59 protein-coding genes and 2 riboswitches (1 of these 61 cut by a window edge) are annotated in these 55,618 nt (G+C 62.1%); of the genes, 32 read left to right on the top strand and 27 right to left on the bottom strand.

All coding sequences use genetic code 11. From position 1 onward, the window contains the following. Positions 1–74: 74 nt before the first annotated feature. Entirely contained in the window at positions 75–389 is a 315-nt protein-coding gene (gene sugE / locus CO655_RS19130) for a quaternary ammonium compound efflux SMR transporter SugE (protein WP_010026457.1), read from the top strand. Between the two features lie 47 nt (positions 390–436). On the opposite strand, the gene CO655_RS19125 is transcribed toward sugE, so the two are convergent. From CO655_RS19125 to crcB, 7 genes are all read right to left on the bottom strand, one after another. After that, positions 437–829 carry a DoxX family protein gene (locus CO655_RS19125; protein WP_097605108.1) on the bottom strand — a complete coding sequence of 131 codons (393 nt, stop codon included), beginning with the start codon at positions 827–829 and terminating at the stop codon, positions 437–439. A 139-nt stretch (positions 830–968) separates the two neighbouring features. After that, on the bottom strand, positions 969–2,501 hold the full coding sequence (locus CO655_RS19120; RefSeq protein WP_097605109.1) for an acyl-CoA carboxylase subunit beta: 1,533 nt from the start codon (positions 2,499–2,501) through the stop codon (positions 969–971). A 148-nt stretch (positions 2,502–2,649) separates the two neighbouring features. Next, the gene (locus tag CO655_RS19115) at positions 2,650–3,108 is read right to left on the bottom strand and encodes a hypothetical protein (RefSeq protein ID WP_097665948.1); all 459 of its coding nucleotides are present in this window, start codon (positions 3,106–3,108) and stop codon (positions 2,650–2,652) included. A 67-nt stretch (positions 3,109–3,175) separates the two neighbouring features. Further along, positions 3,176–3,961, bottom strand: a complete 786-nt coding sequence (locus tag CO655_RS19110) for an ATP12 family chaperone protein (protein ID WP_097665946.1) — start codon at positions 3,959–3,961, stop codon at positions 3,176–3,178. 9 nt (positions 3,962–3,970) lie between these two features. Then, positions 3,971–4,624 carry an HAD-IA family hydrolase gene (locus CO655_RS19105; RefSeq protein ID WP_097605112.1) on the bottom strand — a complete coding sequence of 218 codons (654 nt, stop codon included), beginning with the start codon at positions 4,622–4,624 and terminating at the stop codon, positions 3,971–3,973. Next, positions 4,621–5,613 (bottom strand): RluA family pseudouridine synthase, encoded by a 993-nt coding sequence (locus tag CO655_RS19100; protein ID WP_097665944.1) that lies wholly within the window; start codon positions 5,611–5,613, stop codon positions 4,621–4,623. Before CO655_RS19100 ends, CO655_RS19105 begins: the two co-directional genes overlap by 4 nt. 94 nt (positions 5,614–5,707) lie before the next feature. Further along, complete coding sequence (gene crcB, locus CO655_RS19095; protein ID WP_012483949.1) at positions 5,708–6,085, bottom strand: fluoride efflux transporter CrcB; 378 nt, start codon at positions 6,083–6,085, stop codon at positions 5,708–5,710. 120 nt (positions 6,086–6,205) lie between these two features. On the opposite strand from crcB, the gene CO655_RS19090 reads away from it, so the two are divergent. Next, the gene (locus tag CO655_RS19090; RefSeq protein WP_097605115.1) at positions 6,206–6,472 is read left to right on the top strand and encodes a hypothetical protein; all 267 of its coding nucleotides are present in this window, start codon (positions 6,206–6,208) and stop codon (positions 6,470–6,472) included. A 74-nt stretch (positions 6,473–6,546) separates the two neighbouring features. Here CO655_RS19090 and CO655_RS19085 read toward each other — a convergent pair whose 3' ends face one another. Both CO655_RS19085 and CO655_RS19080 read right to left on the bottom strand, forming a co-directional pair. Then, the gene (locus CO655_RS19085) at positions 6,547–7,542 is read right to left on the bottom strand and encodes a copper chaperone PCu(A)C (RefSeq protein WP_097665942.1); all 996 of its coding nucleotides are present in this window, start codon (positions 7,540–7,542) and stop codon (positions 6,547–6,549) included. Between the two features lie 73 nt (positions 7,543–7,615). Beyond that, complete coding sequence (locus tag CO655_RS19080) at positions 7,616–7,996, bottom strand: hypothetical protein (RefSeq protein ID WP_097665940.1); 381 nt, start codon at positions 7,994–7,996, stop codon at positions 7,616–7,618. A 158-nt stretch (positions 7,997–8,154) separates the two neighbouring features. Next, positions 8,155–8,243, top strand: a riboswitch (glycine riboswitch). Between the two features lie 3 nt (positions 8,244–8,246). Then, positions 8,247–8,328: riboswitch (glycine riboswitch) on the top strand. Between the two features lie 76 nt (positions 8,329–8,404). Here CO655_RS19080 and gcvT point away from each other — a divergent pair. The 6 genes from gcvT to CO655_RS19050 all read left to right on the top strand — a co-directional run bounded on the left by gcvT (position 8,405) and on the right by CO655_RS19050 (position 15,243). After that, positions 8,405–9,541 (top strand): glycine cleavage system aminomethyltransferase GcvT, encoded by a 1,137-nt coding sequence (gcvT, locus tag CO655_RS19075; protein ID WP_097665938.1) that lies wholly within the window; start codon positions 8,405–8,407, stop codon positions 9,539–9,541. A 26-nt stretch (positions 9,542–9,567) separates the two neighbouring features. Beyond that, the gene (gcvH, locus tag CO655_RS19070; protein ID WP_097665936.1) at positions 9,568–9,930 is read left to right on the top strand and encodes a glycine cleavage system protein GcvH; all 363 of its coding nucleotides are present in this window, start codon (positions 9,568–9,570) and stop codon (positions 9,928–9,930) included. Next, positions 9,930–12,794 (top strand): aminomethyl-transferring glycine dehydrogenase, encoded by a 2,865-nt coding sequence (gene gcvP, locus CO655_RS19065; protein ID WP_097665934.1) that lies wholly within the window; start codon positions 9,930–9,932, stop codon positions 12,792–12,794. The genes gcvH and gcvP overlap by 1 nt, the downstream gene beginning before the upstream one ends. A 193-nt stretch (positions 12,795–12,987) precedes the next feature. Further along, positions 12,988–14,025, top strand: a complete 1,038-nt coding sequence (locus tag CO655_RS19060; RefSeq protein ID WP_097665932.1) for a GH25 family lysozyme — start codon at positions 12,988–12,990, stop codon at positions 14,023–14,025. 138 nt (positions 14,026–14,163) lie between these two features. Further along, positions 14,164–14,469, top strand: a complete 306-nt coding sequence (locus CO655_RS19055) for a flagellar basal body rod C-terminal domain-containing protein (protein ID WP_097665930.1) — start codon at positions 14,164–14,166, stop codon at positions 14,467–14,469. Between the two features lie 150 nt (positions 14,470–14,619). Further along, positions 14,620–15,243: a hypothetical protein gene (locus CO655_RS19050; RefSeq protein ID WP_097665928.1), complete on the top strand. Its 624-nt coding sequence runs from the start codon at positions 14,620–14,622 to the stop codon at positions 15,241–15,243. 85 nt (positions 15,244–15,328) lie between these two features. On the opposite strand, the gene sufA is transcribed toward CO655_RS19050, so the two are convergent. The 8 genes from sufA to CO655_RS19010 all read right to left on the bottom strand — a co-directional run bounded on the left by sufA (position 15,329) and on the right by CO655_RS19010 (position 22,659). Further along, positions 15,329–15,721 carry a Fe-S cluster assembly scaffold SufA gene (gene sufA, locus CO655_RS19045; RefSeq protein WP_003586280.1) on the bottom strand — a complete coding sequence of 131 codons (393 nt, stop codon included), beginning with the start codon at positions 15,719–15,721 and terminating at the stop codon, positions 15,329–15,331. Between the two features lie 93 nt (positions 15,722–15,814). Next, positions 15,815–16,195, bottom strand: coding sequence for an SUF system Fe-S cluster assembly protein (locus tag CO655_RS19040; protein ID WP_010029026.1), 381 nt, complete (start codon positions 16,193–16,195; stop codon positions 15,815–15,817). A gap of 12 nt (positions 16,196–16,207) precedes the next feature. Next, on the bottom strand, positions 16,208–17,449 hold the full coding sequence (locus CO655_RS19035; RefSeq protein ID WP_097665926.1) for a cysteine desulfurase: 1,242 nt from the start codon (positions 17,447–17,449) through the stop codon (positions 16,208–16,210). Positions 17,450–17,461: 12 nt separating this feature from the next. Further along, positions 17,462–18,736 (bottom strand): Fe-S cluster assembly protein SufD, encoded by a 1,275-nt coding sequence (gene sufD, locus CO655_RS19030; RefSeq protein ID WP_097665924.1) that lies wholly within the window; start codon positions 18,734–18,736, stop codon positions 17,462–17,464. A 24-nt stretch (positions 18,737–18,760) separates the two neighbouring features. Beyond that, a complete protein-coding gene (gene sufC, locus CO655_RS19025) occupies positions 18,761–19,516 on the bottom strand; it encodes a Fe-S cluster assembly ATPase SufC (protein WP_010028644.1) in 756 nt (251 codons plus the stop codon). An 80-nt stretch (positions 19,517–19,596) separates the two neighbouring features. Further along, complete coding sequence (locus CO655_RS19020) at positions 19,597–19,830, bottom strand: hypothetical protein (protein WP_097665922.1); 234 nt, start codon at positions 19,828–19,830, stop codon at positions 19,597–19,599. A 1-nt stretch (position 19,831) separates the two neighbouring features. Beyond that, positions 19,832–21,301: a Fe-S cluster assembly protein SufB gene (sufB, locus tag CO655_RS19015; protein WP_097665920.1), complete on the bottom strand. Its 1,470-nt coding sequence runs from the start codon at positions 21,299–21,301 to the stop codon at positions 19,832–19,834. Positions 21,302–21,492: 191 nt separating this feature from the next. Next, positions 21,493–22,659 carry a cysteine desulfurase family protein gene (locus CO655_RS19010; protein ID WP_097665918.1) on the bottom strand — a complete coding sequence of 389 codons (1,167 nt, stop codon included), beginning with the start codon at positions 22,657–22,659 and terminating at the stop codon, positions 21,493–21,495. A 217-nt stretch (positions 22,660–22,876) separates the two neighbouring features. Here CO655_RS19010 and CO655_RS19005 point away from each other — a divergent pair, with 217 nt between their 5' ends. After that, the gene (locus CO655_RS19005) at positions 22,877–23,554 is read left to right on the top strand and encodes an alpha/beta hydrolase (protein WP_004675601.1); all 678 of its coding nucleotides are present in this window, start codon (positions 22,877–22,879) and stop codon (positions 23,552–23,554) included. A gap of 141 nt (positions 23,555–23,695) precedes the next feature. After that, complete coding sequence (locus CO655_RS19000; protein ID WP_097665916.1) at positions 23,696–24,862, top strand: acyltransferase; 1,167 nt, start codon at positions 23,696–23,698, stop codon at positions 24,860–24,862. Here the strand turns inward: CO655_RS19000 and CO655_RS18995 are convergent. Further along, positions 24,859–25,383 (bottom strand): GNAT family N-acetyltransferase, encoded by a 525-nt coding sequence (locus CO655_RS18995; RefSeq protein ID WP_170964931.1) that lies wholly within the window; start codon positions 25,381–25,383, stop codon positions 24,859–24,861. The two genes, CO655_RS19000 and CO655_RS18995, sit on opposite strands and share 4 nt — an antisense overlap. Further along, positions 25,380–26,498, bottom strand: a complete 1,119-nt coding sequence (locus tag CO655_RS18990; RefSeq protein ID WP_097665914.1) for an anhydro-N-acetylmuramic acid kinase — start codon at positions 26,496–26,498, stop codon at positions 25,380–25,382. Before CO655_RS18990 ends, CO655_RS18995 begins: the two co-directional genes overlap by 4 nt. A 132-nt stretch (positions 26,499–26,630) precedes the next feature. Between CO655_RS18990 and tyrS the strand changes: the two genes are divergently transcribed. Next, complete coding sequence (tyrS, locus tag CO655_RS18985; RefSeq protein WP_097665912.1) at positions 26,631–27,887, top strand: tyrosine--tRNA ligase; 1,257 nt, start codon at positions 26,631–26,633, stop codon at positions 27,885–27,887. Positions 27,888–27,970: 83 nt separating this feature from the next. Here the strand turns inward: tyrS and CO655_RS18980 are convergent, their stop codons facing one another. Beyond that, positions 27,971–28,252, bottom strand: a complete 282-nt coding sequence (locus CO655_RS18980) for a hypothetical protein (protein ID WP_097665910.1) — start codon at positions 28,250–28,252, stop codon at positions 27,971–27,973. Positions 28,253–28,464: 212 nt separating this feature from the next. Next, complete coding sequence (locus CO655_RS18975) at positions 28,465–31,863, bottom strand: AsmA-like C-terminal domain-containing protein (protein WP_097665908.1); 3,399 nt, start codon at positions 31,861–31,863, stop codon at positions 28,465–28,467. Positions 31,864–31,988: 125 nt separating this feature from the next. On the opposite strand from CO655_RS18975, the gene CO655_RS18970 reads away from it, so the two are divergent. From CO655_RS18970 to CO655_RS18950, 5 genes are all read left to right on the top strand, one after another. Continuing rightward, on the top strand, positions 31,989–32,462 hold the full coding sequence (locus CO655_RS18970) for a peroxiredoxin (RefSeq protein ID WP_010032565.1): 474 nt from the start codon (positions 31,989–31,991) through the stop codon (positions 32,460–32,462). Next, positions 32,459–33,286 carry a ferritin-like domain-containing protein gene (locus tag CO655_RS18965; RefSeq protein ID WP_097583905.1) on the top strand — a complete coding sequence of 276 codons (828 nt, stop codon included), beginning with the start codon at positions 32,459–32,461 and terminating at the stop codon, positions 33,284–33,286. Before CO655_RS18970 ends, CO655_RS18965 begins: the two co-directional genes overlap by 4 nt. Positions 33,287–33,390: 104 nt before the next feature. Beyond that, positions 33,391–34,713 carry a M23 family metallopeptidase gene (locus tag CO655_RS18960; RefSeq protein ID WP_010032566.1) on the top strand — a complete coding sequence of 441 codons (1,323 nt, stop codon included), beginning with the start codon at positions 33,391–33,393 and terminating at the stop codon, positions 34,711–34,713. A gap of 157 nt (positions 34,714–34,870) precedes the next feature. Beyond that, on the top strand, positions 34,871–36,388 hold the full coding sequence (locus CO655_RS18955; protein ID WP_097605130.1) for a DEAD/DEAH box helicase: 1,518 nt from the start codon (positions 34,871–34,873) through the stop codon (positions 36,386–36,388). Between the two features lie 7 nt (positions 36,389–36,395). Next, entirely contained in the window at positions 36,396–36,818 is a 423-nt protein-coding gene (locus CO655_RS18950) for an NUDIX domain-containing protein (RefSeq protein WP_097665906.1), read from the top strand. Here the strand turns inward: CO655_RS18950 and CO655_RS18945 are convergent. Then, a complete protein-coding gene (locus CO655_RS18945; protein WP_064705086.1) occupies positions 36,815–37,135 on the bottom strand; it encodes a TfoX/Sxy family protein in 321 nt (106 codons plus the stop codon). The genes CO655_RS18950 and CO655_RS18945 overlap by 4 nt on opposite strands. A gap of 32 nt (positions 37,136–37,167) precedes the next feature. Further along, complete coding sequence (locus tag CO655_RS18940) at positions 37,168–37,662, bottom strand: flavin reductase (protein WP_097665904.1); 495 nt, start codon at positions 37,660–37,662, stop codon at positions 37,168–37,170. Between the two features lie 282 nt (positions 37,663–37,944). Between CO655_RS18940 and CO655_RS18935 the strand changes: the two genes are divergently transcribed. The 5 genes from CO655_RS18935 to purB all read left to right on the top strand — a co-directional run bounded on the left by CO655_RS18935 (position 37,945) and on the right by purB (position 42,368). Then, complete coding sequence (locus tag CO655_RS18935; protein WP_097665902.1) at positions 37,945–39,027, top strand: ABC transporter substrate-binding protein; 1,083 nt, start codon at positions 37,945–37,947, stop codon at positions 39,025–39,027. A gap of 62 nt (positions 39,028–39,089) precedes the next feature. Next, positions 39,090–39,767, top strand: coding sequence for a ribulose-phosphate 3-epimerase (gene rpe / locus CO655_RS18930; protein ID WP_010028577.1), 678 nt, complete (start codon positions 39,090–39,092; stop codon positions 39,765–39,767). Beyond that, positions 39,764–40,489: a DUF2259 domain-containing protein gene (locus CO655_RS18925; protein WP_097665900.1), complete on the top strand. Its 726-nt coding sequence runs from the start codon at positions 39,764–39,766 to the stop codon at positions 40,487–40,489. The genes rpe and CO655_RS18925 overlap by 4 nt, the downstream gene beginning before the upstream one ends. Positions 40,490–40,503: 14 nt before the next feature. After that, positions 40,504–40,989 (top strand): hypothetical protein, encoded by a 486-nt coding sequence (locus tag CO655_RS18920; RefSeq protein WP_097665898.1) that lies wholly within the window; start codon positions 40,504–40,506, stop codon positions 40,987–40,989. A gap of 71 nt (positions 40,990–41,060) precedes the next feature. Continuing rightward, positions 41,061–42,368, top strand: coding sequence for an adenylosuccinate lyase (gene purB / locus CO655_RS18915; RefSeq protein ID WP_097605136.1), 1,308 nt, complete (start codon positions 41,061–41,063; stop codon positions 42,366–42,368). Positions 42,369–42,567: 199 nt separating this feature from the next. Here purB and CO655_RS18910 read toward each other — a convergent pair whose 3' ends face one another. Together CO655_RS18910 and CO655_RS18905 are read right to left on the bottom strand one after the other, a co-directional pair. Next, complete coding sequence (locus CO655_RS18910) at positions 42,568–43,047, bottom strand: low affinity iron permease family protein (RefSeq protein WP_097605137.1); 480 nt, start codon at positions 43,045–43,047, stop codon at positions 42,568–42,570. Positions 43,048–43,150: 103 nt separating this feature from the next. Then, positions 43,151–43,954 (bottom strand): DUF2189 domain-containing protein, encoded by an 804-nt coding sequence (locus CO655_RS18905; protein ID WP_097665895.1) that lies wholly within the window; start codon positions 43,952–43,954, stop codon positions 43,151–43,153. A 173-nt stretch (positions 43,955–44,127) separates the two neighbouring features. Between CO655_RS18905 and CO655_RS18900 the strand changes: the two genes are divergently transcribed. The 7 genes from CO655_RS18900 (at position 44,128) to CO655_RS18870 (ending at position 50,092) form a co-directional block, all read left to right on the top strand. Beyond that, complete coding sequence (locus CO655_RS18900; protein WP_064685495.1) at positions 44,128–44,685, top strand: alpha/beta hydrolase; 558 nt, start codon at positions 44,128–44,130, stop codon at positions 44,683–44,685. Positions 44,686–44,776: 91 nt separating this feature from the next. Next, a complete protein-coding gene (locus tag CO655_RS18895; protein ID WP_097665893.1) occupies positions 44,777–47,071 on the top strand; it encodes an EAL domain-containing protein in 2,295 nt (764 codons plus the stop codon). 249 nt (positions 47,072–47,320) lie between these two features. Next, a complete protein-coding gene (purC, locus tag CO655_RS18890; protein WP_004676256.1) occupies positions 47,321–48,085 on the top strand; it encodes a phosphoribosylaminoimidazolesuccinocarboxamide synthase in 765 nt (254 codons plus the stop codon). 15 nt (positions 48,086–48,100) lie between these two features. Then, positions 48,101–48,346 carry a phosphoribosylformylglycinamidine synthase subunit PurS gene (purS, locus tag CO655_RS18885; protein WP_038689209.1) on the top strand — a complete coding sequence of 82 codons (246 nt, stop codon included), beginning with the start codon at positions 48,101–48,103 and terminating at the stop codon, positions 48,344–48,346. 41 nt (positions 48,347–48,387) lie between these two features. Next, a complete protein-coding gene (locus CO655_RS18880) occupies positions 48,388–48,942 on the top strand; it encodes an RNA 2'-phosphotransferase (RefSeq protein WP_097605139.1) in 555 nt (184 codons plus the stop codon). Beyond that, positions 48,939–49,610: a phosphoribosylformylglycinamidine synthase subunit PurQ gene (gene purQ, locus CO655_RS18875; RefSeq protein WP_097665891.1), complete on the top strand. Its 672-nt coding sequence runs from the start codon at positions 48,939–48,941 to the stop codon at positions 49,608–49,610. Before CO655_RS18880 ends, purQ begins: the two co-directional genes overlap by 4 nt. A gap of 83 nt (positions 49,611–49,693) precedes the next feature. Next, positions 49,694–50,092: a hypothetical protein gene (locus CO655_RS18870; RefSeq protein ID WP_097605141.1), complete on the top strand. Its 399-nt coding sequence runs from the start codon at positions 49,694–49,696 to the stop codon at positions 50,090–50,092. A gap of 24 nt (positions 50,093–50,116) precedes the next feature. Here CO655_RS18870 and CO655_RS18865 read toward each other — a convergent pair whose 3' ends face one another. Beyond that, positions 50,117–50,374, bottom strand: a complete 258-nt coding sequence (locus tag CO655_RS18865; protein WP_010029229.1) for a DUF1127 domain-containing protein — start codon at positions 50,372–50,374, stop codon at positions 50,117–50,119. Between the two features lie 80 nt (positions 50,375–50,454). On the opposite strand from CO655_RS18865, the gene CO655_RS18860 reads away from it, so the two are divergent. The 4 genes from CO655_RS18860 (at position 50,455) to CO655_RS18845 (ending at position 55,230) form a co-directional block, all read left to right on the top strand. Then, on the top strand, positions 50,455–51,873 hold the full coding sequence (locus CO655_RS18860) for a PLP-dependent aminotransferase family protein (RefSeq protein WP_097605142.1): 1,419 nt from the start codon (positions 50,455–50,457) through the stop codon (positions 51,871–51,873). 122 nt (positions 51,874–51,995) lie between these two features. Beyond that, complete coding sequence (locus CO655_RS18855) at positions 51,996–52,574, top strand: acyloxyacyl hydrolase (RefSeq protein ID WP_097605143.1); 579 nt, start codon at positions 51,996–51,998, stop codon at positions 52,572–52,574. A 171-nt stretch (positions 52,575–52,745) separates the two neighbouring features. Beyond that, positions 52,746–54,977, top strand: coding sequence for a phosphoribosylformylglycinamidine synthase subunit PurL (purL, locus tag CO655_RS18850; protein WP_097583936.1), 2,232 nt, complete (start codon positions 52,746–52,748; stop codon positions 54,975–54,977). Positions 54,978–54,996: 19 nt separating this feature from the next. Continuing rightward, the gene (locus tag CO655_RS18845; RefSeq protein ID WP_003540079.1) at positions 54,997–55,230 is read left to right on the top strand and encodes a BolA family transcriptional regulator; all 234 of its coding nucleotides are present in this window, start codon (positions 54,997–54,999) and stop codon (positions 55,228–55,230) included. 33 nt (positions 55,231–55,263) lie between these two features. On the opposite strand, the gene CO655_RS18840 is transcribed toward CO655_RS18845, so the two are convergent. Further along, positions 55,264–55,618, bottom strand: the final stretch of a protein-coding gene (locus tag CO655_RS18840; protein ID WP_097665889.1) for an ABC transporter ATP-binding protein. Its footprint extends 410 nt past the window's final position; 355 of the gene's 765 nt are visible here — the last part of the coding sequence; the start codon falls outside the window, past its right edge; it ends in the stop codon at positions 55,264–55,266.

Here is a 55,618-nt window from a genome sequence, read left to right as displayed (position 1 = left end):
ATCGCAGACGACTGCGGCATCCTGACGGATGCAACGTCGCGGGGACGGCCTCGCTCTTGAACAAGGAGAGTCGCATGGCCTGGTTTCTGCTTTTTCTTGCCGGTCTTTTCGAATGTGGTTGGGCGATCGGCCTTAAATATACGGATGGTTTCACGCGGCCGTTGCCGACAGCGTTGACTGTCATATCCATGGTGGTCAGCATCGTGCTGCTCGGCCTGGCGGTGAAGCATCTGCCGATCGGCACCGCCTATGCGGTCTGGACCGGCATCGGCACGGTCGGCACCGTGCTGCTCGGCATCTGGCTGCTCGGCGATGAGGCAAGTGTCTCCCGTCTTGCCTGTATCACGCTGATCGTCGGCGGCATCGCCGGTCTCAAGCTCACTGCCTAAATAAAGAAAACGCTGCGGGGCATTGCAACGCCCCGCAGCCTATATCATCAGGCTGTCTTGCGGCTGTCGACGGCAAACGCACCGGGGCCGGAGAAGAACAGGTAGAGGAAGACGAAGCAGAACAGGATCGCGGCGTCGCCCTCATTGACAACGGGGAAGAAGCTACGCGGCGCATGCGCCATGAAATAGGCGACCGCCATTTGGCCGGCCAGCACGAAGGCGACGGGACGCGTCAGCAGGCCGACGAGAATGAGGATGCCGCCGACCAATTCCAGGAGAGCCGCAAAAAGCATCAGCGGCGGCAGCGAGCCCTCCATCGCCGGAATCGGGAAACTGAAAAGCTTCATCGTGCCATGTTCGATGAACAGCAGCGCGGTGATGATTCTGAGAGCGGCCAGCCCATAGGGCTGATAGGCAGAAAGACGCTCGAAACTTGACATAAAACCTCTCCATTTAAAATATTGCAGCCGAGCGTTAGCCCGTCCCCGACAGGGATTGAACACACGGATCGCTGACATCCGTTCACTTTTTCGACAGCAGGCAAACACCTGAGCCGGCGGCTTTATTCATTTTCGAATGTCAGAGCGGAATGTTGTCGTGTTTCTTCCACGGATTGGCGAGATCCTTGTTGCGCAGCATCTTCAGGCCTCGCGCCAGCCGCCTCCGGGTCGAATGCGGCATGATCACCTCGTCGACATAACCGCGCTCGGCGGCGACGAAGGGGGACAGGAACCGGTCCTCGTACATTTTCGTATGGGCGGCGATCTTTTCCGGATCGGCGATATCCTTGCGGAAGATGATCTCGACCGCGCCCTTGGCGCCCATCACGGCGATCTGCGCCGTCGGCCAGGCATAGTTCAAGTCGCCACGCAGATGCTTCGACGCCATCACATCATAGGCGCCGCCGAAAGCCTTGCGGGTGATGACGGTGAGCTTCGGCACCGTCGCCTCGGCATAGGCAAAGAGCAGCTTGGCGCCATGTTTGATGAGCCCGCCATATTCCTGCGCGGTGCCCGGCAGGAAGCCCGGCACGTCGACGAAGGTGACGATCGGAATGTTGAAGCAGTCGCAGAAGCGCACGAAGCGGGCGGCCTTACGCGAGGCGTCGCTGTCGAGCACGCCGGCCAGCACCATCGGCTGGTTGGCGACGAAGCCGACGGTGGAACCTTCGATGCGGCCGAAGCCGCAGACGATGTTTCCGGCAAAGCTCGCCTGGATCTCGAAGAAATCCCCCTCGTCCGCCACCTTCCGGATCAGTTCCTTGATGTCATAAGGCTTGTTGGCGCTCGCCGGCACCAGGGTGTCGAGCGAGGCGTCGGTCTCCGTCACCGACTGGTAACATTCGATCTCGGGCAGCGGCGCGGTGTTCGAAAGCGGCAGGAAATCGATCAGCCGGCGCACCTGCAGCAGCGTTTCGACATCATTCTCATAGGCGCCGTCGGCAATCGAAGAGCGGGTGGTATGCACCACCGCGCCACCGAGTTCCTCAGCGGTTACCGTCTCGTTGGTGACGGTTTTCACCACATCGGGGCCGGTGACGAACATGTAGGAGGTATCGCGCACCATGAAGATGAAATCGGTCATGGCAGGCGAATAGACGTCGCCGCCGGCGCAGGGACCCATGATGACGGAGATCTGCGGGATAACGCCCGAAGCGAGCACGTTGCGCTGGAACACTTCGGCATAACCGCCAAGTGCGGCCACGCCTTCCTGGATACGGGCACCGCCGGCATCATAGATGCCGACAATCGGCGCGCGGTTTTTCAGCGCCATGTCCTGCACCTTCATGATCTTCTCGGCATGCGCTTCCGAAAGCGAGCCGCCGAAGACGGTGAAGTCTTTGGCGAAGACGAAGACCGTTCGGCCATTGACCGTACCCCAGCCGGTGACGACGCCGTCGCCGGCAATACGGCTTTTGTCCATGCCGAAATCGGTGGAGCGATGTTCGACGAACATGTCGAACTCCTCGAAGGATCCCTCGTCGAGGAAGAGATCGATGCGCTCGCGCGCGGTCAGCTTGCCACGCTTATGCTGAGCCTCGATACGCGCCTTGCCGCCGCCAAGGCGGGCGATGCCGCGCCGGCGTTCCAGTTCTTCGAGAATTTCCTTCATGCGATCTCCCTCACCGCCTGCGTGTTCGATATGCGCTAGAGCATGATGCCGAAAAGTGTGAGCGGTTTTCGCACGACATCATGCTCTAACTCTTTAATTTAGAACAGGATTCAGATTTTAGGCCGATCGGGCCTAAGATCATCCTGTTCTAGCGGCTGCGTCCGCTGAGCGAGAAAACCGAGCGTATCCTGGCTGCCACATCCTCGGCGATGATTTCGTCGGCAAGCTTGGGATCGGCGGCCATGCTGGTCACGTCGAAGGCGCTGACGGCGATCACCGACCCATCCTCCACCGAAGCCGCGTCGACGCTGATCTTGGCGACGTTGCGGTCCTTCTGGAAGCCGAGGCCTTTCTGGATGGATATCACGCGGATCGTCAGCACAACCCGCGGCAGCACGGTATCACGCGCAGTGGCATTGATCGCGGCATTGACGCGGTCGTTGATGCCGGAGAGCAGTTCGGCCGGCATGTTCGGTCCGGAGAGAACGACGGCGCTGCGCACATCGTAGAGCTGCGGCGCAGGCTTCGGACCTAAAAGGCTGGCGCAGTCCGTGAGCGCAATACAGACGAGTACGGCCCGGCAAAAACTCGACCTCAGCCAATTCATGACAAAATCCCGCACCCACCCCGTTGGAGTCGCAGTTTCGTCATAATGCCCGGGAAGGCAATATGTTTCAGGCGCTTAGGGCGAAAAAAACATCCGCCGCCGCCTTGAACTCGACAAAGCGCTTGGCGCGGCGCTCCTCGGCTTCCTCGTCGCTGCCCCAATGCTCGATCGTCCAGTCCTCGTCGAGATGGGCAAGCGACCACACCTCCTCCACCGTCAGCCGGCCCTCGGCAAAGGCGAGTGCCAGGATCGCCGAACCGGTCAGCGTCGTGATGGTGTGGAGAGCGGCGAGCGCCATCGGGCTCTGATGCCGCGCCAGCGTGATGGCAAAGGCTGCGGTCGCCTCGCGCGGCTGCTCGTGGTGCATCACCCCCTCAATGAGGATGAAGCGGGCGCCCAGATCATTGGCCGCCCAGTCGATTACCGGATCCCAGCGCTCCCTCTGGCGCTCGACCAGCAGTTCGGGTCCCTCGGCGCGGTAGCAGAGGAGGTCGCTCGAGGAAAAGCGCAGGATGTCTTCGAAGATCGCCTGCGCATTGGTGGCCACGCCGTCGAGCGCGGTGTTGACGAGCCGCGTCACCGGCATGGTCACGGGATCGATCTCCTGGCCTTGGGCCTGCCATTCGGCGGCGACAAGCTGCGCGAGCGCTTCGGTCCGCACGGCGAGAACCTGCCGCGCCGGCGTGCGCACCATCTTGCCGTCGAGCGTGATCGCAAAACCGCCCTCATGCTCGGCAACCGCGACCTCGGCATAGAAGCGCTTCGGCAGCGGTTTCTTCATCTGAATTTGCGCCCGGCGGATGGGATCGGGATGGCTCAGGCCTTCGGAAAGATCGTTCAGCAGATCGCGCATGGGCTCACCTCAGGAAAAATGGCGCAATATCTCGTTCGGATGATAGGCGATCGCATCGGCGCCATTGGCGATCAGCTCATCCACGCTAGCATAGCCCCAGGCAACGCCGATCGCCTTGGCGCCGGCGGCCTTTGCCATCTGCATATCGTAAACCGCATCGCCAATGACAATGGCATCGCGCGCGTTCATGCCGGTTTCGTCACAGCATTCCGTCACCATGGCCGGATGCGGTTTGGAGGGGCAATCGTCGGCGGTGCGCGCAACGACAAAATGCTGGTCGAAGCCGTGCGTCTCCATCACGAGCTTCAGCCCGCGACGGGATTTGCCGGTCACCGCCCCGATCAGCAGATCCTCGCGGCCGCTGATCGCGTCGATCATCTCGCGGATGCCGGCAAACAGCGGCTCCCTGTAGTCGAGATCCTGGCGCACGACCGTAAACAGCGATTTGTAATGCGCCGTCATGTCGATGTCCTGCTGCTCGACATGCGGCCTGCCCTGCATGCGGGCGATCGCGATATCCAGCGACAGGCCTATAATGGCCTTGGTGTCCTCAAACCGCGGTTCCGGCTTGCCGAACTTCTCGAAGGTGCGGCGCATCGTTTCGTGGATCAGCCCAGCGCTGTCGACCAGCGTGCCGTCGCAATCGAAAAGCGCAATTTTCATTCACTATCCCTTTCAGCACCGGCAAGATCGAGGCCGAGGAGGTTCCAGGTCTGCACCATATGCGGCGGCAACGGCGCGCTGACGCGCAGGCGACCGCCGGAAGGGTGCGGAATATCGATATGGCGCGCGTGTAGATGCAGACGCTTCTGGATACCGCCCGGAAAATCCCAATTCGGATCGTCGTCGAAATATTTCGGATCGCCGATGATCGGATGGCCGATGTGCAGGGCATGGACGCGCAACTGGTGGGTACGACCGGTATAAGGCTCCATCTCCAGCCATGCGAGGTTCTGCGCCGCCGTCTCCAGCACGCGGTAGAAGGAAATCGCATGATCGGCGCCGTCCTCGCCGTGTTTGGCGATGCGCATGCGATCGCCATCGGCGGTTGGCTCCTTGACGAGCCAGGTCGAGATCTTGTCCTCGTGCTTGCGCGGCACGCCCTTGACCAGTGCCCAGTAGGTCTTCTTGGTATCGCGCTCGCGGAAGGCGGCCGTCAGCTTCTGTGCGGCGCCGCGTGTGCGGGCGATGACGAGAACGCCTGACGTGTCGCGGTCGAGGCGGTGGACGAGCCGCGGCTTCTCGCCCTTGGGACTGATCCAGGCTTCGAGCATCTGGTCGATATGCCGGGCGACACCGGAGCCGCCCTGCACCGCAAGCCCGGGCGGCTTGTTGAGCACGATCACCTTTTCGTCCTCGTGCAGCACCATGCGCGACAGGAGTTCGAAATCGCTGGCATGCTTGAGATCCTTGCCGGCGATCGGACCGGATTTCAGCTTCGCATCGACATCGAGCGGCGGCACGCGCACCGTCTGGCCGGGCTGCACGCGCGCGTCCGATTTGACACGGCCGCCGTCGACGCGCACCTGGCCGGAGCGCAGCAGCTTCTGCAGCGGACCGAAGCCGAGCCCGGGAAAATGCACCTTGAACCAGCGATCGAGCCGCATGCCGGCTTCGTCGGGTTCAACCTTGATATGTTCTATGCCAGCCATAGTCGATCTTTCGGAAATTGCCGCACGGGCCGAGCCGGCGTTCTTGCCGGAGCCTTTAGAGCATTTTCACACAAAACGGAAACCGGAATCGAAATCAGGCCAAAGCGCGCATGACGGCGAGCCCTGATATGACGGCCGCCATCGAAAGCCCGACGCTTGCAGCGATGTAGATCCCGCCGGCGACGGCCTCGCCGCGCTCGAACAGGGAGATCGCATCCAGCGAGAAGGCCGAGAAGGTGGTGAAGCCGCCGAGGAAGCCGGTAATCAGCAAGAGGCGCAGCTCCATTGAGGCGTTGAACCTGCGTGCGATCAGTTCGGCGAAGACGCCGATGACGAAGCAGCCGACCACATTGACGGCGAGCGTACCCCAGGGAAAGGCGGGCCCCATGAGCCTCAGCGCCCATTGGCCGACGTAATATCTGAGAACGGAACCGATCGCGCCGCCGAGGGCGACAAGGAAAGCCTGAATCATAGACCGGATTTACCGCAATTCGGCAGCTGTTCCAATGGAATCGGGGGAATTCCTGCCACTCGGTAAAATGCCAATGATTTTCTTACGATAGCGCCAAGACCATGCCGCTACCGTGACGGCATGACGCAGCTCCTGTCCATATCGGCCAACACCGCCGCCATTGCCTTCGAATCACTGAGGATACCGCAGCGTGTAGCAACGAGCACGGCAGCGCGTGATGCAAAGCGCATTGCCGACCGGCAATTGAAGGCCGAAAGCCCCGACCAGGCCGAGGAGCCCTCCAGCATCATTCAATCGACGGAAGTGGCGCTCGACCTGATGGCCAAAGGCAACCGCCAGCCGCAGACCGGCCTCAGGCAGGCGCTGCAATCCTACGAAGACGTCTGAGGCAACCGCTTTCCGAACGAAGCCACACCTGGGTTAGGAGCCCGCAGCCATGGCCGCGGGCTCCTGGACTGCGCTCACTTGCCCTGGGCCGACAGCACCTGCAGCACCAGGTCGACCTTGCCGGCCTTCTCAAAGGTCAGCGTCACGGGCACGGTATCGCCCTGCTTGAACGGCGTTTTCACCTTCTGGAACATCAGATGCAGGTTGCCGGGCTCGAGCTTGACGGTTTCGCCCGCAGCAATGGCGATGCCATCCTTCAGCTGCCGCATCCGCATGACATTGTCCTTCGTTTCCATCGCATGGATCTGAACCTCACCGGCCGCGGGCGAGCTTACCGACACCAGGCGATCGTCCGCCTGGCCGCTATTCCTCACCGTGAAGAAGCCGCCGCCGACCGGCTGGCCGGGCAGCATCGCCTTGGCGAAACCGCCTGAGATTTCAAGATCCCCCGCCTTGACCGTTTCGCCGGCCGGCACCGCAGCGCCCATTCCCGACATGTCCATGCCGGTTTTACCCATGTCCATGCCGGCCATGTCGTGATCGTGACCATGGCTATCCCCGGCGACGATCTTCAAGAGCGGCGCCGGATTTTTCATCCCATGCGGGTCGCTGCCGTCCTTTGCCACCTGATCCCAGGCCGCAACCGCGTCGCCGCACATCTGGATCACCGGAAAGGCCAGCGACGTACCCGCCGCAATGCCGGATACCTTCCCCTGGATGACGAAGGTGTCGTAGAAATCGTCGGAAAGATTGCCGTTCTTCCAGCGGATCTCGACCGCGCCCGTCTTCACCTTGTCGCCGTGGTTGTCGTAGGTCTTCTGGTAGTCGCCCTTGATCACTTCGAGCTCCCAGCCGGCTTTCGGCTGTGGCTTGGCGAAGACGAAGCCCTCCGGGAGTTTGACCCGCACTTCGGTGGTCGCCTTGCCGTCGCAACCATGCGGCAGCTGCAGCGTGGCGAGAATGGTGGTTTCCTGCGTCGCCTCCTTGTTGAGGAAGGTCATATGTGCCTCGGCGGCAAAGGCGGTTGCGGAAAGAAGCGCGGCAAGCGCAAAAGTCTTGATAGTCTTCATCGGATATCTCCTCGCCGGCCGCGGACTTCTCTTGGGCGGACCGGCATGCTGCGTCATAGGTTGCGGAGGCAGATCAGATGAGGGACGGAGGCGCGCGCGAATTCGCCCGGCTGACGGCGCTGGCGCCGGCAAAGGCGGCGATCTCGATCGGCGCATTGCCGAGCGAGGCGAGCTTGCGCTCAAGCCAGGACCCCGCATCCGGCGTCGGCAGGATCACCGAGGCCGATAGCCGGCAGGCCTCGCAATTCGGCTTGAAGGCGACAGTCTTGCCGCCGGTGTCTATCACGGTGACGCAAAGCGAGGCAAAGCTGCCGTCGGGCAGCATATAGTCGGCAGCGTCATAGCCGTCGGAAGCGACAGCCTGCGGCGCCTGGTGGGCAAATCCGAGCAAAAGCAAGCTCAAGGCGCAAAGCATGCGCAGAAAGAGCGTTGCTTTCAGTCCGTTCCGCCGCATGAGATCCCCTTCAACAGCATGTCGCGATAGCCGGTTTCCCCTCAGATTGCAAAAGCAGATTTGCCGCAGCTGGCGGCCGGACCTGACTATGGCGACAAAAATTTGTCCGGCCACGACATTTGGCCTTGCCAAGCGCTGCGCCCGCCGGATAATTGCGGCCAACCCTGTTGGGAGAATCCGGTGCTTTCGCCACCGGTGCCGAAGGAGCAACCGCCCCGGAAACTCTCAGGCCAAAGGACCAGCAAGGGGCAGACGGAACTCTGGAGAGAAGCGTTCTCGAAACGCTCGCCGAAGGGATAACAATCTCAGGCGTCAAGGACAGAGGGGGCTCAGGAGAGAAGTGCGCAGCCGCGCCTTCAGATTTGAGCCCGCGCCTTCGCAACAAGGCGCAAACCCCGGAGGCGTCGTTTGGACGATACTGCTGCCCTGAAGAAAACCCCGCTGCATGCCCTGCATCTTTCGCTCGGCGCCCGCATGGTGCCGTTCGCGGGTTACGACATGCCGGTTCAATATCCGGCAGGCGTGATGAAGGAGCACCTTCATACCCGCACCGAGGCCGGCCTCTTCGATGTCTCCCACATGGGACAGGTCATCGTGAAGGCTAAGTCGGGCAGCTACGAGGATGCGGCTCTGGCGCTCGAAAGCCTCGTGCCGGTCGATATCTTAGGCCTTGCCGAAGGCCGCCAGCGCTATGGCTTCTTCACCGACGACAGCGGCTGCCTCCTCGACGATCTGATGATCACTCATGTCGACGACCATCTTTTCGTCGTTGTCAACGCCTCGTGCAAGGAGGCCGATCTCGCCCATCTGCAGGCCCATATCGGCGACCAGTGCGACATCACGCTTCTGAACCGCGCTTTGATCGCGCTGCAGGGACCGCGTGCGGTCGAGGTTCTCGCCGAACTCTGGGCCGATGTCGCGGCGATGAAGTTCATGGATGTGCGCCACTGCCGCCTGCACGACGTTTCCTGCCTCGTCTCGCGCTCGGGCTACAGCGGCGAGGACGGCTTCGAAATCTCGGTTCCCGCCGACAAGGCCGTGGATGTCACCATGCGGTTGCTCGAACATCCCGACGTCCAGGCGATCGGTCTCGGCGCCCGTGATTCGCTGCGCCTGGAAGCCGGTCTCTGCCTTTATGGCAACGATATCGACACGACCACCTCGCCGGTCGAGGCGGCGCTGGAATGGGCGATGCAGAAGGCGCGGCGCGCCGGCGGCGCGCGTGCCGGCGGTTTTCCCGGCTCCGGCCGCATTCTCTCCGAACTCGAAAACGGCGCCGCCCGCCGCCGTGTCGGCCTGAAGCCGGAAGGCAAGGCGCCGGTGCGCGGCCATGCCAGGCTCTATGCCGATGCCGAGGGCCAGACCGAAATCGGTGAAGTCACCTCCGGCGGCTTCGGCCCCAGCGTCGAAGGCCCCGTCGCCATGGGCTACGTGCCGGTCTCTTATGCCGCGGCCGGCACGCAGGTTTATGCCGAGGTACGCGGCAAGTTCCTGCCCGTCACCGTCTCTGCCCTGCCCTTCGTTACGCCGACCTACAAACGCTGAAACCCTGTTTCCGAAAGGATTTTTCCATGCTGAAATTTACCGCTGAACATGAATGGCTTGAACTCGACGGCGATGTCGCAACCGTCGGCATCACCACCTATGCCGTCGAACAGCTGGGCGATCTCGTCTTCGTCGAGCTGCCCGAAGTCGGCAAGAGCTTTGCGAAGAACGACGATGCGGCAACCGTCGAATCCGTCAAGGCAGCTTCCGAAGTCTATTGTCCGCTCGACGGCGAGATCACCGCTGTCAACGAGGCGATCGTCGCCGATCCCTCGCTCATCAACTCCGATCCGCAGGGTGCTGGCTGGTTCTTCAAGCTGAAGCTCAAGAATCGTGCCGATGCCGATGGCCTGCTCGACGAGGCCGCCTATAAGGAGCTCATCGCGTAATGACGACGCCGACCGAATTCCAGTTCACTGACTATCAGCCCTACGATTTCGCCAATCGCCGCCATATCGGCCCGTCGCCGGCCGAAATGACCGACATGCTGAAGGTGATCGGTTATAACAGCCTCGACGGCTTGATCGATGCGACGCTGCCGCCCGCCATCCGCCAGAAGGCGCCGCTCGTCTGGGGCGCGCCGATGACCGAGCGCGAGGCGCTCGACAAGCTGCGCGAGACCGCCAACAAGAACAAGGTGCTGGTCTCGCTGATCGGCCAGGGCTACTACGGCACGATCACGCCGCCGGTCATCCAGCGCAATATCCTGGAGAACCCAGCCTGGTACACGGCTTACACGCCCTATCAGCCTGAAATCAGCCAGGGCCGTTTGGAAGCGCTGCTGAATTACCAGACGATGATCTCGGACCTGACCGGCCTCGATGTCGCCAACGCCTCACTGCTCGACGAGGCGACCGCCGCTGCCGAAGGCATGGCAATGGCCGAGCGCGTCTCCAAGTCGAAGGCGAAGGCTTTCTTCGTCGATGCCGATTGCCATCCGCAGACCATCGCCCTCATCCGCACCCGCGCCGAACCGCTCGGCTGGAGCGTCATCGTCGGCAATCCCTTCACCGATCTCGATCCCGTCGACGTCTTCGGCGCGATCTTCCAATATCCCGGCACCCATGGTCACGTGCATGATTTCACCGGGCTGATCGCCCGCCTGCACCAGACCGGCGCCATCGCCGTCGTCGCCGCCGATATCCTGGCGCTGACGCTGCTGAAATCGCCCGGCGAAATGGGCGCCGATATCGCCGTCGGCTCCTCGCAGCGCTTTGGCGTCCCGGTCGGCTACGGCGGCCCGCATGCGGCCTATATGGCGGTCAAGGATGCCGTCAAGCGCTCGATGCCCGGCCGCCTTGTCGGCGTTTCCGTCGATGCCCGCGGCAACCGCGCCTATCGCCTGTCGCTGCAGACCCGCGAGCAGCATATCCGCCGCGAGAAGGCAACCTCGAACATCTGCACTGCTCAGGTGCTGCTCGCCGTCATGGCCTCGATGTATGCGGTCTTTCATGGGCCTGATGGCATCAAGGCGATCGCCCAGCAGGTGCATCAGAAGGCCGTGCTGATGGCCAAGGGCCTGGAAAAGCTCGGCTATAAGGTTGAACCCGAAAGCTTCTTCGACACGATCACCGTCGATGTCGGCCATATGCAGGGGCTCATCCTGCGCGCCGCCGTCGCCGAAGGCGTCAATCTGCGCAAGGTCGGCGAGACGAAGATCGGCATGAGCCTCGACGAGCGCAGCCGGCCGGCGACCCTCGAAGCCGTCTGGCGCGCCTTCGGCGGCAATTTCACCATCGCCGATTTCGAGCCGTCCTACCGGCTGCCGAAGGGACTGCTTCGGACCAGCGACTACCTCAGCCATCCGATCTTCCACATGAACCGCGCCGAAAGCGAGATGACGCGTTACATCCGCCGGCTCTCCGACCGGGATCTGGCGCTCGACCGCTCGATGATCCCGCTCGGCTCCTGCACGATGAAGCTCAATGCGACCGCGGAAATGCTGCCGATCACCTGGCCGGAATTTTCCGACATCCATCCCTTCGTGCCACCAGACCAGGCGCTCGGCTACCGCGAGATGCTCGACGACCTGATCGAAAAGCTCTGCGCCGTCACCGGCTACGACGCCTTCTCGATGCAGCCGAATTCCGGTGCGCAAGGCGAATATGCCGGCCTGCTGACGATCCGCAACTTTCATATCGCCAATGGCGAGGGCCATCGCGACGTCTGCCTGATCCCGACCTCGGCGCACGGCACCAACCCGGCCTCGGCCCAGATGGTCGGCATGAAGGTGGTGGTCGTCAAGGTGCGCGAGAACGGCGACATCGATCTCACCGATTTCCGCGCCAAGACGGAGGAGCATGCGGCAAACCTCTCCTGCTGCATGATCACCTACCCCTCGACGCACGGCGTCTTCGAGGAGACCGTCAAGGAGATCTGCGATCTGGTGCATGCCAATGGCGGCCAGGTCTATCTCGACGGCGCCAACATGAACGCCATGGTCGGCCTATCCCGCCCCGGCGACATTGGCTCCGACGTGTCGCATCTCAACCTGCACAAGACCTTCTGCATTCCGCATGGCGGCGGCGGTCCCGGCATGGGCCCGATCGGCGTCAAGGCGCATCTGGCGCCCCACCTGCCCGGCCATCCCGAGACCGACGGCCGTCCCGGCGCGGTGTCTGCGGCAGCCTTCGGCTCCGCCTCGATCCTGCCGATCTCCTGGAGCTACTGCCTGATGATGGGCGGCGAAGGCCTGACGCAGGCGACCAAGGTGGCGATCCTCAACGCCAACTACATCGCCGCCCGGCTGAAGGGCGCCTATGACGTGCTCTACAAGTCGAAGACCGGCCGCGTGGCGCATGAATGCATCATCGACACGCGGCCGCTGGTCGACAGTGCCGGCGTCACCGTCGACGATGTCGCCAAGCGGCTGATCGACTGCGGCTTCCATGCTCCCACCATGAGCTGGCCGGTGGCCGGTACGCTGATGATCGAGCCGACGGAAAGCGAGACCAAGGCCGAACTCGACCGTTTCTGCGAGGCGATGCTGGCGATCCGTGAGGAAGCCCGCGCCATCGAGGACGGCCGCATGGACAAGGTCAACAACCCGCTGAAAAACGCCCCGCACACGGTGGAAGACCTCGTCGGCGAATGGGACCGCCCCTACAGCCGGGAACAGGCCTGCTTCCCGCCCGGCGCCTTCCGCGTCGACAAATACTGGTCGCCGGTCAACCGCGTCGACAACGTCTATGGCGACCGCAACCTGATCTGCACCTGCCCGCCGGTGGAAAGCTACGCGGAAGCAGCGGAGTAACAGCAATTCGGCAAGCCCCTCCCGTCGTCGGGAGGGGCTGGTTGCGGCCTCAACGTTTGGCAAGCGGTCGAACCCAGCGATGCCCGTTTCTGGGCACAGGGTTCAAATTTAACCTTTCTTAGCAAGTCCCTGTTAGCTTTTCATAAAGGCGGTTCCGATCACCGTCGATCTCTTGTTTTGCGTACAGGTTCTCATGCGTCCATCGGCTGTATCTGCAATCTTCCTCGCCGCCCTGATCCTGTCGGGATGCGCCGCCAGTTCCGGCGCCGAAGATGTGCTCACTCCTGTGCCTTCGGCGGAAACAACCAATGCCATCACCAAGCCGGACGGCCCGATACCGGCCGCCGCCGTGGGCGACACCGCACAGGCAAGCGCGCCGCAGGAAGCGTTGAGCTGGACCGGGCCGGTTCCGGAGCCGCAGGCGCTCGTGCCCGCGGAAAGGCCGGTCGGCATGCCGATGCCGACAGAAAAGCCCGTCGCGATGCTCATGCCTTCCAACCCAAGAATCGAGCCCGATCTCCGCACGAGATCGCCATCGCGCGGCCAGATCTACGGCCACCGTTTCCGCGACGCCAAGCCGATTAATTTCGGCTCGACGTCGCCGAGAAAGCTTGCCGTGCACGGCGTCGACGTATCGCGCTGGCAAGGTGAAATCGACTGGGAGACGTTGCGCAGGCAAGGCGCGAACTTCGTCTATATCAAGGCGACGGACGGCGGCGATCACCTCGATCCGATGTTCAGGAAGAACTGGCGCCGTGCCAAGGAAGCCGGCCTGAAACACGGCGCCTACCACTTCTTTTACTGGTGCCGGACGGCCGGTGAACAGGCCGACTGGTTCATCCGCAACGTGCCGAGAGAAGCAAACGCGCTTCCGCCCGTGATCGACGTCGAATGGAACGGCGAATCGAGCTGCAAGCGGCGGATTTCCCCCGCCCGCGTCCGGGAAAAGATGCAGGTGTTCATGGACAAGCTGGAGCGCCATTACGGCCAGCGCCCGATCATCTACACGGCGCCGGATTTCTACCGCGACAATTTGAGGGGCCAGATGCTCGACTATCCCTTCTGGCTGCGCTCAGTGGCTGCCCATCCCTCCAAAGTCTATCCGGGCCGCAAATGGGTCTTCTGGCAATATTCCGGTTCGGGTCTTTCCGACGGCGTCGACGGCAAGATCGACCTCAACGTCTTCAACGGCAACGAGAGCGATTGGCACGACTGGGTGGCATCGCGATAGTGAAGAGTTCTTGTGCCAATCCGGAACAAGCGGAACGGCAACACGTGCGTTCGACAGATCTTTGCTAACGCAACGCCTTCAGCATTCTCTAAATCCTTGTCGGTAAAAGACGATTATCCAGTTCTGGGGAAACGGCTGATGAGCATATCGGGAATCACGAACATTGCTCTTTCGGGCATGCGGGCACAGACGACGCGGATCGACGCGATTGCCAACAACGTCGCCAACAGCAGCACATCAGGTTACGCCAGCCTGAACACCAGCCTCACCACTGTCGCATCAGGCGGCGTTCAGGCAACCGTCAACCCGACCGCGTCGGATGTCGATCCGGCCACCGAACTGACCGATCTCATCGAAGCCGAACAGGCCTATAAGGCGAACGCCGTGGTCTTCGAGACCGGCGCGGATATGTGGGAAATGCTGATGAGCATTAAGCGCGACTGAGTGCGATTCCCAAAGTCGTCGCGCTGTTATGATTCTACTTGGATCGGACCTTTGTCGATCTGCCGTCACCTCGGCCGTCGCGAAATCAGCCGCTCTGCTAGCAGAATTGCCCTGTAGGCGCTCATACATCATCTCAGGAAAGAATTCCGCTTGCGCCGCATTACCTTATCAATTCTTCTGAATTTCGCCCTGATAACCAGTGCTGGCGCCAGCGACGACCTTTCCGGTGTTTGGCGTGACCTGTTCACACGCTGTCGAACTGCCGTGGAGACAGGCAAAGACTTCGATGCGACAGGATTACGCGACCTTGGGCGTGACGTCAGGACGGTGGCCCCGGTGACCGCTCCTGGGGTCCCCTTTCCACTTCTGCATGGGTACAAAATGGCTGAACAGCGCTGGGAGGTTCCCGGAGCCCGTTTCATCGTCGTGGAAACCGAGTATCCACCCGATCATGGCAAATCAAGACGTTCGTGCGAACTCGAACTCGCTCAGGGAGCAAAGCCGATCTCGGCGGACGAGGAAAACCACTTGAGGACGGCATTTCTCGCGGAGCGAGATCAACTCCACGGCACTGGGCGCTACGAGCGCTGGAATCCGGACCCCATATTTTCCACCAACTTTGGTGTTCGGTTAGCCGAAAAAAATCCCTCCGGCTGCCGCGTCGTCTCTATCATGCAAATCGAAACACGATCCCAATCGCTATCGTTTTTCGCGACAGGTACCGCTGAGCAAGACGCAGCCTGTGGTGCAGCGCCTCGTCTTGCGCATCCATAAAACAGGACCCGGTGATCTTGACGGAGCCAAACCGGCTTCACCAGCAACGCTTAGCGGTAATTTCAGCAAGCCCATGCGAACGGCGTCAAGAATGCGCCGGCTCGCTTTGACGCTGCGCGGCAAGGGCCGCGAGATCGGCGGGTTTCAACTCGACGGATTCGCCGCAGCCGCAGGCCGATGTCTGGTTCGGATTGGTGAAGGTGAAGCCGGAGCGCAGCGTCGTCTGCTCGAAGCCCATCTCTGTGCCGAGCAGATAGAGCACGGCCGATGGTTCGACCCAGACCCTGGCGCCGTCGCGCTCGATCAGGTCGTCCTTGGCGTTGGGTTCGGTCACCAGGTCGATGGTATACTCCATCCCGGCGCAGCCGCCCTTCTTGATGCCGACGCGAACGCCTTTGGCTTCCGGCCCGGAATTTTCGACGATCGCCTTGACGCGGGCCGCAGCCCCGTCCGTCATGCTCATCACTGCAAAGCCCATCGGCTTCATCTCCTTCCACAACCGGGGTCAAGATCCGGTGCTTCGTGATTCAAATGTAGTCGTCCGAGGTAAACGGATCAATACCGAGGGATGTCAGTACCAGCCGACGGCGACCTGCGCCTCTTCCGACATGCGGTCCGGCGTCCACGGCGGATCGAAGGTCATTTCGACCTCGACACCAGACACGCCTTCGACGGCGCCGACGGCGTTTTCCACCCAGCCCGGCATCTCGCCGGCGACCGGGCAGCCGGGCGCGGTCAGCGTCATCATGATCTTCACCATCCTGTTGTCCTCGATGTCGATCTTGTAGATCAGACCGAGTTCGAAGATGTCGGCGGGAATTTCCGGGTCGTAGACGGTTTTCAGCGCGCCGATGACGTCGTCGCTCAGCCGTGCCAGTTCATCGGCCGGGATGCTGGAATGCACGATGCCTTCGCGCACGTCGATCTTCTGTTCGCTTTCGTCCAGGCTCATCACGGACACTCCTCAAGCAAAGAACTTGCGCGCATATTCAAGCGCATCGGCCAGGGCATCGACCTCGGCGCGGGTATTGTACATGCCGAAGGATGCACGGCATGTGGCGGTGACGCCGAAGCGTTTCAAGAGCGGCATGGCGCAATGGGTGCCGGCACGCACCGCAATGCCCTGCCGGTCGATCACCATCGAGACGTCGTGGGCGTGGATGCCGGCAAGCTCGAAGGAAAAAATACTGCCCTTGTCGGGCGCCGTGCCGAACACCCGCAGCGAATTGATCGATTGCAGCTGCTCGACCGCGTAAGCGGCAAGATCGGCCTCATGGCTGGCGATCGCCTCGCGGCCGACCTTCTCCATATAGTCGAGCGCATAACCGAGACCGATCGCCTGGACGATCGGCGGCGTACCGGCTTCGAAGCGATGCGGCGGATCGTTGTAGGTGACCGCATCCTCGGCAACCTCGAAGATCATCTCGCCGCCGCCCTGGAAGGGGCGCATCTCGAAAAGCCGCTCCTTCTTGCCGTAGAGCACGCCGATGCCCGACGGGCCGTAGAGCTTGTGGCCGGTCATGACGTACCAGTCGCAATCGATATCCTGCACGTCGACCGGGAGATGCACGGCGCCCTGGCTGCCGTCGATCAAGACCGGAATGCCGCGTTCATGCGCGATGCGGCAGACCTCTTTGACCGGAACGATCGTGCCGAGCGCATTCGACATATGGGTGATGGCGACGAGCTTGGTGCGCTCCGTCAGGCTTTTCTCGAAATCCTCAATATGGAAGGCGCCCTCGTCATCCACCGGCACCCAGACCAGTTTGGCGCCCTGCCGCTCGCGAATGAAATGCCAGGGCACGATGTTGGAGTGGTGCTCCATGATCGTCAGGACGATCTCGTCACCTTCGCCGAGTTTGGGCATGCCCCAGCCATAGGCGACGGTGTTGATCGCTTCCGTCGAATTCTTGGTGAAGACGATGTCGTTGACCGAAGGGGCGTTGAGGAAACGGCGAACCTTCTCGCGCGCCGCCTCATAGGCATCGGTCGCGGCATTGGAGAGATAGTGCAGGCCGCGATGCACATTGGCGTATTCGTGGCTATAGACCTGCGAGATCGCGTCGATCACCGACTGCGGCTTCTGGGCCGAGGCGCCGTTGTCGAGATAGACCAGCGGCTTGCCGTGCACCTTCTCCGCCAAGATCGGAAAATCCCGGCGGATGGCTTCAACGTCGTATTGCGTGGCCGGCACGATCTTGTCCATGGCTATATCCGATCAGGCGTGCTTTTCGAGCCAGGCCGAAATCACGCCTTCCAGCGCCTCGACCAGGGCCTCGTCTTCAAGTTCCTCGACGATCTCGGCGACGAAGGCGTTGACGAGCATTGCCCGCGCCTTGTTCTCCGGAATGCCGCGCGCCATCATGTAATAGAGATGATTGGCGTCGATATCGGTCACCGTCGCGCCGTGGCCGCACTGGACGTCGTCGGCGAAGATCTCGAGCTCGGGCTTGACCGAGAACTCGGCATCGTCCGACATCAAAAGCGTGTTGCACGCCATTTTGGCGTCGGTCTTCTGCGCATCGGGCGCCACCCGGATCATGCCCTGGAAGACACCCTTGGCGCGGTCGAACACCACGTTGCGGATCACCTCGGTCGAGCCGGTATGCGGCACGTCGTGGCCGAGCACCATCGTCACGTCGGTATGGCTCTCGGCCCCGAGCAGGTTGATGCCGCGCAGCGTCAGATCGGCGCCCTCGCCGGTCACCTTGATGTGCAGTTCCTGGCGCACCAGCCTGCCGCCGGCATTGATGACAAACAGGCGAAGCTTGGCATCGGCGCCGAGATCGACGCGGATCTGGCCGAGATGCGTATCGTCAGCACCCTGCTGCTGCAGGATGATCCATGTCAGTTCCGTGCCTTTGCCGACGGTGATGTCACTGACATGGGACACGAAGGCAGCATCGCCCGTCACCGCACGGTGACGCTCGATAACGGTTGCCTTGACGCCGGCGCCGAAGGAAACGGGAAGGCGCGTATGCGTCTGCCCGCCAGCATGGATGAACTGGATCTCGAGCGGATTTTCAAGCTCGGTATCATCGGGCACGTCAACCACATAGCCGTCGCGCACGAAGCTGCCATTGATGCGGCCGACCGCATCGTCGCTGCCGAGCGCATCGAGCCCGCCTGCGGCCGAGCCGTCACGCAGACGTTCGCTATAGGCTGACACGCCAAGGCCCTCTGCGACCGCCTTCTGATTGGCATGGCCCTGGATCACCGCCAGCACCCTGGAACCCGCGACGAGCGGCTCAAGCGGGTCGGAGCCGGCGTCGCCTGCCTGCGGCGGCAAGCCGCGCAGCAGGTTTTTGAAGTCGGTGTAATGCCAGGCTTCGATGCGGCGCGTCGGCAGGCCGGCCTTCTTCAGGTCATCGAGAAGCCGGTCGCGCAGCGCCGTCACCATGCCGTTGCCCGGCAACTCGCCGATCTGCTGGTTGAAGGCGTCGATCAGCGCGGTTTCGGCCGCGGTCAGGCGACTCGTCGTCTGCATGTTCATGGAGGTCGTCCTTTCCACCCGAACTCAGGCCGCCGCGCCGATGATATCGGCATAGCCGTTGGCTTCGAGCTCATGCGCCAGCGTCTTGTCACCCGACTTGATCACCTGGCCCTTGTAGAGCACGTGAACCGTATCAGGCACGATATAGTCGAGCAGGCGCTGATAGTGGGTGATGACGACGACAGCGCGATCGGGCGAACGCAACGCATTGACGCCGTCGGCGACGATCTTCAGCGCGTCGATGTCGAGGCCCGAGTCGGTTTCGTCGAGCACGCAGAGCTTCGGCTCCAGCAGGGCCATCTGCAGGATCTCGGCGCGCTTCTTCTCGCCGCCGGAGAAGCCGACGTTGAGCGGCCGCTTCAGCATCTCGGTGTTGATCTGCAGCTTGGCCGCAGCATCCTTGACGCGACGCATGAAATCCGGCGTCGTCAGTTCGTCCTCGCCACGCGCCTTGCGCTGCTCGTTCATCGCCACCTTGAGGAACTGCATGGTGGCGACACCCGGGATTTCGACCGGATACTGGAAGGCAAGGAAGACACCCTTGGCGGCGCGCTCGGACGGATCGAGCTCGAGAATGCTCTCGCCATTATAGAGAATGTCGCCCTCGGTGACTTCGTAGTCGCTGCGGCCGGACAGCACATAGGAGAGTGTGGACTTGCCGGAGCCGTTCGGCCCCATGATCGCGGCAACTTCGCCAGCCTTCACGGTGAGGTTCAAGCCACGGATGATCTCGGTGCCGTCTTCGGCAATGCGGGCATGAAGGTTTCTGATTTCAAGCATCTTTGGTTCCTGCGTTTTCTCTGCGTAGCTCATTAGAGCCTCGCGTAATTTCTAAGGGCGTCGACGTGTTATGCTCGGCGCTATCGCGCCAAAAAACGAATGACACGGAAAACCGTGAGCGTTGCGAGCCAAAGCCATTCGAGAATCTGAATAAACTTTCCTGGTTTTTCCATGCGCTGCTGGAGAAACACGTAAGGCTGCTCCGGCGGCTTTTCTGTCTCGTATCTGCTTTCGCGAGGGCGAATTCTCGCCAATATTTCCCCGCGCATATTCTCCAGACGTTCAAGAATGCGCTTCTTGTCCGCCTCGTCCATGTCAGCCCACAGAGCCTTCCAGCGAAATACTGATCAGCTTCTGCGCCTCGACAGCGAATTCCATCGGCAGCTCCTGCAGCACTTCCTTGACGAAGCCGTTGACGATCAGTGCAATCGCCGCCTCTGTCGGGATACCGCGCTGCAGGCAGTAGAACAGCTGATCCTCGGAGATCTTCGAGGTCGTCGCTTCGTGCTCGAACTGCGCCGTCGAGTTCTTCGCCTCGATGTAGGGCACGGTATGGGCGCCGCACTTGTCGCCGATCAACAGCGAATCGCATTGCGTGAAATTGCGTGCGTTCGACGCCTTGCGGTGGGCCGAGACCTGGCCGCGGTAGGTGTTGTTGGAGACGCCGGCGGCGATGCCCTTGGAGACGATGCGGCTCGACGTATTCTTGCCGAGATGGATCATCTTGGTGCCGCTGTCGATCTGCTGATGGCCGTTCGACACGGCGATCGAATAGAACTCGCCTCTGGAGTCGTCGCCGCGCAGGATGCAGGAAGGATATTTCCAGGTGATCGCCGAGCCGGTTTCGACCTGCGTCCAGGAGATTTTCGAGCGGTCGCCGCGGCAATCGCCGCGCTTGGTGACGAAATTGTAGATGCCGCCCTTGCCTTCCTTATCACCCGGATACCAGTTCTGGACGGTGGAATATTTGATCTCGGCATCGTCGAGAGCCACGAGCTCGACCACGGCGGCATGCAGCTGATTTTCATCGCGCTGCGGCGCCGTGCAGCCTTCGAGGTAGGAGACGTAGGCGCCCTCTTCCGCGATGATCAGCGTGCGCTCGAACTGGCCGGTGCCCTTCTCGTTGATGCGGAAATAGGTCGACAGTTCCATCGGGCAGCGAACGCCCTTCGGCACGAAGACGAAGGAGCCGTCGGTAAACACAGCCGAATTCAACGTCGCGTAATAATTGTCCGAGGTCGGCACGACCGAACCGAGATATTTCCGGACGAGATCGGGATGTTCGCGGATGGCTTCCGAGATCGACATGAAGATCACGCCGGCCTTCTTCAGCTCCGCCTTGAAGGTGGTGACGACCGAGACACTGTCGAAGACCGCGTCGACAGCGATCTTCGGCTTCTCGACGCCGGCCAGGATCTCCTGCTCACGCAGCGGGATGCCGAGCTTCTCATAGACCTTCAACAGCTCCGGATCGACCTCGTCGAGCGACTTCGGACCCGGCGTGCTCTTCGGCGCGGCGTAGTAATGGATGTCGTTGAAATCGATCTTCGGATAATTGACGCGCGCCCAGGTCGGCTCTTCCAGCGTCAGCCAGCGCCGATAGGCCTCCAGACGCCATTCCAGCATCCATTCCGGCTCCTGCTTCTTGGCCGAAATGAAGCGGATGATATCCTCGGACAGGCCCTTCGGCGCCTTGTCCATTTCGATGACGGTCTCGAAACCGTATTTGTACTGGTCCACATCGATCAGGCGCACCTGGTCGATCGTTTCCTGCACGGCAGCCATTTCATTCTCCAATCTCGCCGGATCCAAGGTCCGGCAGCTTGTAGCATATGGGCAATCGTCTCGCCCTTCCTGTCGGGCAATCGCTTGCCCTGATGGTCGGGCAATTCCTTGCCCTGATGTAAGAGGCCAAAAGGGACTTTTCAGCCCGCTTGGCAAGCGGAAATTTGCGTTTCCGCAAGTTTATGATGCGGTCAGGCCGCCTCGCCCGCCGACCTGCGCCGGCAGGCGATCTTCGCAAAAGCGGCAACCGCCCTGTCTATGTCTTCTTCCGTGGTCGAGAAGCCGAGCGAGATGCGCAGTGCGCCGAGCTTGGCGTCGCGGCCCATCGCCGTCAGCACATGGCTTTCGCCAAGCCGTCCCGACGAGCAGGCCGAACCCGCCGAAAGCGCCACACCTTCGAGATCGAAAGCGATCTGTCCGGTCTCGGCCTTCAAACCCGGCAGGGTGAAGAAGATCGTATTGGCGACGCGCTCGCCGCTCTCGCCATGGATGATCACGTCGGCGGCGTGCCGTCGCATGCCTTCCTCCAGCCGCTCGCGCAACGCGCCGATTGCCGCATTGCGTGTCTCCAGCTCGCCCGCGGCCATCTCCGCCGCCGCGCCAAAGCCGATCAGCGCCAGCGAATTCTGTGTCCCTGAGCGGTGACCACGTTCCTGCCCGCCACCCTGGATCAGCGGCCGCGGCATCAACGCCTCGCCGCGCGCAATCAGCGCGCCGGCGCCCTTCGGCCCGCCGATCTTGTGCGAGGAGACGATCATGAAATCGGCGCCGATCCTGTTGATATCGAGCGGGATGCGGCCGGCCGCCTGCACCGCGTCGACCACGAAAAGCCCGCCATGGGCATGCACGATTTTTGCCGCCGCCTCGACCGGCTGGACGATGCCCGTCTCGTTGTTGACGAGCATGACGGCGACCATCGGCAGGCCGGCGGCCTTGTCATGGGCAGCAAGCAAGGGGTCAAGCGCGTCGAGATCGACGATGCCGGCTTCCGTCACCGGAATTTCGGTCATCTTCTCCTTGGGAAAGCGTCCGCCCTCGCGCACGGCGGGGTGTTCGATCGCCGAAAAATAGAGACGGCCAAGCTGAAGCGGCGTACGCCCCATGCGGAAATCCGGCGTCAGAACCAGATTGGCGGCTTCCGTCGCGCCGCTGGTGAAGACCACATTGCCGGCATCGGTGCCAGCCAGCGCCGCTACCTCGCGTCGCGCGCCTTCGATGGCGGCGCGCGCAGCGCGCCCCTCTCCATGCACGCTGTTCGGATTGCCAAACACGTCGATGGCGCGCATGATCGCCTCGCGCGCTGCCGGGTGCAGCGGCGCTGTGGCATTCCAGTCGAGATAAAGGCGTGGCGGCGCCATGATCTTCAGTCCTGCGCTTGACGAGCTTGCTTCAGCACCCGCGGTTCATTTTTCTTGAAATTTCCGCCGGGCTTGCCTTATGACACGTTCCACGAAGCGTGGATCGCCATGCAAGTTTCGAATTGTTCTAAACTGCGTTTTAGAAAAGCTGACAACGTTAGTCAAGTCATGTTGTCGTCCAACGCAGCGCGAACGCGAAATAAAACCCGGAGTACCAATGCCCGAAGTAATTTTCAACGGCCCAGCCGGCCGTCTTGAAGGCCGCTACCAGCCCTCCAAGGAAAAAAGCGCGCCCATCGCCCTGATCCTGCATCCGCATCCGCAGTTCGGCGGCACGATGAACAATCAGATCGTCTACCAGCTCTTCTACATGTTCCAGAAGCGCGGGTTCACGACGTTGCGCTTCAATTTCCGGGGCATCGGCCGCAGCCAGGGCGAATTCGACCACGGCGCCGGCGAATTGTCGGATGCCGCCTCCGCGCTCGACTGGGTGCAGAGCCTGCACCCCGATTCGAAGACCTGTTGGGTCGCCGGTTATTCCTTCGGTTCCTGGATCGGCATGCAGCTCCTGATGCGCCGGCCGGAGATCGAGGGCTTCATGTCGATCGCCCCGCAGCCCAATACCTACGACTTCTCCTTCCTGGCGCCCTGCCCCTCCTCCGGCCTGATCATCAACGGCGAGGCCGACAAGGTGGCGCCGGAAAAGGACGTCAACGGTCTTGTGGAGAAGCTGAAGACCCAGAAGGGCATCCTCATCACCCATCGCACTGTGGCCAACGCCAACCACTTCTTCAACGGTCAGGTGGAGACGCTGATGAGCGAATGCGAGGACTATCTCGACCGCCGCCTCAACGGCGAACTGGTGCCGGAGCCGGCCGCCAAACGGATCCGCTAAACCGCAGCGCGAACGCGCCGCGTCTTGCGGAGGGCTCGAGACCCAGTCGGATCTCTTGTCCCGAAACAGATCACTTACCGTGTTGCAATATATTGCAGTGCGGTAGGTTCCTCGCGATCCAAACAGAAGCGAGGTCCGCAAATGACCAAGTCGTTCGGGGAAGTCCTGGATAAGTATAAGGGAATCGGTCCGGGATTTGATTTTCTTCGAATAGGGCTCGCCTTTTCTATCGTATTGACCCATTCGTTTTTACTCACCGGAAATAATGACTTCATCAGAGGGTCGATATTCTGGTTCACCGAATACGCTCTAGTTCCGATGTTCTTCGCATTGAGCGGATTCCTGATCGCCGGCAGCGCCCAGCGCCTGAGCCTCCGGAACTTCCTGACCAATCGCGGATTGCGCATCGTCCCGGCTCTTGCCGTCGATATCGTCGTCTGTTCGCTGATCATCGGGCCGATCGTCACGATCGTCCACCATGCCGACTATTTCACCGATCCGCGCTTCTTCAAATACTTCCTGAACATCGTCGGCTGGATCCATTACGAGCTGCCGGGCGTGTTCCAGGATAATCCGAGCCAGAAGGTCAATGGCGCTCTCTGGACGGTTCCCTGGGAGATCTTCTGCTACATCATCATGTCGTTCCTGATGATCACGGCCATCGTCAAGACACGCTACAAGCTGCTCGCCGTGACGGCCGCCTACATCGTCATCGGCCTCATCGTGCAGAAGATGCCCTATCTGCTGCCTGCTACAATCAAGCCCGTCGCCCGCGTCCTGTTCATGAGCCGAGGCTCACAGCTGATAACCGCCTTCCTGATGGGCATCGTTGCCTTCCAGTTCAAGGGGGTCATTCCCCATTCGCGCTGGATCTTCGCCGCCGCCTGCCTCGTTTGCGTCGCTGCCATTCTCACTCTCGACAGCCGGGCAATTGAATCGGTGATCAACCGGCCCATCGTCATCACCTCGCTTGTTTACATGACCGTCTTCATCGGTCTGTCGGAAGTCCCGATCCCCGCCTTCTTCCGAAAAGGCGACTATTCCTACGGCGTTTATCTCTATCACGACCCGTTCCTGCAGATCTGGATAAGCGCGTTTCCGTCGGCCTTTCTCTATCCGAAATATGGGGCGCTGGCGCTCTATGCCGTCGGCCTACCATCGGCTCTCGCCGTCGCGGTGCTCTCCTGGCACTTCATCGAGAAGCCGATCCTCGGCCTTCGCAAGAAGTTCTCGTTCATTGCCCAGGTCAGGGGCGTCGAGGACGGCAACCAGAGCGGGCGCGTTCAGCCGCTTGCCGTCAAGAGCTAGGGATTTTCCGGCCGCATGTCAGCGGCCATCTCGAAAGCCATATCGAGCACTCCATCGATCAAGATCGGCGCACGTTCGCGCATGCCGACCTTCCTGAGAACGCGCTGCGAGGCGATATTTTCGGGATGCGTGAAGGCAATGAAAGCGGGCGCAAGTCTCCTTTCGAAGAACCAGTCGGCCAGAGCGCTCGCCGCTTCTGTTGCCAGGCCCTTGCCCCACGCCTCCTCGATCAGGGAATAACCGAGTTCGAACTGCTCGCTCCCGAACCGCGAAATGCCGGCGCGGCCGACGAAACGTCCGTCCTCGGTGACAATCTTGTATTTGGTCGTGCCGTCGCGGGCCTGTTCCTCGAACCAGCCCCGCAGCCGTTCAGCGGCCTTCTCCGGGCTCCAGGGCGCGCTGCCGGGAAGATATCTGGTCGTTGCCATCGTCGAATGCAGCTGCTGCACAAGGGCCGCATCGCCTTCGTCCCACATGACGAATCTGAGCCGCGGCGTCGTCAGGATGATCCTGTCGCTCATGGCGTTGCGAGCACACCGCCGCTGACGGGAGCGCTGACTCCGGTCGTGCCGGGAAACGTCAGAGGCAGCCCGTCCAGCGAGCGGACGGCGAGATAGGCCCAGGCCTCTGCCTCCATCGCATCGCCATCAAAGCCTGCTTCCTCGGCACTCACCACTCTTGATCCCAAGCCCGCGGCCATCGCCGAGAACTCCGCCATCAAAGTGGCGTTTAGCCGGCCGCCGCCGCAGACGATATAGGTCAATGGAGTTTCCGGGAGAAAACCAGCGGATTTGATGATCGAGGCCGCGGCGACATGCGCGAGCGTCCGGGCGCCGTCTTCGAGGCTCGCCTCGCCCTGATGAAGCGGCGCGAAATCGCCGCGATCGAGCGAGCGGCGGACATTGCCGCGGAAGAACGGGCTTTCCAGATATCGCTCCGCCAGGGCGGCGACCACCTTGCCGCGTCCGCCGATCTCGCCGCCGGGATCATAGGTCTTGCCGGTCTGCATCTCCACCCATTGGTCGATCAGCGTATTGCCCGGTCCGCTGTCGAAGGCGACGATCCGGCCGTCCGTACCGACGAAGGTCAGATTGGAGATGCCGCCGATGTTGACGAAGCAGACCGCCTGCCCCCCCTGCTGGAATTTTCCGGCGAGTGCGGCGTGATAGGCCGGCACCAGCGGCGCGCCCTGCCCGCCATGGACCATGTCGTTGGAGCGCATGTCGTAGACCACCGATATGCCGGTTCGCCGGGCGAGGTCGCCGCCGTCGCCGATCTGAATCGTCAGTCCTTCGTCGGGCCGGTGAAGCACGGTCTGACCATGAAAGCCGAGAACGTCGACGGCATCGGCAGACAGCCCGAAACGCTCAAGGAATGCCGTAACGGCAATTGCATGCCGTTGGGTCAACTCAAGCTCGATGTCACGAAGTTCCGCGGGTCGCTCGCACCTGTCGGTTAGCGGACGCGCCAGGTCCAGCGCCCGCTTGAGCCGCTCGCGAAATTCGGCCTCATAGGGCACACCGAGGAATGGCCCGCGCTCGATGAAGCCGCGGCCGTCTGTCCTGATCAACGCGACATCGATCCCATCCATCGACGTGCCGCTCATCAGCCCGATCGCGGTTCTGATCACGTCCATGAGGCTTGCCTCCCATGCGATTCCCGGATGCACTTTTGTAAAAACAGTGCTAAACGCGCCGCGACAGATCAACAACAACGAAGTTGCGTAAGGCCACACGGGACCGTGCGCAGACACCAAGAGACGAAAGCCATGTCCGAGTTCAAGTCCGATTTCCTCCGCACGCTGAAAGAGCGCGGCTTCATCCATCAGGTATCCGATGAAAGCGGCCTCGACGATTTGTTCGCGAAGGAGGTCGTGACGGCCTATGTCGGTTACGACGCAACCGCGACCAGCCTGCATATCGGCAATTTGATCTCGGCCACCATGCTCTACTGGCTGCAGGAGACCGGCCACCGGCCGATCGCGCTGATGGGCGGCGGCACGTCGATGGTCGGCGACCCCTCCTTCCGCGATGAGCAGCGCAAGCTTTTGACGCCGGAGGCGATCAATACGAACATCGAGGGCATCAAGAAGATCTTCTCGCGCATATTGCGCTTCGGCGATGGTCCGACTGATGCCTTCATGGTCAACAATGCCGATTGGCTGATGAAGCTCAACTATGTCGAATTCCTGCGCGACGTCGGCCGGCATTTCTCGGTCAACCGCATGCTCTCCTTCGACAGCGTCAAGCTGCGCCTCGATCGCGAGCAGTCGCTCTCGTTCCTCGAATTCAACTACATGATCATGCAGGGCTACGACTTCGTCGAACTCAGCCGCCGCTACGGCTGCCGCCTGCAGATGGGTGGCTCGGATCAGTGGGGCAACATCATCAACGGTGTCGATCTCGGCCACCGCATGGGAACGCCGCAGCTCTACGCGCTGACGACGCCGCTCCTGACCACGAGCTCGGGTGCCAAGATGGGCAAGAGCGCCTCCGGCGCCGTCTGGCTGAACGAGGACGTCTTCAGCCCCTATGATTTCTGGCAGTACTGGCGCAACACCGAGGATGCCGATGTCGGCCGCTTCCTGAAGATCTTCACCCGCCTGCCGCTTTCCGAGATCGCCAGACTCGAAGCGCTCGGCGGCGCCGAGATCAATGAGGCGAAGAAGATCCTCGCCACGGAAGCGACCGCCATCGTCCACGGCCGTGAGGCCGCCGAAGCGTCCGCAGAAACGGCCCGCACCACCTTCGAGGAAGGCCGGGTCGCCGAAAACCTGCCTTCCGTCGAGATCCCGGCCACCGAACTCGACGGTGGCATCGGCCTGCTCTCGCTGATGGTCCGCGCCGGCCTTGCCGGCTCCAACGGCGAAGCCCGCCGCCACGTCCAGGGCGGTGCGGTGCGCATCAACGACGAGGCGGTCAGCGACGAACGCCGGCTGATCGGCAGCAATGAAATCACCGCCGACGGCGTCATCAAGCTGTCGCTCGGCAAGAAGAAGCACATCCTGATCCGCCGCGCGGCGTAGGCGGCTTCAATTCCGAACGGATATCAAAGCCGGCGTCCGCGCCGGCTTTTTCTTTGCCCAATTTTGCAGTTGGCGCGCGCCCCTCACTCGCCGCCAGGCTGAGATGTCGCGTCCGATCGTTCAGCCTCCCGGAAGACATAGGGTGGCGGGTCGACGTCTGGTGCGCGCGTCACGCGTGACCACCAGCTGATCGAGAACGTCGGCGGCGTCACGGTCGCATCGAGGGGGACTGTCAGCACATGGGCGGAACGGATGAGCTCCGGCGACCTCAGCCGCGCGCCCTTATCCGCAGACTGCGAAGCCTCGCCTGCTGCAGCGGCGATCACCGCGACCGATATGAAAGAGACTGTCCGAGCGCACTGCATGGCATCCTCCGACATTGCGCCGACCGTTGTTTGCCGGATTCACATTACATCAGAGTTATCTAAAATAAGCAAAGCATCACTATTCGACTTGCCTGATCGAACCTTTTCCGCCCGCCGGGATTTGCGACCAGATGGATTGGGGGCGCCGGCACGATCAACGATCTCGACGATCTCTCAGGCGCAAGAGATTTAGCGCTTCTGCCTTGCCCGTCTCACTGAAACTCGAAGATTTGCCGGAAGACACCGGGCGCGATGATCGACAGCGGGTTGATCTGCAGGTTCGGCTGATCGAACTTGCCGGTCAGCTTGAAGGTGATGCCGATCAGGCCGCGGTCGCTGCCGTTGCCGAGAATGACGCCGATCAGCGGCAGTTCGGCGAAGAGGCGATTGAGGCCGTAGGCCGGCATGAAGGTGCCGGTCATGTCCATATTGCCCTTGCGGTCGCGCACCACGCCCTGGAAGGTCGCGCCGATCTGGTCGCCGCGCAGCACCCCGTTCTCGATGCCGATCATGCCACCCCGCGAAACGATGCGGGCAAAGCCGCGCTGAAAGCGTTGCGATGAAGTGTCGATGTCGCGTTTGACGGCCTCGTTGAGGCTGCGCTGCTCGTTTCCGACGGGTGTCGAGACGATCGAGCGCAGGCGCTGTTCGTTGACGATCGAGAAACGGCGCACATCGAGCGAGCCGTCCCAGCCGCCCTCAGCACCCAACCGGATCGCCAGGTTGAGCAGGCCGCCCTGCATGTGCTGGTAGAGATCGGCGAAACGCGAAATCGCGCCGGCATCGCCGCTGGTGATATTGATGACGCCGCCATCCTTCATCTGGCTGACGACGGCCTCGCCGCTGTCGGTAACGCCGGAAAAATTCAGAGCCTGCAGCTTGTCGCCGCGCAGTGACACCTGTGCCTGGAAATTGCCGACCTTTTCGTCATTGAAACCGACGACGTTTTTCAGCTTGGCCCGCACCGACACGCCGATATTGTCGCTATCGCCGCCCTCGTCGCTGTCCGAGCCCGATTTCAATCGCGCGATGACCGGCCGCGCATCTGCGCTGGTTCCTGAAACGGAGACGTCGAAATTGCCCTTGCTGCGCTTCACCGACAAGGCGAAGTCATCGAGCGAGGAGAGCCTGACGCTGTCGAAATCCGCGGAGATTAGGCCCGTCTTGCCGACGTTCAGCGATCCAGTGGCGCCGAAGCCGTCCCCCTTCAGCCGGAAATTCTTGATCTCAGTATTTTCGGGCGGGCCGGACATCTCGAATTCCGCGGATGCGGCAATACCGCTGCCTTTCGACCAGCCGATCCAAGGCAGGTCGAGCATCGACTTGGTGAGGTCAAGCTGAACATCTTGCCGGTCGTCGTCTATCCGCGTCAGCACCATCTTCAGGTTACCCCTGACGATATCGGAAAGCCCCGGCATCACCTTGCTGCGCTGATCATCCGAGAGTGTCGCTGTGATCACGCGCTGCCGCTCCACGCCAGACGACGCTTCGACCGGCTCAGTCAGATCGATCTCGGCGGGAATGCCGTCGATCTCGCCCTTGGCGTCGAGCGTGATCTGCTTCGGATCGCCATTCAGCATGCCGCTGACATTGCTGATCGTGCGGCCGGAAAACGGCTTGGCCAGATCGACGTCGGCGAGCTTCATGGCGGCCTTCCACTCGGCCGGCGGCGGGTTTTGCGACGACAGCAGTCCGAAATGCGCCTTCACATTCGCGTCGATGTGTCCCTTGAAATCGTCGGGCGTAAAGCCGGCGCGCTGCAGCACCCGGATCGGTTTGTAGGTCAGGAGCTCGCCGACGGCGTCCGCCGCACCGGAGACCGCAAGATCGATATCGGCCATCAGCGGTTTGTCGTAGGCGGAAGGGATGACGAACGTTCCCTGCCCGAGACCGACGGACCGGCCGGAGGGGAAATAGGAGGTGCCGCTCTTGATCGAAATCGTCGCAACCGGGCCAGTCAGATCGAAATGCGCCGCCGTATCGCGCACCGGCGGAATGTCGCCGGCCACGTTCATCCGCGCGCCGGCAATGTCGAAGCCGATGCGGATCTGGTTGGCGTCGAGCTTCAATCCCTTGCCGCCGGCTGCCTCGTCAAGCCGTCCGAACGGAATGAAGACGGATATGGCAGCGTCTGTGACGGTGCCGCCGAAGAGATTGCCGTGCACCCATGTGCGTACCTTGGGCGCCATCCAGAACGGCCAGAGCTGCTTGATCGCCGTCGTCTGCAGCTCTCTGGACTGCCCGGCAAAGCTGATTTCCGGCGACTTATCGCCGAGCCTGACGTGCAACGCCCCGTAGAGCGCGCCGAGCGGGCTGGAAACGGTCATGTTGGGAAACAGAAATTCCCGGCCGGCGACCAGATAGCGCCCGGTCGCCTGGATATCGAAGGAGAGTGGCTGTTCGCCGGAGGCGCCAGGCGCGGCGGTGCCGCCGCTGACCAGCAGGTCGATGCCGAAGCCCTTGCCGGCCTGCGGGTCGAGCTTGTCGAGATCAATCAGCGCGCCGTTGATGGGAACCGTGGTCGCGCCGAACCGGGCGTTCGACTTGGCGATCTCGAGCGTCTGCTTGGCGAAATCATAGGCGAGGTTGATCTGCCCACCCGACAGCTCCTGAGGATCGCCATCCGCATAAATCAGGCCGGGATCGATATCGACCGTTGCGGCAAGCGCCGGCTGCACGCCGTCGCGCTCCCTGGTCGCCGACACTGTCAGGTCGACGAAGGCACTGAGCCCCTGCCGTATCACGCCCTGATCGTTGCGTTTCAACGCAAAGGGCGTGAGGTCGGCGTGGTTGAGCGTCGCCACCAGCTTCGACACCCGGCCGCCGTCCTTCTCGGCCAGCACGTCGAGCTCGGCCACCTCGCCGTTCAGCGCAACCTCACCTCGCAATTGCAGCGAGGATGGCCCGGCATGCGCAAAGACGAGATTGTCGACGACGAGCGATAACGGGCCGTTTGCGGTATCGGCCAATTTGACGTCGATGCCGGAGATGCGCACGGAATTGGTCGAGCCGCGTGTCACGATGCTGTCGAACATGTCGAGCTGCGAGAAGATCCTCTCCATCGCCGCCGGCATGGCGTCGATGCGCAGATCGTCGAGCTTGACGGGGTTGCCGGAGGGCAGAAGCGCGGTGTCGAGCGCGATGTCCTCCGCTTCGATATCGGCGACGGCGATACGACCGCGGAAAAGCTGCAGCGGATCGAGCCCCAGCCGCACCGAACCCGTCGTCGACAAGTGCTGGCCGCTCTGCTGGTCGATCATATTGACGTTGCGCGCTTCGAGCGCCAGCCGGAAGTCAGAGGTGAATCGGATGACGGTGGAGCCGACTTCGGCGCGGTAGCGCGGTCCGGCCACGCCGTTCAACGCCGCCTGCGCCTGCTGCGACAGCGGCTTGTCGAACATGCCGCTCTCGACGGTGAAGACGATGGCGCCGAGGATCAGGAGAATCAGTCCCAGAAATCCCAAGGTCAGCTTCGCCGTGCGGCGCATCGGTGAACGCGGCGGCGGGCAATAAACGATGATCGGATCCTCGGCCTGGGCGGACGGCAAGCGGTCCAGCGCAACGATATCCTTCTTGCGAAACGTGACCTTTTCGCCGCGGATGGCTGACATGCGCCTTCGGGCTCTCCCTTAAATCGAAGAATTGAACCCGGCCATGCTGGACGGGTTTCCGTCCACTATATAATTCGGGGAGAGAGAGTGTCATCCACAAACCCGGCAAAAGAAAGGTTTTCCCAATGGCGGTTCCCGGCATCGGTGCCCTGGCCCCCGATTTCAATCTCCCCCGCGACGGCGGCGGCCGTATCTCGCTGTCCGATTTTCACGGCAAGCCGCTGGTGCTGTTCTTCTATCCCAAGGATGACACGACGGGCTGTACTGCCGAATCGCTGGCTTTCACGGCGCTGGCGCCGGAGTTCGAAGCAGCCGGTGCCGCCGTGATCGGCATGTCGCCCGATTCGGCCGCCTGCCATGACAAGTTCATCAGGAAGCACCGTCTTTCGGTGGCGCTCGCCTCGGACGAGGACAAGACGACGCTGCAGGCCTATGGCGTCTGGAAGGAAAAGAGCATGTACGGCCGCAACTTCATGGGCGTCGAGCGCACCACTTTCCTCATCCGCCAGGATGGCACGATCGCCACGATCTGGCAGAAGGTGAAGGTGCAGGGCCATGCCGAAACCGTGCTCGAGGCCGTCAGGAATCTGGCCGCGTGACCGGTGATTTCGCGATAAGCTCGTTGCGCGGCGGCGCCATTGACGCCATCCGTTCGGCCGATCTCGACCGCAAAACGGCCCTTGCCCAGGAAAGCGCCACCCGCTGGTTCGCCCGCCGGGTGTCGCTGCGCTCACCACTCGACGCCGCCCTGCCGGAAAGGCCCGGCCGTCCCGACAAACCGGTGCTGACGCCGCCGACCCAGGTGGAGAAACGCTCGCTGCACACGCTGAAAGGCCGGATCGCCCTGCTGCATGCCATCGCCCATATCGAGCTCAACGCCGTCGACCTGGCGCTCGATATCGTTGCCCGATTCGCGACCGAACAGGTGCCGAATTCCTTCTTCGACGGCTGGATGCAGGTCGCTTTCGAGGAGGCGAAACATTTCCGCATGGTACGCGCCCGCCTCAACGATCTCGGCGCCGATTACGGCGATCTTCCCGCCCATGACGGGTTGTGGCAGGCGGCCCATTCGACGCGCAACGACCTGACGGCAAGGCTCGCCGTCGTGCCGCTGATTCTCGAAGCCCGCGGCCTCGACGTCACACCGTCGCTGCAGGCCAAGATGCGCGAGACGGGCGATCTCGAAAGCGCTGCCGTGCTCGACGTCATTTATAACGACGAAAAAGGCCATGTCGCCGTCGGCGCCAAATGGTTCCGCTTCCTCTGCGCCCGCGAAAAGCGCGATCCGGCAAAGGCCTTCCAGGAGCTGGTGCGCGCCAATTTCCGCGGGCCGCTGAAGCCGCCCTTCAACGATCTCGCCCGTGCCGAAGCCGGGCTGACGCCGTCTTTCTACCGCTCGCTGGCATCGATCAGCCACGCCTGAGGTGATTGATTTTCTGACGCAAATGGCGGCTGCGAAAGCATTCATTAACCATAACGGTGTCTAATTTCCGAAAGAGGCGTAGAGCATCAATCGGGAGAGCCTGCGTGAACAGCGGACATCAGCACCGGGTATTCGGCAGGCGGGCGCAGGAACACATCCTCATCCTGGCAAGCGGCGACAAGGTGCGCCACATGACGGTCCGGCCGTGGATGGCGGCGCTTGCCTTCTGCTTCGTCGGCGTCTTCTCGATCGGCTATCTGCTGGCGACCTCCTACCTCGTGCTGCGCGACGACCTGATCGGCGCCACCATGGCGCGCCAGGCGCGCATGCAGCATGACTACGAGGACCGCATCGCCGCCCTACGCGCCCAGGTCGACCGCATCACCTCCCGCCAGCTTCTTGACCAGCAGGTGGTCGAGGACAAGGTCGACAAGCTGATGGAGCAGCAGCTGGCGCTCACCTCGCGCCACGGCAAGCTCGACAATCTGCTCGACCGCGCCGAAAGTTCCGGCCTGACGGAAAAGGACGGCACCCAGCCCGCGCCGTCACTGCCCGTCCAGTCCTTTGCCCCCGATATCAAGGACAAGCGCGCTTCGCTCACCGGCGGCATCGAGGCGATCGAGAGACAGCTGGCGAGCGGAGCGCCCGCCGACGCGATGCCCGGCAATTCGACGCTTGCCTATGCGCCGTCCGCCGAGACGGTCGGCGACCGCGCCGATCGCGTCTTCTCCAAGGTGACGCTGTCGCTGAAGGATGTCGAGCAAGACCAGCGCAACCGCGTCGAACAGCTGACGAGTGACGCCGGCCACGCCGCCAGCGCCATCGAGACCGTGCTGACCCGCTTCAAGATTCCTGTGCCTGAGGAGACGGCCGCCGCCAGGCAGGAGGAGGAGAGCGCCGTCGGCGGCCCCTATCTCGAACCAGAGAGCAACGACGACTTCAACAATTCGCTGGCCGCCCTCGACGGCGCGCTGACCCGGCTGGAGGCCGTGCGCAGCACCGCCGAATCCCTGCCCTTCCGCAACCCCGCCATCGGCAAGGACGTCACCAGCCCCTTCGGCAACCGCCGCGACCCGTTCCTCGGCCGCCTGGCGCTGCATTCCGGCATCGACTTCCGCTTTTCGCCGGGCGAGAGAATCCGCCCGACGGCGCCCGGCAAGGTCATCGCCGCCGGCTGGACCGGCGGCTACGGCAATATGGTCGAGGTCGACCACGGTAACGGAATCTCGACGCGCTACGGCCACATGTCACAGGTTCTCGTCAAGGTCGGCGACACGGTCGGCCGCAACGATGTCATCGGTCTTGCCGGCAGTACCGGCCGCTCAACCGGCACCCATCTGCACTATGAAGTGCGCCAGAACGGCCAGGCGGTCGATCCAGTATATTTCATGAATGCCGGACTTAAACTCGCCACCTACATCAAGTAATAGCCGTCAGGTAACCATCGCTTCACTCTGCAGGGAGTGCGCCCTCTCTATTTCTTGACTTGCCGGCCATTCGGGGCTATGTCGCGCTGCATTGCGGCATGCAATCCCGCCGACTCGTTCAGAGCTCGGCCGAACCGGAACGGAAACAGTTTTCCCTTTGACGACATTTGCTGACCTTGGCTTGAGCCAAAAAGTGTTATCCGCTGTTACCGACGCGGGCTATACGATCCCCACGCCTATTCAGGCGGGGGCCATTCCCTTTGCGCTCGAACGCCGCGATATTTGTGGCATCGCGCAGACCGGAACCGGCAAGACGGCATCCTTCGTTCTGCCGATGTTGTCGCTATTGGAAAAGGGCCGCGCCCGCGCGCGCATGCCCCGCACGCTGATCCTCGAGCCGACCCGCGAACTCGCTGCCCAGGTCGCCGAGAATTTCGAGAAGTACGGCAAGAACCACCGTCTGAACGTCGCCCTGCTGATCGGCGGCGTGTCCTTCGAAGACCAGGACCGCAAGCTTGAGCGCGGCGCCGATGTGCTGATCTGCACGCCCGGCCGCCTGCTCGACCATTTCGAGCGCGGCAAGCTGCTCATGAGCGGCGTCGAAATCCTCGTCATCGACGAAGCCGACCGCATGCTCGACATGGGCTTCATCCCCGATATCGAGCGCATCGCCAAGCTCATCCCCTTCACCCGCCAGACGCTGTTCTTCTCGGCAACCATGCCGCCGGAGATCCAGAAGCTCGCCGACCGCTTCCTGCAAAATCCCGAGCGCATCGAGGTGGCAAAGCCGGCATCGGCCGCCAAGACCGTGACGCAGCGCTTCGTTGCCTCGCACAGCAAGGATTACGAGAAGCGCGCGGTTCTGCGCGAACTGGTGCGCGCCCAGGGCGAACTGAAGAACGCCATCATCTTCTGCAACCGCAAGAAGGACGTCGCCGATCTCTTCCGTTCGCTGGAGCGCCACGGCTTCTCCGTTGGTGCGCTGCATGGCGACATGGATCAGCGTTCCCGCACGATGATGCTGCAGAGCTTCCGTGACGGCAATCTCCAGCTGCTGGTCGCCTCCGACGTTGCCGCCCGCGGCCTCGACATTCCCGATGTCAGCCACGTCTTCAATTTCGACGTGCCGATCCATTCCGAGGATTATGTCCACCGCATCGGCCGCACCGGCCGTGCCGGCCGGTCGGGCGCCGCCTTTACGCTCGTGACCAAGCGTGACACCAAATTCGTCGATGCGATCGAGAAGCTGATCGGCGAAAAGGTCGAATGGCTGAGCGGCGATGTGAATTCGCTGCCACCGGCCGAAGAAAGCGCCGACAACGAGCGCCCGCGGCGCAACAGCCGCGACCGCGGCGCAAAGGGTGAGCGGGGCGAGAGGGATCGTGGGCGCGGGCGCGGCAATCGTGGCGCTGCGAGTCATAAATCTGATAACGACATACAGGATAATGACGTCCAAGTGATCGAAGCAGCACCAGCAAGGGCCGAAGTCTTGAAGAACGAGCGCAAAGCAGAGCAGAAGCCGCAAAACAATGCGCGCAACAATCGGCCTTACCCGGCAAACGACGACAGCCGCGACCGCCGCCGTCATCGCGATCACGACGACGGCCCGACCCCGGTCGGTTTCGGCGACGACATCCCCGCCTTCATGCTGATCGCCGGCAGCGCCAAGGTCTGAACATCCAATGGGCAGGCCCGGCCATGATTTCCCGGGCCTCGGCGTTGGTCTGGTGATCCTGCGAGACGACAAGATCCTTCTGTATAAACGCGTGAATCCGCCTGAAGCCGGCTACTGGAACATTGTCGGCGGCAAGGTCGATCACATGGAGCCGGCTGAAGAAGCCGCACGTCGCGAGGCCGAGGAAGAAACCGGCCTCAAGATCGGCCGGATCGAACGGCTCGCCGTGACCGAACAGATCATCGATGCCGACCGCCAGCACTGGATTTCCATCCTTTATCTCGCCCGCGATGTGGAAGGCGAGCCGCAATTGACCGAACCGGACAAACTTTCGGATTTCGGCTGGTTTTCGCTGACGGATCTGCCCGAGCCGCTATCGGCGTTCACCAAGGCGGCGATATCAGCGCTGCCCGCAATCAAACGCGGTTAGCTCTCGGCGCGTAGCGCCGCCTCATAGGCAAGCCTTACCCATTTCGCCATCAGATCGGGATCGTCGTAAGCCTCTTCGGGGATCGACCAGTAGGGCATCTTCACCGGCTTGCCCTTCTTGCCCTCATAGGCCCATTGCGTGGCGCCGGCGGCGGCAAATTCCGGGGCGCTTGTCTCGTCGGCCTTCAGCAGCATCTCGTCGCGCACTTCGACTGCAACGATGCGCCCGAGGTGATAAATGCCTTTGCCTCCGAACATGCGCTTGATCGTGACTGGGCCGAGCCCCTGAAACATTTCCTCGATCCCGGCATTGTCCATTCTCTATTCCCTCAAAATCTCCGCTGCTCCGATCACAGCGTGTGATAATCCCGGTTCATATAGATGAGCGCCGGATGCTTCTCACTGAAGCGGACGGCGGCGACTTCGCCGAAGATGACGTTATGCGTCGGCATTTCCTTGATGTCGGTCACCCGGCAATCGAAGGCGGCAAGCGCATCGGCAAGGACCGGCGCGCCGGTGACAAGCGTGTCGAAACGGGCGCTGGCGAAGCGTTCGTCATCGGCAAGCGCCGTGCGTCCGGAGAAAGCATCGGCAACGCCCTGGTGGTGAGCGCCGAGCGTATTCAGCACGAAGATACCGCTGCGGAAAAAAATCTCGTTCTTCGGATTGGTGTTGTTGAGGCAGATCAGCACCGAGGCCGGATTATCCGAGACCGAGCAGGCGGCGGTGATGGTGACGCCCCGGCGTATGCCTTCCATCACCGTCGTCACGAGCTGCACATGGCCGGCATAACGGCTCATGGCATCGCGATAAAGGCCGGGGTCGATATGCTGCCTGTTCAACAACTGCTTCTCCGTACGCTCTTCTGCCGACTGCATACATCCATAAATCGGAATCGATTTGAGGACAAAATTAGGCGGCAATTTAAAGTGCTGCAGCGTCCTTTGCGTCACCGAAAGGACGTCCTGCGCTGCAGTTCGACTTTCCATCGCGCCAATATGGCGAGCATGGGTTACCTTTTCTACAATAGGACCGGTGAAAAGCATTGGGTTACGCTTGTTTTTCTTTGACGATCGCGGCCTTGCGGATAAAAGGGCATGGACGATGGCTAGGGATCTCCGCCTTTCATGATCAACCTGCGTGGCATAGCAGCCGTTCTGATGCTGCTGGGAGCGGCGGCGCAAGGCCATGCGGCCGGCGTGACGATCGGCGTCGTCGCGCCCCAGAATGGCCCGCTCGCCCTGCTCGGCGCACAGATTGCCGCCGGCGCCGGTTTCGAGATCCAGCAGTCGGGCAATACGCTCGTCGCCGTCAACGAGACCTGCGAGGAGAATAGCGGCGCGGCAGTCGGCGATGCGCTTGTCGCGGCCAAGGTGCAGATCGCCGTCGGCTTTCTCTGCAGCGAGACACTGGAAGGCGCCCTGCCGAAGCTGAAGGATGCCGGCATTCCGGCGATCACCGTCTCCGTGCGCTCGCGCATCCTGATGGAGGACGCGCTGAAAAACGGCTGGCCGCTCTTCCGCATGGCGCCTGCCGATGGCGCCGAGGCGGCAAAGATTAACGAAATGATCCTGAAGAACTGGGCTGCCGATCCGATCGCCCTGATCGAGGACGGCACCATTCACGGCCGCGAACTGACGGAAGCGGTGCGCAACGCGCTGGAACAGAACGGCCTGAAACCGGTCTTCACCGATACCTATCGCCCGGGGCAGGAACAACAGATCGCTCTTGTCCGCCGGCTGAAACGGGCCGGCGCCACCAGGGTCTTCGTCGGTGGTGACCGTAACGACATCGCCGTCATTGCCCGCGACGCGGAAGCCGAGAACATCCCGCTCTCCATCCTCGGCGGCGACGCCATGCGCGCCGCCGATCAGCCGCTGCCGCTCGGGTCCGGCGTGCGCGCCGTCGCCCTGCCCGAATATTCCGTTCTGCCGGAAGCCGCGGCGGCGGCCGAAACGTTGCGCGCCAAAGGGATCGAGCCGGAAGGTTATGTCCTGCCGTCGCTGGCGGCGGCATTGATTGCCGGCCAGGCAGCCGAAGCCGCCGCTGCGGCCGGCAAGCCCCTGCAGGAGACACTGCTCGGCACGACATTCCAGACCCCGGTCGGTGCCGTCGCCTTCACCGGCACGCATGAACTTTCGCAAAACCCGTACCGCCTGCTCGAATGGCGCGGCAACGGCTTTTTTCCACCGGCTGCGCCGACGCAATGAGCGGCGGCCAGCCTTGAATTCCGGCGCCGAGCTCGGCTGACGCCCATACGGAGTAAGACTTGATGACGCTGCCCATTCGCATTGCCCCCTCGATCCTCGCGGCGGATTTCGCCAGGCTCGGCGAGGAGGTGCGCAATGTCACCGCCGCCGGGGCCGACTGGATCCACCTCGACGTGATGGACGGGCATTTCGTGCCGAACATCTCCTTCGGCCCCGATGTCATCAAGTCGCTGCGCGCCTATACGGACGCCACTTTCGACTGCCACTTGATGATCTCGCCGGTCGACGACTATCTCGAAGCCTTCGCCAAGGCCGGCTGCGACCGCATCACCGTCCATGCCGAATCCGGGCCGCATCTGCATCGGTCTCTGCAGACCGTCCGCAATCTCGGCAAGAAAGTCGGGGTGACGCTCAATCCGGCAACCCCGCTCAGCGCCATCGAGAACGTGCTCGACGATGTCGACCTCATCCTCATCATGTCGGTCAATCCCGGATTCGGTGGACAGAAGTTCATTCCGGCGATGGCAGCCAAAATCGCGGCGGCAAAGTCGCTGATCGGTGACAGGCCGATCGAGCTTGAGGTCGACGGCGGCGTCACTGTGGAAACGGCGCCGGCAATCGCGCGCGCCGGCGGCAACGTCCTCGTCGCCGGCTCGGCGATTTTCAAGGGCGATACGGTTGAGGACTATCGCCGGACCGTCACCGATCTGCGTCAGGCAGCCGAAGGGGGACGAGCATGAAGAAGCAGCTTTTCTCAGGCGGCCTGCTCGCCGCCGCACTCGCCGGCTTGCCTGGCGTGTCACTTGCCGGCGACATTGCCAGCATCCAGCCGATCGGCTTTTCCGCCGACGGCAAGGTCTTCGCATTCCAGGAGTTCGGCCTCAAGGAGGGCAGCAATGTTCCCTATTCCAACACCTATTTCATCGATACCGATAAGGGCCAGTATCTCGAGGGCACGCCCTTCCGCACCGAGCTGACCGACAAGGACGCCAATCTTTCCAAGGCGCGGCGGCAGAATCTCACGGCGGCGCGCGGCCAGATGGACAAATACGATCTCCTGACCAACCCCGGCCTGATCGCCGCCTTCAATCCGCCGACCGAACTCGGCTCACCCGCAAAGACGCTACGCTACACCACGCTTGCGAGCGACGGCCCGCCGAAATCGCCCTATACGCTTTCGCTCGGCGAGTTGCCGATCGCGGTGCCGAAGGACTGCGCGGCGATCGCCAAGCGGGTCCTCGGCTTCAGCCTGCAGATGATCGAGAAGGAAGGCACTCCGAACCGGCAGGCAGCGCGCCAGGTGCAAACGGTTCCGGCCGAGCGCGCATGTTCGGTCGAATACAGGATCGGCGGCGCCGTCGTCTATCAGCCGGACGCCGCAAACCAGGTTCATATCGCCCTGGTCCTGGCCTTCGATGCGCAAAGGAACGGGCGCTGGATCGCCGTTCCGGTTCATCCCTGAGCTGGTTGCCCGACATGGAGCGCCTCAGGGCGGCATGGCCGCCCTACTCCGATCTGATCCTCGGCGCCTTGCTTTGGGCCGTGCAGATGCTCGTCTCGGCTATGCTGGGTCTCTATCTGCGCAACGGGCTGGAGACGAGCCGGCTTGCCGAAGTCGCCGCGCTCTATTTCCTCGGCGGCCTGCTCGCCTGGCCCTTCGCTTTGCCGGCCGCCCGCTTCCTCGCCTATGGCAAGCCGCCGGAGGCGCGTTTCGCCGCCTTTTTCGTGACGCTGATCGCGGCCACGATCGCGATGACGGCTTTCCTCTTCGCGATGGAATATCGGATCTTCTATTCGCGCTGGCACGCGCCCTTCGGAAGCGGCATCTGGGTCTTCCAGTTCATCTTCACCAGCATCAGCGCCGTCTATCAGTTCCTGGTGATCGGTCTGCGCCTTTTCCTGCCGCTCGGTCTCGTCTGCCTTGTCGTCAGCAGCTATTATCTTGCCAAACGCATGCGTTGAGATTGCCGCCCGTCTTTGCTACAGGGGCGCATACATTGATGCTTAACCTCTTGAATTGAAGGCAGCCGCCCATGATCCCGCGTTATTCCCGGCCCGAAATGGTCGCCATCTGGTCTCCCGAAACCAAGTTCCGCATCTGGTTCGAGATCGAGGCGCATGCCTGCGACGCGCTGGCCGAACTCGGCGTCATCCCGAAATCGGCGGCAAGGACGATCTGGGAAAAAGGCGGCGCCGCCACCTTCGACGTTGCCCGCATCGATGAGATCGAGGCCGTCACCAAGCATGACGTCATCGCCTTCCTGACCCACCTGGCCGAAATCGTCGGCCCGGATGCACGTTTCGTCCATCAGGGCATGACCTCGTCCGACGTGCTCGACACCTGCTTCAACGTCCAGCTGGTGCGCGCCACCGATATCCTGATTGCCGATCTCGACCGGCTGCTGGCGGCGCTGAAAACCCGCGCCTTCGAACACAAGGACACCGTCACCATCGGCCGCTCGCACGGCATCCACGCCGAGCCGACAACCTTCGGCGTCAAGCTGGCGCTCGCCTATGCCGAATTCGAGCGCTGCCGCCAGCGCCTCGTCGCCGCCCGCGAAGAAGTCGCGACCTGCGCCATCTCGGGCGCCGTCGGCACTTTCGCCAATATCGATCCGCGCGTCGAGGAACATGTCGCCGAGGCGCTTGGCCTGAAGGCCGAGCCGGTCTCGACCCAGGTCATCCCGCGCGATCGCCACGCCATGTATTTCGCCACCCTCGGTGTCGTCGCCTCGTCGATCGAGCGCCTGGCGACCGAGATCCGCCATCTGCAGCGCACCGAGGTGCTGGAAGCGGAGGAGTATTTCTCACCCGGCCAGAAGGGCTCCTCGGCGATGCCGCACAAGCGCAACCCGGTGCTGACCGAAAACCTGACCGGCCTCGCCCGCATGGTCCGCTCCTACGCCCTGCCGGCCATGGAAAACGTCGCCCTCTGGCACGAGCGCGATATCTCCCACTCCTCCGTCGAACGCATGATCGGCCCCGACGCCACAGTCACCCTCGATTTCGCCCTCTCACGCCTCGCCGGCGTCATCGAAAAGCTCCTGGTTTACCCCGAGAACATGGAGAAGAACCTCAACAAGTTCCGCGGCCTCGTCCACTCCCAGCGCGTCCTGCTGGCACTGACCCAGGCCGGCACTTCCCGCGAAGACGCCTACCGCCTGGTGCAGCGCAACGCCATGAAGGTCTGGGAACAGGGCAAGGACTTTTTGGAGGAGCTCCTGGCGGATACCGAGGTTCGCGCGGCGCTTTCCGAGGAGGATATTCGGGAGAAGTTCGACCTTGGCTATCATACCAAGCATGTCGACACGATTTTCCGGCGGGTATTTGGGAACGCTTGAGAGAACCCCAACCCCTCGGCGTCATCCTCGGCCTTGTGCCGAGGATCTGCCACATATGAACCGGCAGTATAGCCGTTGTTTTAGCTCATTGTTTTGATGCATCTCCCCCCGAAGCCACCGCTCTCTCCGGGCGACATGCATTGAAAGTCTGGCCTCGCCCGTGTGGGATTCGTCTTCTTAATAGGATCCTGGATTGTATTTAGCTTTTCTCAAGCGGCCGTTGTTTCATCTTTGAGGCTTTAGCGTTCCCAGGGCGTTTGCGCGCCTCGGTCTTTTTCGGCGTAACGGTTTCTGCGGCTTCCGTCGTCCTGCAAGCCTCCGTCTCGCCCCTGCCCTTGGCAGCCTTGGCGACCAGTCGGTCGAGATGTTTCAACTCATCCTCGTCAAGATTTTCGATGCCGATGAAGCGGTTTTCGGCGTGGCTCGTCAGGATGATTTCGTTGAGCTTGGCCTGGATCGCCCGCGTGTCGCGCGTCTGCGCGTTCTGCAGCACGAAGACCATCAGGAAGGTGATGATCGTCGTGCCGGTATTGATGATCAGCTGCCAGGTTTCCGAATAGTCGAAGAAGGGGCCGAGTGCGGCCCAGACGATGACGATGCTCAGCGCCAGGATGAAGATGACGGGCTTGCCCGCCCATTCCGATGTCTTGGTTGCGAAGCGGGCGAACAGATGTTTCATCGTCACCTCTGAAATCCTCCCTCGAAGCCTACGCTAAGAACTCCGAGGCAGGTTTGAGGTTCCCGGGGAAATCGGAATCCGACCCCCAGGGATGAGGCTCTGTTTAGGCGACTTCCCGCGCAACCAGCTTGCGATAGAGATGCCAGGTCGCATGGCCGAGGATCGGGATGACGAGCGCAAGCCCGGCAAAGACCGGGATCGTGCCGATGACGAGCAGTGCCGCGACGATCAGGCCCCAGAGCAGCACCGGCACCGGATTGGCGACCGTGGCCCGAATCGAGGTTACGACGGCGGCGACGGCCCCGACATCGCGGTCGAGCAGCAGCGGAAAGGTAATGACGGAGATAGCCAGCACCACCAGCGCGAAGACGAAGCCGATGAGATTGCCCCAGATGATCAGCTGCAGGCCTCCAGCCGTTCCGAAAACCTGGCGGGTGAAATCTGTCATGGAGCGCGGAAACACTTCTCCGAGAAGATTGGTGTAAAGCGTCTGTGCCGTTACCAGCCAGACGACGAAAAGGGCAAAAAGCATCAGCCCGACCGCGACGATCGACGGCAGTGCCGGCGAGTGGCGCACTTCGAGTGCATGCGTCCATGATGTATCGAGGCCTTCCTCGCGCCGGCGGCTGATCTCATAAAGGCCGATCGCCGCGATCGGGCCGATCAGCACGAAACCGGACATCAGCGGGAAGACCATCGGCAGAAGATTGGCGCCGGAGGTCCATAGCGTCAGGAAGATGCCGGCGATCGGGTACATCAGGCACAGGAACACATAATGCGAAGGTTTTTCCTTAAAATCGTCGAGCCCACGCTTCAGCGCGTCGAAGACGTCAGCAATGCCAATGCGATTGACGACGGGCCGCGCTAAGCTTTCGCTGGCACCCGTCATGACATGAAATGCCGCCATGGCTTTCTCCTCCTCAGCCGAGATTGGTCGGCGGCGGCACGCATCGGCGGGCAAGCCGATACGAAATCCGCAACCGGCACTGGAGCAATATAACAAATATCAAGGCGCGTGTCGCTCTCTCCCTTGATGCCCCTCTTGACATCTTCGACGGGCTTTCTCACATCGGCGGCACTATGAAAGCCTCAGACGCAGATATCCTCATCATCCCCGGCTATACCAATTCCGGCCCCGGCCATTGGCAAAGCCGCTGGGAAGCGAAGCTCAGCACGGCGCGGCGCGTCGAACAGGCCGAATGGACGAAGCCGGTCCGCGAGGACTGGATCGCCCGCATCGCCGAGGAGGTGAACGCCTCGACCCGGCCCGTCGTGCTCGTCGCCCATTCGCTGGGCGTGCCCTCGGCGATCCACGCCATCCCGCTTTTCCGCAATCGGGTGGCCGGCGCCTTCTTCGTCGCCCCGCCCGATGTCACCAATCCCGACATCCGCCCGAAGCACCTGATGACCTTCGGCCCCTACCCGCGCGAGCCGCTGCCCTTCCCGTCGATCACCGTGGCGAGCCGCAACGATCCGTTCGGCAGCTACGAGCATGCCGACGATATCGCCAGCAGTTGGGGCTCCTTTCTCGTCGATGCCGGCGAGGCCGGGCATATCAATGCCGATTCCGGTCACGGTCCCTGGCCAGAGGGCACCATGGTCTTTGCCCAGTTCCTGAGCCGTCTCTCCGCTGATTGAGGAAAACCGCCTTCTCGTTAATTCAGCAATTGCTTTCTAAGTCTTTCTTAATGGAAAGGCAGCAGACTGCGCCTGAGATGATTAAGCGAGAATGCCCGTGAAGAAAGCCCATCCAGAGGCCGAGAACCCGCATGGCGATGCCACAGCGGCTGCGGCAGGCGTCGGCGGGGCAGCCGGCGATTCCGAACTGGCGGAACGGGAGAGCCGATGGAACCATGCGCTGGTCGGCTCGGGCCTCGGCGTATGGGATCACAACTACCGCCTCGACCGGAAATATTACTCGCCCACGTGGAAAACCATTCGCGGAATGGCGCCCGACGAGGAGGTCTCCGGCGATTACGATGCCTGGCTACAGCTCGTCCATCCCGACGACCGCGAATTCGTCGCGCATGCCATCGAGCGCCAGAACGCCGGCGACCCGGATTATCAGATCTTCCAGTATCGTGAGCGTCACAGGGACGGCCAATGGGTCTGGATCGACTGCCGCGGCGCCTGCGTGGAATGGGACGAGAACGGTGTGCCGACCCGCATCGTCGGCACGGATATCGATATCACCGCCCGCAAGGAAGCCGAGGAGACGCTGTCGCGCCTGTCGCGCCGGCTCGACCTGGCGTTGGCGATTTCCCACATCGGCGTCTTCGAGGCCGATATCGAGAATGATACGGTCGAATGGGACGATCGCCTCATCGCCATTTACGGCCTGCAGGGCGCCTCGCATCAGATCGCGGGCGATGCCTGGGCGAAAAGCCTGCATCCCGACGACCGCGAACGCGTGCTCGGCCTGGCCGGCCGCAGCGTCGAAAGCGGCAGCGATTTCCAGCAGGAATATCGCATCATCCGTGGTGACGGCGCCGAACGCATCATCCGTGCTCGCTCGGCCTTTTTCGTCGATGGCAACGGCCACCGCAAGCTGATCGGCGCCAACTGGGACGTCACCGAGGACGTCGCACTGCGCAACGAGCTGCAGCGCGCCAAGGATCTGGCGGAAGCCCGCAACCGCGAGCTCGAAGCCGCCAAGGAGAGTATCGAGCACCTGGCGCTGCATGACTACCTCACCGCCCTGCCGAACCGGCGCTATCTCGACAAGATGCTGGACGAGCGCTCGGCCGAATGCCGCGCCAAGGGCCTTGCCCTGGCGATCCTCCACATCGATCTCGACCGCTTCAAGCAGATCAACGACACGCTTGGCCACCGGGCCGGCGACGCCATGCTGCAGCACGCGGCGAATGTGCTGAGAAACTCCGTCCGTGCCGCCGATTTCGTCGCGCGCATCGGCGGCGATGAATTCGTCATCCTCTGTGCCGTCAATCCCGCCTCGAAAAAGATCGCCGGCCTTGCCGAACGCGTGATCCGCGAATTGCGCAAGCCCGTCAGATACGAGGGGCACGACTGCCGTTTCGGCGCCAGCATCGGCATCGCCGTCGACAGCGGCGCCAGGCTCGACGCCAAGCAAATCCTGCTCGACGCCGACATCGCGCTTTATCGCGCCAAGGGGCTGGGCCGCAACCGCTTCGAATTCTTCTCGGCATCGGCCCGCAGCGATGTCGTCTCGGCCAAGCAGCTCGCCGACGAGATTCTGATCGGCCTCGAGCGCAACGAATTCGTGCCCTTCTATCAATTGCAGTTCGATGCCCGCACCCTCGATGTCACCGGCGTCGAGACGCTCGCCCGCTGGCAGCATCCCCGGCACGGGCTTTTGACGCCCGACCGCTTTCTCGATATCGCCGAGGATCTCGACGTCGTCTCGACGATCGATGCGCTGATCCTGGAGCGCGCCCTGGCCGACCGCCGCGCCTGGATCAGGGATGGTTTGTCGATTCCAAAAGTATCGGTCAACGTTTCCGCCCGCCGGCTTGCCGATCCCGATCTCGGCAAGAAGCTCCGCGCCCTGAAGATCGAACCCGGCGCCATCGCCTTCGAACTGCTGGAATCGATCTCGCTCGACGATTGCGACGCGCTGGTGTCGGCCAACCTCAAGAAGCTGCGCAAGCTCGGCATCGACATCCAGATCGACGATTTCGGCACCGGCCATGCCTCGATCGTCAGCCTGCTGCGCTTGAGCCCGACGACGCTGAAGATCGACCGCGAGCTGATCCGCCTGCTGCCGCAATCGGCCGAGCAGCGCAAACTGGTCGGCTCGATCATCGACATCGGCCGCTCGCTCAACATCCGCGTCATTGCCGAGGGCGTCGAGACTGCGGATCACGTCCGCATCCTCGAAGGACTCGATTGCGACATGCTGCAGGGCTATGCGCTCGCCCGGCCGATGCCGGCCATGCAGATCCCTTCCTTCGTCCGCGCCGGCAGCTGGCGTCACGGGCAAACTGCCGCTCGCGCCCTGCAGGCGCAGCTTGGCCGCGTGCTGCCAAGCAGAGCTGCCAAATAAAACCTGGATAAGCGGCCCGCCATTTCGCCTTCATTCCACGCTACAGGAAAAGGCGCTAAACTCGTCTTGGGAATCCATTCGATTCCCCTGGCGGTATTCCGTAAAATCCGGAAACCGGGTCCAGAAATCCCGAAAAGAGGGAAGGAGCGACAGGCGGATTGTGAAACCCACTCTTTTCCTTTAAGGGGACGCCACGAGATCGATCCACTCGCGCTATCCCAAGAGCGCCAACAACAGAGAATGACCACGATGAACCGTCGCCGCCGTATCTACGAGGGCAAGGCAAAGATTCTGTATGAGGGTCCGGAACCGGGCACCTTGATCCAGTTTTTCAAGGACGATGCCACCGCCTTCAACAAGAAGAAACATGAAGTCATCGACGGCAAGGGCGTCCTCAACAACCGGATTTCCGAATATATCTTCAGCCATCTGAACAAGATCGGCATCCCCACTCATTTCATCCGCCGGCTCAACATGCGCGAGCAGTTGATCAAGGAAGTGGAAATGATCCCGCTGGAGATCGTCGTGCGCAATGTCGCCGCCGGTTCGCTTGCCAAGCGCCTCGGCATCGAGGAAGGCGTCGTCCTGCCGCGCTCGATCATCGAGTTCTACTACAAGTCGGATGCGCTCGATGATCCGATGGTCTCCGAAGAGCACATCACCGCTTTCGGCTGGGCCAATCCGGCCGAGCTCGACGACATCATGGCGCTTGCCATCCGCGTCAACGATTTCATGACCGGTCTGTTCCTCGGCGTCGGCATCCAGCTCGTCGATTTCAAGATCGAATGCGGCCGCCTCTTCGAAGGCGATATGATGCGCATCATCCTCGCCGACGAAATCTCGCCGGACAGCTGCCGGCTCTGGGATATCGAAACCCGCGAGAAGATGGACAAGGACCGCTTCCGTCGCGATCTCGGCGGCTTGCTCGAAGCCTATTCCGAAGTCGCACGCCGTCTCGGCATCATCAATGAAAACGAGCCTGTGCGCGGCACCGGCCCGGTTCTCGTCAAGTAAGGCAGGATAGACAAAGTGATCAAGGCTCGTGTCACCGTCACGCTGAAAAACGGCGTTCTCGACCCGCAGGGCAAGGCCATCGAAGGCGCGCTCGGCGCCCTCGGCTTCTCGGGCGTCGGCCATATCAGACAGGGCAAGGTCTTCGACCTGGAGCTCGAGGGCGCCGACAAGGCGAAGGCCGAGGCCGACCTCAAGGCGATGTGCGAAAAACTGCTCGCCAATACGGTAATCGAGAACTACGCGATCGCGATCGACGGATGATCACAGACCTGCCTTCCGGCAGATTTTGAGGGTTTGGCGTCATGACGAAGGCACAGCTGGAGACGGAAGTCTCGAAATATATGAGCTATGTCCTGCGCCATGCGCCCGATACCGCCGGCTTGACGCTTGATGGCGAGGGCTGGGTGTCGTTCGACGAGCTCGAAAAGGCTTTGACGTCGAAATACGATGTCTCCCGCGCCGAGATTATCGCGATCATCGAGAATAATCCAAAGAAGCGCTTCACGCTCGCCGACAACAGAATTCGCGCCAATCAGGGTCATAGCGTCGACGTCGATCTCGCATTGACCCCGGTGGAACCGCCAGCGGCTCTTTATCACGGCACGTCTTCGGCCAACTGGCATTCGATCGGGCGCGAAGGCTTGAAGAAGATGCAGCGCCATCACGTTCATCTGTCGGCGGATGTCGAAACCGCGAAAATCGTCGCAACGCGCCGCATCGGTGAATATCTCATCCTGCGTGTGGATGCGGCCCGCATGTTTTCAGAAGGCCATTCTTTCTTTGTCTCCGACAATGGAGTATGGCTCGCCGAAAGCGTTCCAGTTCAATATCTTTCGCCAGCCGCGGGGACCCCATGAAATCAGCCGTCGTTCAACTTCCGGGCCTCAACCGTGACCGCGATATGATTGCCGCCCTGACGAAAATTTCCGGCAAGCCGCCGGTGACGATCTGGCAGACGGAAGCCGAAATCCCGGATGTCGACCTGATCGTCATTCCCGGCGGCTTCTCCTATGGCGACTACCTGCGTTGCGGCGCGATCGCCGCCCGCATGCCGGTCATGCAGGCGATCATCGACAAGGCTGCAAAGGGCGTGAAAGTGCTCGGCGTCTGCAACGGCTTCCAGATCCTCGTCGAAGCCGGCCTGCTGCCCGGCGCGCTGATGCGCAATGCCTCGCTGAAATTCGTCTGCCGCGAGATCAAGCTCGAAGTGGTCAATGCCGAGACGGATTTCACCCGCGCCTACGCACAAGGTCAGGTCATCCGCTGCCCCGTTGCCCATCATGACGGCAATTATTTTGCCGACGAAGCCACGCTGGCGAAGATCGAAGGCAATGGCCAGGTGGTCTTCCGTTATGCCGAAGACACCAATCCCAACGGCTCGCTGAACGATATCGCCGCGGTCATGAACGAGAAGGGCAACGTGCTCGGCATGATGCCGCATCCAGAAAACCTGATCGAAGCCGCCCATGGCGGTTCGGACGGCCGCGGCCTCTTCGCCTCGGCGCTCGACGTTATCGCCGCCTGAGCCCGTCCTCAATGCATGCCGCCCGCAGGCCTCTGCGGGCAATGGCATGCGAAAGACCTTCATCCGGATCACTGGAGCCGATCATGCGCCCTCGCCTCTCCGTCGCAAACGCCGCCTTGCTGACCGCTCTTGCAGCTGCTGTCGCCGGCTGCCAATCGCCAGCTCCGGCAGCGGGTCCGAACCGCGCTGCCCTGCCGACCATGGAACGCGTGGCGCTCGGCGCCAATGCGTGCTGGTTCAAGTCGAAGGATCCGGCCTTTGCAGCCTATAAGCTCGCACCCGAGCTCAACTCCTTCTCCGGCCGCCCACGCATCCTGCTCGTCCACAAGGGCAGCCCGGAAAGCCGGCCGCTGCTGGTGGTGCAGGCCGAGGGCAGCCCGGCGCGTCTTCAGGCTTTCGGTCCGATGATGCAGGAGCCGGTCGCCGGCCGCATTGCTGCCGACGTCAACCGCTGGTCCGGCGGCAACAAGGGCTGCAGCTGACCGCGGCGATCCATTTCCGCGGGATCAATCCCAGAAAAACGACTTGCCGACCTCGCGTGCCGCCTCGGACTGCGACACTCCGATATCTTTGAGCTGGCTCGCCGTCAGAGTCCTCAGCGCGCGCCGGCCTTCCCGCTTCTGTTGCCACAAAAGAATTGCGGCCCAGATCCGCCTCAAACGCGTCGTCGCCTCGGCGGGCGCGTCGGGGACAATGATCTGCCTCCTGTCCTCATAAGAGACAATCGGTACAATTGGCATTTTGATCTCAGGCAAGGCAGACATTCCGGGAATCCTTTCGGTTGTCCGTTGGAATTGACTCTTAAACTTGACAGTGACAATGTGACAATATAGGAATTGTCACCATGACAAATTGGCTTCCCGATCTTTCCCGCGGCTCAGGACCGGTCTATCTCCGCCTTGCCGACAGCATCGAATCCGCGATATCGAGCGGCGCCCTGCCCGCCGGCAGCAAATTGCCGCCGCAGCGCAACCTCGCCTATGATATCGGCGTGACGATCGGCACGATCGGCCGTGCCTATGCGCTGGTGCACGAACGCGGTCTCGTTGCCGGCGAAGTCGGGCGCGGCACCTATGTGCTGAACCGTTCCGAATCGGCGCCCGGCGAACAGAGCGATCCGCTGACGATCTCGCTCGGCGGCACCCGCCTACAGGATGCGCCCGCCAACAAGATCCGTTTCGACACCACCGCCGCCCCCGATCTTGGTCAGGGCAAGGTCATAGCGGGCATTCTCGCCGAAATCGGCGAGCAGCATCTCTCCGAAATCTCCTCCTATTCCCGAAGCTTTCCGCAGAACTGGTTCGAAGCCGGCCGCCGCTGGCTTGCCCGCAGCGGCTGGACGCCGGAGGCCGAAAACATCGTGCCGACGCTCGGAGCCCATGCCGCGGCGATATCGGTCATCGCCGCCGTCTCGGCGCCAGGAGACAAGATCGTCTTCGAAAATCTCAGCTACACGCAGGTCAGCCGCAGCGCCCGGCTTCTCGGCCGTCGCACGGTCACCGTCGATTTCGACGACCAAGGCGTGATTCCCGACGATTTCGAACGGCTCTGCCAGCAGCAGCATCCGAAGCTCGCCTTCCTGATGCCGACCGTTCACAATCCGACTGTGACGATCATGCCCTATGAGCGTCGCGCGGCAATTGCGGCAATCGCCAGAAAACACGGCGTCTGGCTGATCGAGGACGACCTCTATGGCGGCATGGCTGGCGATGATACGCCGCTGATCGCCTCGCTTGCACCCGATCGCACCTTTCTCGTCAGCGGCCTGTCGAAATCGGTCGCCGCCGGCGTCCGTGGCGGCTGGGTCGCATGCCCGCCGCATTTCGCCCAGCGTATCAGGGTAACGCACCGGATGATCACCGGTGGCCTGCCCTTCATCCTGGCGGAGACCTGCGCCCGCCTCGTCGAAAGCGGCATGGCGCATGAGATTCGCAAACAGAGCGTCGAGGAACTCTCGCGGCGTGTCCGGATCGCCCGCGAGCAATTGCAGGGCTTCGAGTTCGCATCGCACCTGCATGCGCCCTTCCTCTGGCTGAAATTGCCGGAGCCATGGATGTCGGGCACCTTCAAGAACGCCGCCTTCCGGGACGGCGTGCTCGTCGATGACGAGGACGAGTTCAAGGCGGCACGCGGGGACAAATCCTATCATCGCGTTCGCGTCGGTTTCTCCTCGCCGAAGACCGGGCAGGAGCTGATCTCCGGACTGATGATCCTGCGCCGGCTCTTGGAAAATGGCGGCTCTGCCTATGATGGCGAAATATGACCTGTTGCAAATACACGCCATAATTCCGAAAAAACGCACACGCCTGACGAGAGCGCTTTACCGCTCCCGCCCCCATGCTACCTCTTTGTTGTCTACGCTTGGTGCGAATCAAAGGACAGCAGATGAGGGTCGAGTTCGGGCGGATCGCGCAGCACTTCTTGGCGCTTGCATCAGTGGCTGTTGTAGCCGGCACTTCGATGGCGGGTTCGGCAGATGCCGGCGAGCAGATATTCGATGAGTTGCGTTTCGGGGTTTCTGCCTCGGTGCAATCGGGCCATTCCAGGGAAGACGGCGTCTTCCCGGAAATTACCGCTCTCTTCGACCCTTTCGGATACGAGGAGGCCGTTGGCTGGCAGCAACAGTTGCTGCGTCCTCGTGTCCATCTCGGCACCTCGATCGGCACCGCGGGTGAAGCCACCCAATTCTTCACCGGCTTCACCTGGACGGTCGATTTCAACGACAAGCTCTTTGCCGAAGCCGGCTTCGGCGGCGTCATCCATACCGGCGACCTGGACGACAATGATGACGGCCCGGAACTCGGCTGCCGCGTCCTCTTTCACGAGTATGCCGGTGCCGGCTACCGTTTCACCCCGCATTGGAACGTTATGGCCCAGATCGCCCACTCCTCGCATGCCAATCTCTGCGACGGCCCGAACGACGGCATGACGCGCGCCGGCATCCAGATCGGCTACAAGTTCTGAGCAATTGCCGCTTTTACGAAAAAAGCCTGCCCGCCCCTGTGAACTGCTCCCGAAGTTGGGTGTCCAACTTTCGGGAGTCAGTTCACTGTGTTGACGGCGGGCTTTTTTCTGTCGCGCGCCGCCGCTACATAAGCTAAAGACAGCGCAAAACGCGCCAGGGACCTTCCGCTCATGACCATTCCAAACACCATCCCGATCACGCCGGAACTCATCGCGGGCCATGGCCTGAAACCGGACGAGTATCAGCGCATCCTGGATCTGATCGGCCGCGAACCGACTTTCACCGAGCTCGGCATCTTCTCGGCCATGTGGAACGAGCATTGCTCCTACAAATCCTCGAAGAAATGGCTGCGCACGCTGCCGACCAAAGGGCCGCGCGTCATCCAGGGGCCCGGCGAAAATGCCGGCGTGGTCGATATCGATGACGGCGATTGCGTCGTCTTCAAGATGGAGAGCCACAACCACCCCTCCTATATCGAGCCTTACCAGGGGGCTGCGACCGGCGTCGGCGGCATTCTGCGCGACGTCTTCACCATGGGCGCGCGGCCGATTGCGGCGATGAACGCGCTGCGCTTCGGCGAACCGGATCATCCCAAGACCCGCCATCTCGTTTCCGGCGTCGTCTCCGGCGTCGGCGGCTACGGCAATTCCTTCGGCGTGCCGACGGTCGGCGGTGAAGTCGAGTTCGACGCCCGCTACAACGGCAACATCCTCGTCAACGCCTTTGCCGCCGGCATTGCCAAATCCAACGCCATCTTCCTGTCCGAGGCCAAGGGCGTCGGCCTTCCGGTCGTCTATCTCGGCGCCAAGACCGGCCGCGACGGCGTCGGCGGCGCGACGATGGCCTCGGCCGAATTCGACGAATCGATCGAGGAAAAGCGCCCGACCGTTCAGGTCGGCGATCCCTTCACCGAAAAGTGCCTGCTCGAAGCCTGCCTCGAACTGATGCAGACCGGCGCCGTCATCGCCATCCAGGACATGGGTGCCGCCGGCCTCACCTGCTCGGCCGTCGAAATGGGCGCCAAGGGCGATCTCGGCATCCTGCTCGAGCTCGACAAGGTGCCGGTGCGCGAAGAGCGGATGACCGCCTATGAGATGATGCTGTCGGAAAGCCAGGAGCGCATGCTCATGGTGCTGCAGCCGGAGAAGGAAGATGAAGCCAAGGCGATCTTCGTCAAATGGGGCCTCGATTTCGCCATCGTCGGCAAGACGACCGACGACCTGCGCTTCCGCGTCGTGCACCAGGGCGAAGAAGTCGCCAATCTGCCGATCAAGGATCTCGGCGACCAGGCGCCGGAATATGATCGCCCCTGGCGCGAATCCGGTAAGCCTGCCCCCCTGCCCGCCAATCTCGTCGCCGCACCCAAGAATTACGGTCAGGCGTTGCTGCAGCTCGTCGGCTCGGCCAACCAGTCGAGCCGCCGCTGGGTCTATGAGCAATATGACACGCTGATCCAGGGCAATTCGCTGCAGCTTCCGGGCGGTGATGCCGGCGTCGTGCGCGTCGACGGCCATAAGAGCAAGGCGCTTGCCTTCTCCTCCGACGTGACGCCACGTTATGTCGAGGCCGACCCCTTCGAAGGCGGCAAACAGGCGGTCGCCGAATGCTGGCGCAACATCACCGCGACGGGCGCCGAACCGCTCGCCGCGACCGACAATCTCAACTTCGGCAATCCCGAAAAGCCGGAGATCATGGGCCAGTTCGTTCAGGCGGTGAAGGGCATCGGCGAGGCCTGCCGCGCGCTCGACTTCCCGATCGTGTCGGGCAACGTCTCGCTCTACAATGAGACCAACGGCGTCGCCATCCTGCCGACCCCGACGATTGCAGGCGTCGGCCTGCTGCCGGACTGGCGCAAGATGGTTCGCATCGGCAGCGCCAACGCCGGCGACAAGGTGATCATGATCGGCCTCGACGGCAGCCATCTCGGCCAGTCCGTCTATCTCAGGGATGTGCTCGACAGCCGCGAAGGTCCCGCCCCCGAGGTGGATCTCTTCGCCGAGCGCCGCAACGGCGATTTTGTCCGCTCCGTCATCCGCAACGGCCAGGCAACCGCCTGCCACGACATTTCCTCGGGCGGCCTTGCCGTCGCGCTGGCTGAAATGGCCATGGCGTCCGGCAAGGGGCTGACGATCGATCTCGGCGAATGCAAGGGTGCGCCGCATGCCCTGCTCTTCGGCGAGGATCAGGCGCGTTATGTGCTGGCGGTGCCGGCCGATGTGGCGGATTTCGTCTGCGTCAATGCGGAAGGCGCCGGCGTTCCCTTCCGCCGCCTCGGCACGGTCGGCGGAGATGCGCTCGTCGTCGGCGATCTCATTGCGCTGCCGATTCAGCAATTGCGCGATACCCATGAATCGTGGTTCCCTGATTTCATGGAAGGCCGCGGCGAACTCGCCGCGGAATGATGCGCAAGGAGTAACGATCATGGCCATGAAACCCGGCGATATCGAAGACATGATCAAGGCTGGGATTCCCGGTGCCAAGGTGACGATCCGCGATCTGGCGGGCGACGGCGATCATTACGCCGCCGAAGTCGTCGCCGAAGCCTTCCGCGGCAAGAGCCGCGTGCAGCAGCACCAGATGGTCTACGAAGCGCTGAAGGGCAATATGGGCGGCGTGTTGCACGCGCTCGCCCTGCAGACTTCGGCCCCGGAATAGGGTCCGCGACGCTTCGAATGATGGGCTTGCGGCTCATCCCATCCTATATTGGATGTGGACGCGGCCATGGATCGAAGACCTTTCGACATGCGCCCGGACACCGAAGACGCGGCCGATCAGCCCCTCGGTGAGCACGGTTTCGGCCGCTCCCGCGGCAACGATCTCTCCCTTCTCGAGCACGGCCAGCCTATCGCAGAACATCGCCGCCAGATTGAGGTCGTGCAGGGCAATGATGCAGGTAATGCCGAGCTTCGAGACAAGGGAAAGAATGTCCAGCTGATGCTGGATATCGAGGTGATTGGTCGGCTCGTCCAGCAGAAGTTCGCTCGGCGACTGCGCAAGCGCTCGTGCAATGTGAACGCGCTGGCGCTCGCCGCCTGAGAGCGTC

The organism is Rhizobium sp. M1 (genome assembly GCF_002531805.1).
Classification (GTDB): Bacteria; Pseudomonadota; Alphaproteobacteria; order Rhizobiales; family Rhizobiaceae; genus Rhizobium; species Rhizobium etli_C.
This window is presented reverse-complemented; position numbering and strand designations above follow the sequence as displayed.

Excerpts from the sequence above, each read along its gene's own strand:
- sugE (WP_010026457.1), top strand. The coding sequence starts at position 75 with ATGGCCTGGTTTCTGCTTTTTCTTGCCGGTCTTTTCGAATGTGGTTGG.
- CO655_RS19125 (WP_097605108.1), bottom strand. The coding sequence starts at position 829 with ATGTCAAGTTTCGAGCGTCTTTCTGCCTATCAGCCCTATGGGCTGGCC.
- CO655_RS19120 (WP_097605109.1), bottom strand. The coding sequence starts at position 2,501 with ATGAAGGAAATTCTCGAAGAACTGGAACGCCGGCGCGGCATCGCCCGC.
- CO655_RS19115 (WP_097665948.1), bottom strand. The coding sequence starts at position 3,108 with ATGAATTGGCTGAGGTCGAGTTTTTGCCGGGCCGTACTCGTCTGTATT.
- CO655_RS19110 (WP_097665946.1), bottom strand. The coding sequence starts at position 3,961 with ATGCGCGATCTGCTGAACGATCTTTCCGAAGGCCTGAGCCATCCCGAT.
- CO655_RS19105 (WP_097605112.1), bottom strand. The coding sequence starts at position 4,624 with ATGAAAATTGCGCTTTTCGATTGCGACGGCACGCTGGTCGACAGCGCT.
- CO655_RS19100 (WP_097665944.1), bottom strand. The coding sequence starts at position 5,613 with ATGGCTGGCATAGAACATATCAAGGTTGAACCCGACGAAGCCGGCATG.
- crcB (WP_012483949.1), bottom strand. The coding sequence starts at position 6,085 with ATGATTCAGGCTTTCCTTGTCGCCCTCGGCGGCGCGATCGGTTCCGTT.
- CO655_RS19090 (WP_097605115.1), top strand. The coding sequence starts at position 6,206 with ATGACGCAGCTCCTGTCCATATCGGCCAACACCGCCGCCATTGCCTTC.
- CO655_RS19085 (WP_097665942.1), bottom strand. The coding sequence starts at position 7,542 with ATGAAGACTATCAAGACTTTTGCGCTTGCCGCGCTTCTTTCCGCAACC.
- CO655_RS19080 (WP_097665940.1), bottom strand. The coding sequence starts at position 7,996 with ATGCGGCGGAACGGACTGAAAGCAACGCTCTTTCTGCGCATGCTTTGC.
- gcvH (WP_097665936.1), top strand. The coding sequence starts at position 9,568 with ATGCTGAAATTTACCGCTGAACATGAATGGCTTGAACTCGACGGCGAT.
- gcvP (WP_097665934.1), top strand. The coding sequence starts at position 9,930 with ATGACGACGCCGACCGAATTCCAGTTCACTGACTATCAGCCCTACGAT.
- CO655_RS19060 (WP_097665932.1), top strand. The coding sequence starts at position 12,988 with ATGCGTCCATCGGCTGTATCTGCAATCTTCCTCGCCGCCCTGATCCTG.
- CO655_RS19055 (WP_097665930.1), top strand. The coding sequence starts at position 14,164 with ATGAGCATATCGGGAATCACGAACATTGCTCTTTCGGGCATGCGGGCA.
- sufA (WP_003586280.1), bottom strand. The coding sequence starts at position 15,721 with ATGGGCTTTGCAGTGATGAGCATGACGGACGGGGCTGCGGCCCGCGTC.
- CO655_RS19040 (WP_010029026.1), bottom strand. The coding sequence starts at position 16,195 with ATGAGCCTGGACGAAAGCGAACAGAAGATCGACGTGCGCGAAGGCATC.
- CO655_RS19035 (WP_097665926.1), bottom strand. The coding sequence starts at position 17,449 with ATGGACAAGATCGTGCCGGCCACGCAATACGACGTTGAAGCCATCCGC.
- sufD (WP_097665924.1), bottom strand. The coding sequence starts at position 18,736 with ATGAACATGCAGACGACGAGTCGCCTGACCGCGGCCGAAACCGCGCTG.
- sufC (WP_010028644.1), bottom strand. The coding sequence starts at position 19,516 with ATGCTTGAAATCAGAAACCTTCATGCCCGCATTGCCGAAGACGGCACC.
- CO655_RS19020 (WP_097665922.1), bottom strand. The coding sequence starts at position 19,830 with ATGGACGAGGCGGACAAGAAGCGCATTCTTGAACGTCTGGAGAATATG.
- sufB (WP_097665920.1), bottom strand. The coding sequence starts at position 21,301 with ATGGCTGCCGTGCAGGAAACGATCGACCAGGTGCGCCTGATCGATGTG.
- CO655_RS19010 (WP_097665918.1), bottom strand. The coding sequence starts at position 22,659 with ATGGCGCCGCCACGCCTTTATCTCGACTGGAATGCCACAGCGCCGCTG.
- CO655_RS19005 (WP_004675601.1), top strand. The coding sequence starts at position 22,877 with ATGCCCGAAGTAATTTTCAACGGCCCAGCCGGCCGTCTTGAAGGCCGC.
- CO655_RS19000 (WP_097665916.1), top strand. The coding sequence starts at position 23,696 with ATGACCAAGTCGTTCGGGGAAGTCCTGGATAAGTATAAGGGAATCGGT.
- CO655_RS18995 (WP_170964931.1), bottom strand. The coding sequence starts at position 25,383 with ATGAGCGACAGGATCATCCTGACGACGCCGCGGCTCAGATTCGTCATG.
- CO655_RS18990 (WP_097665914.1), bottom strand. The coding sequence starts at position 26,498 with ATGGACGTGATCAGAACCGCGATCGGGCTGATGAGCGGCACGTCGATG.
- tyrS (WP_097665912.1), top strand. The coding sequence starts at position 26,631 with ATGTCCGAGTTCAAGTCCGATTTCCTCCGCACGCTGAAAGAGCGCGGC.
- CO655_RS18980 (WP_097665910.1), bottom strand. The coding sequence starts at position 28,252 with ATGCAGTGCGCTCGGACAGTCTCTTTCATATCGGTCGCGGTGATCGCC.
- CO655_RS18975 (WP_097665908.1), bottom strand. The coding sequence starts at position 31,863 with ATGTCAGCCATCCGCGGCGAAAAGGTCACGTTTCGCAAGAAGGATATC.
- CO655_RS18970 (WP_010032565.1), top strand. The coding sequence starts at position 31,989 with ATGGCGGTTCCCGGCATCGGTGCCCTGGCCCCCGATTTCAATCTCCCC.
- CO655_RS18950 (WP_097665906.1), top strand. The coding sequence starts at position 36,396 with ATGGGCAGGCCCGGCCATGATTTCCCGGGCCTCGGCGTTGGTCTGGTG.
- CO655_RS18945 (WP_064705086.1), bottom strand. The coding sequence starts at position 37,135 with ATGGACAATGCCGGGATCGAGGAAATGTTTCAGGGGCTCGGCCCAGTC.
- CO655_RS18935 (WP_097665902.1), top strand. The coding sequence starts at position 37,945 with ATGATCAACCTGCGTGGCATAGCAGCCGTTCTGATGCTGCTGGGAGCG.
- rpe (WP_010028577.1), top strand. The coding sequence starts at position 39,090 with ATGACGCTGCCCATTCGCATTGCCCCCTCGATCCTCGCGGCGGATTTC.
- CO655_RS18925 (WP_097665900.1), top strand. The coding sequence starts at position 39,764 with ATGAAGAAGCAGCTTTTCTCAGGCGGCCTGCTCGCCGCCGCACTCGCC.
- CO655_RS18920 (WP_097665898.1), top strand. The coding sequence starts at position 40,504 with ATGGAGCGCCTCAGGGCGGCATGGCCGCCCTACTCCGATCTGATCCTC.
- purB (WP_097605136.1), top strand. The coding sequence starts at position 41,061 with ATGATCCCGCGTTATTCCCGGCCCGAAATGGTCGCCATCTGGTCTCCC.
- CO655_RS18910 (WP_097605137.1), bottom strand. The coding sequence starts at position 43,047 with ATGAAACATCTGTTCGCCCGCTTCGCAACCAAGACATCGGAATGGGCG.
- CO655_RS18905 (WP_097665895.1), bottom strand. The coding sequence starts at position 43,954 with ATGGCGGCATTTCATGTCATGACGGGTGCCAGCGAAAGCTTAGCGCGG.
- CO655_RS18900 (WP_064685495.1), top strand. The coding sequence starts at position 44,128 with ATGAAAGCCTCAGACGCAGATATCCTCATCATCCCCGGCTATACCAAT.
- CO655_RS18895 (WP_097665893.1), top strand. The coding sequence starts at position 44,777 with ATGCCCGTGAAGAAAGCCCATCCAGAGGCCGAGAACCCGCATGGCGAT.
- purC (WP_004676256.1), top strand. The coding sequence starts at position 47,321 with ATGAACCGTCGCCGCCGTATCTACGAGGGCAAGGCAAAGATTCTGTAT.
- CO655_RS18880 (WP_097605139.1), top strand. The coding sequence starts at position 48,388 with ATGACGAAGGCACAGCTGGAGACGGAAGTCTCGAAATATATGAGCTAT.
- purQ (WP_097665891.1), top strand. The coding sequence starts at position 48,939 with ATGAAATCAGCCGTCGTTCAACTTCCGGGCCTCAACCGTGACCGCGAT.
- CO655_RS18870 (WP_097605141.1), top strand. The coding sequence starts at position 49,694 with ATGCGCCCTCGCCTCTCCGTCGCAAACGCCGCCTTGCTGACCGCTCTT.
- CO655_RS18865 (WP_010029229.1), bottom strand. The coding sequence starts at position 50,374 with ATGTCTGCCTTGCCTGAGATCAAAATGCCAATTGTACCGATTGTCTCT.
- CO655_RS18860 (WP_097605142.1), top strand. The coding sequence starts at position 50,455 with ATGACAAATTGGCTTCCCGATCTTTCCCGCGGCTCAGGACCGGTCTAT.
- CO655_RS18855 (WP_097605143.1), top strand. The coding sequence starts at position 51,996 with ATGAGGGTCGAGTTCGGGCGGATCGCGCAGCACTTCTTGGCGCTTGCA.
- purL (WP_097583936.1), top strand. The coding sequence starts at position 52,746 with ATGACCATTCCAAACACCATCCCGATCACGCCGGAACTCATCGCGGGC.
- CO655_RS18845 (WP_003540079.1), top strand. The coding sequence starts at position 54,997 with ATGGCCATGAAACCCGGCGATATCGAAGACATGATCAAGGCTGGGATT.